Source organism: Pseudoduganella lutea, from assembly GCF_004209755.1.
Taxonomy (GTDB): Bacteria; Pseudomonadota; Gammaproteobacteria; order Burkholderiales; family Burkholderiaceae_D; genus Rugamonas; species Rugamonas lutea.
On sequence record NZ_CP035913.1, the window covers coordinates 3789492 to 3846257 of the forward strand.

The following is a 56766-nucleotide window of genomic DNA, read 5'->3' on the forward strand; positions in this document are numbered from 1 at the left end:
CACTTCCTCGCCGGCGCGTGCCAGGTGCATGTCGCCGGTGCGGATGCAGCGCAACAGGCCATGCCGTTCCGACGCTTCCGGGTCGGCCATCAGCAGCTTGGCGGGCTGGCCGACGATCTCGTCGTGCCGCCAGCCGAAGATGCGCTCGGCCGACGCATTGAAGTCCCGGATGATGCCCTGCTCGTCGATCGTGACGACACCGTCGACGGTCGTCGTCGTCAGCGCATGCATCGACCTTTCGCTCTGCAGCAGGCTGCGGTATATCTCGCGGTAGCGCAGCAGGCCCTGCACGGCCATGACCGCCAGCGTGAACAAGATCGTGATCGCGGAAACGGAGAGCGCCATTTCGTCCGTGTCATCCGGCAAGGCGATGTCGGGCGGCATGCCGACGAAACGCGCCGCCGCCATGCCGGTGTAGTGCATGCCGGTGATCGCGCAGCCCATCACGATGGCGCTGATGCCGAGGCGCTGGCGCCCCGACAAGTGCCGTGCGCGTTCACGCAGGCCGAAGCGCACGCCCAGTGCGACCGTGGACAGCACCACGGCCACCACGATCGACAGTGCGAACATCAGCGGATCGTAACGCAGTTCCAGCGCCGTCTGCATGGCGGCCATGCCGCTGTAGTGCATGGCGCCGATGCCGGCGCCCACCAGCACGCCACCCAGCAGCAACGTGCCACGCGTAAGCCGCTCGCGCCGCGTGATCGACAGCGCCACGGCCGACGCGGCAATGCCCGGCAGCAGCGACAGGGCGGTGAGCACCGGTTCGTATTGTGTGCCGATGCAGACGTCGAACGCCAGCATGCCGATGAAATGCATGGCCCAGATGCCCGCGCCCAGCGCCAGGCTGCCGGACAGCAGTGCGGCCGCGCGCAAGCCACGGGTCTGCGCGGCGCTCTGCTGGCCGGCGATGTACAGGCCCATGCCCGATGCAAAGATCGCAATCAGCGCGGACAGCGCCACCAGCCGGAGGTCATAGATCCCGTATTGCAGCAGCGACGGGTCGTCCGGTGGCGAAAACAGGGTGATCAGTGCAGACAGGTTCATGGCGGCGGGAAAACAAATAGTTGCTTTACGGTAGCACATTTCTCCTTGGAAATTAAGGACTTGCGTGATGGACGTACCTTTTCACCGGGACACAAGCCGGCCTGGCGTTGCGGTCCCGCGACACGCTTGCCTGGCTTTTATCGGTATGGATAACTTATTGTTACCGGTTCGCCAAAAGGCTTGGCAGCCGCCGGTAGTACGGCAGTCTGCCGATTCACCGCGATTGCTTTTCGGGTCAGTGGTCGGCGGCTGGGACCGGGAAGGGCGGCTTGCCCTTATTTCCGGCAAGGATTCCTGGTCGGGACCGCGTTACGTGAAGCGTTGCAATCGATCGAATTGCTGCAGATCGTGGCATGAACCGGGCACCTGGCCGGCGGGTTTTCGAGCCCGGGATCTGGTCAGGCCAATGATCGAAAGGCCGGGTTTTTTGCTTGCTTAACGCCCTGTTAGGTTGTACGATGACATACAACTAAGGCCCCCGGCCTGGTGCTGCTGCTGATCTCGCTGGAGACCGAGAGAGATCAAACGATAACCTATACAAGTGATCCCTATGAAGCTGAACGAGCCCGTAAGCCAGCAAGGCGCTGGCCAGCGCGCCGTAGCACCCGCCGGTAAGTACCGGTGGACCATCTGCGCGCTGCTGTTCTTTGCCACGACCGTCAACTATCTCGACCGCCAGGTGCTGTCCTTGCTGGCGCCGCAGCTCTCGAAGGAATTCAACTGGTCCAACTCGGACTACGCCAACATCACCGCCGCGTTCCAGTTCGTGTATGCGCTGTCGATGGTGTTCGCCGGCCCGATCGTCGACAAGCTCGGCACCAAGAAAGCCTACCTGTGGGCGATTGCCATCTGGTCCGGCGGCGCCATCCTGCATGCCTACTCGGTACCGATGGGCAATGCGGTCGGCAGCGCAATGGGCGCACTGGGTATGGTAGCGGCACCAGCTTCCATCGTCGGTTTCATCATTTCGCGTGCCGTGCTGGCGGTGGGCGAGGCCGGCAACTTCCCGGCCGCGATCAAGGCCACCGCGGAATTCTTCCCGAAGAAGGAGCGCGCCTTTGCCACCGGCATCTTCAACTCCGGTGCCAACGTGGGCGCCATCCTGGCCCCGCTGACCGTGCCGGTCATCGCCATCCACTGGGGCTGGCAGGCCGCGTTCATCGCGATCGGCGCGATCGGTTTCATCTGGATGATCTTCTGGCACCTGATGTTCGACTCGCCGGAGAAGAAACTGTCGGCGGCTGAACTGGCCTATGTGCGCAGCGATTCCGGCACGGGTGCCACCGCGGCGGCGCCCGTGGGCGCCAAGAAGGTGCCATGGACGAAACTGCTGACCTACCGCCAGACGTGGGCCTTTGCCGGCGGCAAATTCCTGACCGATGGCATCTGGTGGTTCTTCCTGTTCTGGCTGCCAAAATACCTGGCATCCGAATACCAGATGGGCCCGGCGGACATCGTGATTCCCCTCGCCGTGCTGTACAGCATGACGATGTTCGGCAGTATCGGCGGCGGCTACTTCCCGGCCTACTTCATGAATCGCGGTTACTCGCCGTATGACGGCCGCATGAAGGCGATGCTGGTGATTGCGCTGTTCCCGCTCGTGGTGCTGGCCGCGCAGCCGCTGGGCTCGATCAGCTTCTGGGTGCCCGTGATCCTGATCGGCATCGGCGCCTCGGCCCACCAGGCATGGTCGGCCAACCTGTTCACCACCGTGTCCGACATGTTCCCGCAGCGCACCGTAGCTTCCGTGGTCGGCATCGGCGGCATGGCCGGCGGCCTGGGCGGCGTGGCCGTGTCGAAGCTGGGCGGCTGGCTGTTCGACTACTACGGTGCGCAGGGCAGCCTGTCCACCGGCTACATGATCATGTTCACGCTGTGCGCCGTGGCTTACCTGCTGGCCTGGTTCCTGATGAAGGCCCTGGTGCCGCACCACAAGGAAATCACGGACCTGTAATATCGGAACATGATTCGCTCATCCATCACAACGGCCGCGCTGGCGCTGGTATTGACCGGCGCCGCGGCCGCCGAGGGCCGCACCGGGACCCACCAGGGTATCCTCGTGCGGCCCTTCGGCGCCCTGGCCTCCGGCCAGGCCATCGAACAGGTCACGCTGACGAACGAGCGCGGCATGACGCTGTCCTACATCGACTATGGGGCGACGATCACCGGCGCCACCGTGGCGGACCGCGCCGGCCGGCGTGCCAACGTGATCCTCGACCAGCCCGACCTGGCCACCTACGAGCGCTCGAAAACCAAGCATGCCGCCGTCATCGGCCGCTATGCCGGCCGTATCGCCAACGCGCGCTACACGCTCGACGGCAAGACGGTCGAACTGATTCCGAACGCACGCGGCATGACCATCCACGGCGGCCCGGACGGCTATGAAAAACGGGTGTGGAAGCGCCGCGATTTCGCCGACCAGGCATCGATCGGTTCCGTCTACACACTGGTCAGTCCGGATGGCGACCAGCGCTTTCCCGGCACGCTGACGATCGACGTCACATACCGGCTGCAGCGGGCGAGCGACGAATTCTTGATCGAGTACGCGGCGCGCACCGACAAGCCCACGGTCCTCAATCTCACCAACCACGGCTACTTCAACCTGGCCGGCGCCGGCAGCGGCGGGCTGCAGACGCACCGGTTCTGCATCGCCGCCGAACGCTACGCGGTCACGGACGACAATCGCCTGCCCACCGGCGAACTGGCACCGGTGGCCGACACGCCGCTGGACCTGCGCCGCCCCACGGATATCACGCCGTTGCTGGCCAAGCCGGCCGGCACGCTGGCACCGCCCCGTGGCTTCGACCACAGCTACGTGTTCGGCCAGCCGGCCGGCCAGATTGCCCGCGTGGCGGTCATCGACGACACGGCCAGCGGCCGGCGCATGGAAGTCTTTACCAGCGAACCGTCGGCGCAGTTCTACACGGGCAATGGCTTCAATGGCACGGAGCGCGGCAGCAGCGGCCGCCCCTACCAGCAGCACGATGGCTTCGCGTTCGAGACGCAGCACCTGCCGGACAGCCCGAACCAGCCGTCGTTCCCGACCACGGCGCTGTATCCGGGCCAGCAATTCAAGGCGGTGACGACGTTCCGTTTCTCTGCGGTGCCACCCGGCGCCGCGCCCGCTACCTGCATGCCAGCCACCAGTCCGTGAAGCAGCGGTGTCTGACATCATTTTCTGGGTGATCTTCCAGAAAATGGTGTCAGATACCGGTTTTCCTCTGCACACTGCCTGCTATGTAAATTCGGTTAAACGTTTTACAAAACCAGCCCCGGCGATTGCCTTCCTGTCGGCGGCCGGGTTAAGATCGCCGGCACCCCTGGCCGATCCGATCATGAAGAAAAACATCCCGACCATCCGCGACGTGGCGGCCGCCGCTGGCGTCTCGACCGCCACCATCTCCAAGTTCATCAATGGCACGCAGCGTTTCTCGCCGGCCGTGGAAGCGCGCATCGCCGAAGTGATCGGCCAGATGGGCTACCGTTCGAACCCCTTGGCGCAATCGATGATCACGGGGAAGACAAAAACCGTCGGGCTGTCCGTGCTGGACGTGACCAATCCCCATTTCACCAGCATCGTCAAGGGCGCGAACCGGGTGGCGCAGGCGCATGGCTACACGGTGCTGCTGGTCGATACGGAAGAAAACCCCGGCCGGGAGCAGGCGCTGCTCGAGGCGCTGTCACGCCGCGTGGATGGCCTGATCATCTTTTCGCGCATGCCGGATTCAGAGCTGGAATGGCTCGCCGGCCTCGACAAGCCGCTCGTGTTCTTCGGCCGCCTGCCGCGCATGACGCTGCCCACGGTGGCCAGCGACGATCACCGCGGCGCCTACATGATGACGCGCCACCTCGTTACGCTGGGCCACAAGCGCTTTGCCTACATGGGGTTTTCCAAGTCGCGGCGCGACGAGGAGCGCATGGGGGGCGTGAAGGAATGCCTGGCCGCGCATGGGCTGGAACTAACGGTGTACGACGCCGCGGCCCCGTCGGCGCAGGAAGGCGAGCGCCTGTGTTCCGAGATGATGCTGGGTGCCGGGCATCCGGATGCGCTGGTGTGCTACAACGACCTGATGGCGCTCGGCTTCATGAAGGCTGCGCAGTCGCTGGGCTTCCGGATTCCTGCCGACATCTCGGTGGCCGGCGTCGACAACATCGTGTACGGCAACTATACTTCGCCGCCGCTGACGACGGTCGACCTGCACAGCGAGCGGATGGGCGTGGCGGCAATGGAGAAGCTGCTCGACACGATTGCCGGCCGGCCCACGGAACCATTCACGCTGATCGAGCCGCAACTGATCCTGCGCGGTTCCACCGCGAATCGCAACTGAGCGCGGCGGCGCCTGCCGCATTGCGCCGTTCGGGTTAAAGTAAGCGTTTTCTACGGTATATCGCCGGGCTGATGTACCCCGGCGGAGAACCGATTACGATGGCATACCTGACCAGAAAACCCGCGACATGCCCCACCTGAGAATTGAATACACCGGCAACCTCGACGGCCACGTCGACATGCAGGCGCTGTGCAACGTGCTATGCCGTACCCTGACGCAGTTCCAGGACGACACGGGCAACTCCGTCTTCCCGCTGACCGGCACGCGCGTGCTGGCCTACCCGGCGCCCTATGCCGCGGTGGCCGACGGCGCCGCGGACCGCGCCTTTGTCTACCTGCTGCTGCGCATTGCCCCCGGCCGGCCGCCAGCATTGCTGGACGCGGTCGGCAAGGCGCTGCTGGCCCAGCTCGACTGCACACTGGCGCCCGTCACCGCACTGCGCTCGATCCGCGCCACCTTGCAGTTCGACGAAGGGCGGCCTGTCTACGAAGGCAAATGGGCGTCGGCCTAGCGCCCGCCTCGCCACTACACTCGAGCCCGTGTCTACCATGGGGTCAACCCCGATTTCGGACACGAACTCGTCCGTAAAAAAGCTGAGCCCGTGTCCACTTTGAGGGTTGACCCCAAGGTGGACACGGGCTCAGCCGTGATTCCGGTATGACGATTTACATCAGAACGCGCACGTAGCGTCCGCCAACCCTTGCACACCCGGGTTCAGCAGGATGACACTGCCGCCCCATTCGGCATCTTCCGGTTTGCCGGAAACGATCGAAGTCACGATCATTGTCCGTAAATCAGCGCCGCCGAACGTGCACATGGACGGTTTCGCGAACGGCACGTCGATGCGGCGGTCCAATTTGCCCGAAGGCGTGAAGCGGAGCAGGGCGCCGGCGTCGTTGGCGCAGATCCAGTAGCAGCCATCGGCATCGACCACGGCGCCATCGGGACGGCCCACGTGGTCGGCAAGGTTCGCGAACACGCGGCGGTTCGACGGCGTGCCCGTTGCGATGTCGTAATCGAAGGCCCAGATCAGGCGGCTCTTCGGGTGCGAATCGGACAGGTACATCGTCTTGCCGTCGGGCGACCACGACAGGCCGTTCTGCGTCAGCAGGCCGGACACCACGGGTTGCGACAGGCCGTTGCCATCGTAGCGGTACAGCTGCCCGATGTCCTTTGCGGCAGCCATGTCCATGAACATGGTGCCGCTCCAGAAGCGGCCCTGGCGGTCGGTGCGGCCATCGTTGAAGCGCATGCCGGCACCGAGGTCGGCGGGCTTGCCCAGCAAGGTGGTGGCCACGGTGCCGTTGTCGAACAGGTCCACGTCGTAAATGCCCGTTTCCATGCCCGCGATCAGGCCGCCACGGGCACGGGGTGCCACGCAGCCGGCCATCTCGGGCAGGTCCCACGAGCGCGCCTTGCCGGCGGCAGCGAGCCGCCAGACGCGCTTCGCGGGAATGTCGACCCAGTACCACGCCCGGGCAGCGGCATCCCACGCCGGGCTTTCGCCCGTCGCGCAATGCACGCCGTCGATACGTTCGATCGACGGGTTCGCCATTACTTCAGCACCAGCTCGCCGTCGACGACGCGCGGGATGCCCAGCGAATTGGCGCTGTCCAGCGCGGCCGGCAGCAGCTCGGCCGGCACGTCCTGGTACGAGACCGGGCGCAGGAAGCGGTCGATCGCCGAAGCGCCCACCGAGGTGGAGCGGCTGTCCGACGTGGACGGGAACGGGCCGCCGTGCACCATGGCGTGCGACACTTCCACGCCGGTGCCAAAGCCGTTGAACAGGATGCGGCCGGCCTTGCGTTCCAGCGTCGGCAGCAGCTTGCGGGCGACAGCGATGTCGTCGCCAGTCGCGTGCACGGCGGCGGTCAGCTGACCTTCGACGTGTTCTGCTACCGCTACCAGTTCAGCTTCGTCCTTGGCGCGGATCAGCAGCGACGTCGGGCCAAAGATCTCGCCTTCCAGTTCCGGCTTGGCCAGGAAATGCTCGCCCGAGGTTTCGTACAGTGCAGCCACTGCGCCGCACGGCACTTCGCTCGTCTTGCCCTGGCCAACCAGGCTCACGCCTTCGATACCGGCCAGTTGCGCCACGCCCTTGTTATAGGCGGAGTGGATGCCCGGGGTCAGCATCGTGGCGGCGCCTTTTGCTGCCAGCGCGACTTTCACGCCTTCCAGGAACTTGTCCAGTGCCGGCGAATCGAGCGCGATCAGCAGGCCCGGGTTCGTGCAGAACTGGCCGGCGCCCAGCGTCAGCGAATCGGCGAATTGCTGCGGCAGCTTTTCGTTGGCAGCCAGTGCGCCCGGCAGGATGAACACCGGGTTGATCGAGCTCATTTCCGCATACACGGGGATCGGCTCTTCACGGGCAGCGGCCGTCTTCATCAGCGACACGCCACCTGCGCGGGAACCGGTGAAGCCCACGGCCTTGATGGCTGGGTGCGCTACCAGATTCTGGCCGATGGTCTGGCCGGAACCGATCAACATCGAGAACACGCCTTCCGGCATGTCGCACTCGATCGCCGCCTGCTGTACAGCCTTGCCGACCAGCTCGGAGGTGCCGAGGTGGGCCGAGTGGGCTTTCACGATGACCGGGCAACCCGCCGCCAGCGCCGAAGCGGTGTCGCCACCGGCCACGGAGAAGGCCAGCGGGAAGTTGCTGGCGCCGAACACGGCAACCGGGCCCAGGCCGATCTTGCGCAGGCGGATGTCCGGGCGCGGTGCCGGTGCACGGTCCGGCAGCGCGGAGTCCAGCGTGGCGGTCAGGTAGCGGCCGTCACGCACGACCTTGGCGAACAGGCGCAGCTGATTGCAGGTGCGGCCACGCTCGCCTTCCAGGCGGGCCTGCGGCAGACCCGTTTCCTGCATCGCACGTTCGACCAGGGTCGAGCCCAGGTCCATGATGCGGTCGGCGATCGTTTCCAGGAACTTGGCACGCTGTTCCGGCGTCGTTTCGCGGTAGCGATCGAACGCCTCGTCCGCCAGCTTGCAGGCCAGGTCCAGCTCGGCCTGGGAAGCCAGGCCGAAAGCCGGTTCGATCTGCTCGTTGCGAGACGGATCGATGGCCTTGACGGAGCCTTCCTTGCCGCTCACGACGGAACGGCCAATGATCATTTCACCTTTAATCTGCTGCATGTGTTCTCCTTTTACTGCGGGCCTTGTGCTCGCATCAGTTTTTCCAGCATCGCGAATTCTTCTTCGTTCAGGTCGGTCAGCGGTGCGCGCACCGGACCAGCGTCGTAGCCTGCAATCTTCGCGCCGGCCTTGACGATCGACACGGCGTAACCGGCCTTGCGGTTGCGGATGGCCAGGTACGGCAGGAAGAATTCGTCGATCAGACGGTTCTGGGTCTCGCGGTCGTCGTTGGCGACAGCGTGATAGAAGTCCATCGCCAGCTTCGGCATGAAGTTGAAGACAGCCGACGAGTATACAGGGACTCCGAGGGCTTTGTACGCGGCGGCATAAATCTCCGCCGTCGGCAGGCCGCCCAGGTAGCTGAAGCGGTCGCCCAGGCGGCGCCAGATCGACATCATCAGTTCGATGTCGCCGATGCCGTCCTTGAAGCCGATCAGGTTGGGGTTGCGGTCGGCCAGCTTTTCCAGCGAGTCGGCCGTCAGGCGGCAGGCGCCACGGTTGTACACGACCACGCCGAAATCGACGGATTTGCAGACTTCTTCCACGTGGCGCACCAGGCCATCCTGGCTCGCTTCGGTCAGGTAGTGCGGCAGCAGCAGGATGCCTTGCGCGCCGATCTTTTCCGCTTCCTGGGCGTAAGCGATGGCTTGACGGGTCGGGCCGCCGGCGCCGGCCAGGATCGGCACCACGCCGCGGCAGGTGTCGACGGCGGTCTTGATCACGTCGCCGTATTCGTTGGGAGTCAGCGAGAAGAACTCACCCGTGCCGCCAGCCGCGAACAGGGCCGAGGCGCCGTACGGCGCCAGCCATTCCAGGCGCTTCGCGTACGTGTCGGCGCGGAAGTTGCCTTCCTGGTCGAAGTCGGTTACCGGGAACGACAGCAGGCCATGGTTCAGGATTTTTTGGAGTTCTAACGGTTGCATGTGTGTCTCGCTTCTCAAGAAATGAACAACGGATAAAGGGTTGTGATGGCTCGCCATCGTTGTATGACATCGTACAACTATATCGGAAGCAGGGCAAGCGTTTTGGTGCGTCGATTGTTGCTCCAAAAATGGGGGCATAGCCGGGATTTCAAGGAGCATCGCTCCTTGCCGGCGTAGCGATGCTGGCTTGCAAGCCAACATTCCTTCCGTACCCTATTTTCCAAGCAATGTTTCCTGAAAAATGGGGACGTACCCCATTTTCCCGGCAACTTCAGCTGCCAGCGCTTTCTTCCTGCGCCTTGCGCAGCCGTTCGCGGCTGTTGGAGAGGTGGGTGCGCATCGCGGCACGGGCGCCTTCCGGGTCGCGGCGTTCGATGGCGTGGAAGATGTCTTCGTGTTCGCGGTTCACGCGCTGCAGGTAGGCCGATGGTTCGTCATGCGACAGCTGTGCGGAATTGAGGCGCGCGCGCGGGATGATCGTGGTGCCCAGGTGCGTGAGGATATCGACGAAATAGCGGTTGCCGGTGGCTTGCGCGATCAGCATGTGGAACTGCATGTCCGCCTCGATCGAGCCGCCCTGCAGGATGCGCTGCAGCGCTTCGCCCATGTCCTGCACCTGCTGGTCGGTGCGGCGCGCCGCAGCCAGCCATGCGGATTCCGTTTCCAGGCTGATCCGCAATTCGAGGATCGCCAGCACGTCTTCGATCGTGCGGATCGTATCCGGCGAAATCAGCAGCGCCGGCGCCGGCGGTTCCAGCACGAAGGTGCCGATGCCATGCCGCGTTTCCACCAGGCCGGCGGCCTGCAGGTGCGAGATCGCCTCGCGCACCACCGTGCGGCTCACGCCGTGCAGTTCCATGATCACCGATTCGGTCGGCAATTTTTCGCCCGGCTTCAACACGCCTTCCCGGATGCTCGCACCAATGCTTTCCACCACGCCCTGGGCAAGGTTGCGGTGGCGCTTTTTCGGCGCGGCGGGAGTGGTGGTGGTAGCGGTCATGCGCATGGGTATCCTCGAGAAGTGCCGATTATACCAGCACGCCACCCACGCCCATCCGGTTGTATGATGACTTTACAACTTATCGCCAATTGTCGCGAAATTGTCTTTTAGATACGGCAAGCGGGCACATGCGCAAAAAGCGGTGATACGCTGGAATACTCGACTATCCGGAGGATTCCATGAGATATGCCATCTTGTCCGCTGCCGTGCTGTTGACTGCATGTGCCGCTCCCGCTCCCGGCGACCAGGTCAACACGTTCAGCGAAGACGACAGCTACGTGCCCACTGGCAGCAATATTCCGCGCAAGAAGGTGGACAAGGACGGCAAGACCCTCGTCCTGTCGCGCGACGATGCCGGCAAGATGCTCCACGATGCCCAGTCGATGAACAATGCGATGGGCAGTAACCGGTGAAAACCGCCTGCCTTGCGGCTGCTCTCCTGTTGTCCGCTTGCGCCGCGCGCGGGCCGGCCGGCGAGGAGCCCGTGTTCGAGGATGCCTACACGCCGACCGGCAGCCTCATCCCTCGCAAGAACGCCGACCGCGACGGCAAACGCGTGATCCTGTCGAAAGAGAACGCGCAGAAAGCCGTCGAGGAAGTGCAGCGGCTCGGTGGCGGAACGGTGATGCCGCATTAGCCAGCGTTGCCAAAATAACGGCATGCCTTCCCGCTGCTGATATACTGTATAAAAACACAGTATATTTTCTGGTGGGCAAGCATGAGAATCAAAATGGTCAAATTGCGCATGGGGGGCGTCTCGCTCCCCAGCCGCGTGCTGGGCGACCGGGCCGCGCCGCGTTTCGGCGACTTGCGCATCCTCGACACCGACGACCAGGGCCTGCGCCGCCCCGTCAAGCTGGCCCGGTTGATGGAACACGATTCGCAAGTCATCCGCGAGACCCTGATCGATCCCCGCATCCTGTGGTGCGGCGATAACCGTTTCACGCTCACGGGTTTTGAGCGCATCCGCAACCGCCACGGCGAAACGGTCGAATACGCGCAGTCCTGGCTGTGCGAGATCGACACCAGCCCGCCCGATCCCGCCCCCGATACCTTGCGCGCCGCACCTTATAAAGACCGCTGAGACTTCGGCCTGTAGTACTCATGGCTGCACTCATGCCCACGCCATGTCCTGTCTGCTTCACTGACCAGACCGCTTGAAATGCCGGTTCCGCTGATGTCGTTTGCCGTTGAGGCGCACCAGCGGCGATCGCCGAAGCGCCCCCAGCCATGATTGCGGGGTCTACGATGGGGCGTCAACCGCTGAGTGAAAGGCCCATCATGACCCCGGAACAGGCAGCCATCCTCCTCGAACAGCTGGCGCTGGGCACCGACCCGCGCATCGGCGAGCCGCTGCGCGAAGGCGACGCGTGCACGATGCCCGAAGTCATCCGCGCATTGTTCATCGCACGCAATGCCTTGCAGGGCATGCTGGTAGTCGAGCCTGCAAGGCCAAGGCGCCGCGCGCCCGTGGTGCGCAACGGCGTGGTGCTGGCCAATGCGGGCAAGAAGTGGTCCGGCGACGATGCCGATACCTTGCTCCAGCAATTCGAGGCCGGCAGGCCGATCGGCGAAATCGCCGCGCAGCTGGGCCGCACCGATGGCAGTATCGTGTCGCGGCTCGTACAGGCCGGCGTGCTGCCGGACAGGGAGACCGGCTATGCGCTGATCAGGGAGCGCCGCGAACAGGCATGAGCCTGCCGTTACGCGCGGACACGATCAGCCCGAGATCTTGCCCATCGCGAGCGCTGCACTGGCGACGACCCTGTTGCGGCCCGCGCGCTTGGCATCGTAGAGTGCCGCGTCCGCCGCCGTGAGGATCGTTTCGACCGGCGTTCCCGGCTCGTTCCAGTGCGCCACGCCAATGCTGACGGTGGCGTGCAGTTGCGTGCCGTCCGCCAGCCTGGTCGGCTGGGCGGCGAAGGTGTCGCAAACGCGTTGCGCAATGGCGAGGCCATCGTGCAGGCCGCATTCCGGCAACAGCACGGCAAACTCTTCGCCACCAAGCCGGCCCAGCAAATCGCCCTTGCGCAGGCAGCCCTCGACCAGGCGCGCAAAACCGGTCAGCACCTCGTCGCCGGCCGCGTGGCCGTGCGTGTCGTTGACCTTCTTGAAGAAATCGATATCCATCATCAGCACGATCGCCGACGGCGTTTTCAGCCGCGCCGGAACAGCCAGCAAAGCCTGCGCGGCAGCCAGGAAGCCACCCCGGTTGAGCACATGCGTCAGTGGATCGTGCGAAGCCGCATGCTTCAGCCTGGCCAGCAACTCATTGCGTGCCATCATCACGCTGGCGACCGTCAGCGGCGCCAGCGCCGTCAGGATCACGCCGACGCGCAGCGACATGATCGCCTGCGGGCTGTCGACGCTGACGCCGATCACCAGCGCGCCGCTGGAAATGGCCAGCAGGGTCCACACGGAAAAAACAAACGTGATGCCGGCCGTGGCAAACAGGCTGTAGGTCAACGCGCACCACAGCAGCGCCGGAACGGGATAGGGCACCACTCCCGGACCGCCCAGCACGGTTCCCAGCCAAAGGCTGCCGGCGAAGGCGCCGAGCGGGGCCAGTTGCTCGACGCGCCAGCCTGGCCAGTCGCTGCTGCGCATGCGCCAGGAAAACGGGTGCGACAGCCTGGGCATGGTCAGCATCACGGGCAACATGGCAATGTAGTTGACCAGTTCCGTGGTGAACCAGAAGGCAAAGCCGTTCAGTGGCGTGCCGCCGAACAGCACGGGGTGGATGAAGATGCCGCTCACGCCGGCCGCCGCCGCACCGGCCGTGACCACCAGCACGAACACCAGCATCGAGCGCGGATGGCGCAAGCCCAGGTAGTCGGCGCTCATGCGCTTGAACAGCAGATAGCAGACCGAGATGCCGGCGAAATTCGTGGAGACGAGCATGATGGTCTTCGGCCAGCTGTGTGCCATCGTCAGGTCGGCCAGCACATAGCCGGCGACCGCCGCGATCCAGTGCGCCACGCCAGGCGGATGGGCACGCCTGAGCAGCAGGCCGACCAGTACCGCATTGGGTGGCCAGAATGCCGCGAGCACGCCGGGGACCGCGGTATAGATGCCGACGATGGAACAGGCATAGACGATCACACCGACCATGAGGGCATCCTTCAGGTCGAAGTCGGTGCGGGACCGGCCGTTGGCGGCGGACCGGTTAAAGCTCATGCGTTTCCTCCTGTGCTGCCCGGCAAGCGGCCGGTCGCGCCCGCCGGGCGGCAGGCCATCGGGCATTAGTAGCAAGAAGCCGCTGATCGCGGCGCCACGGATGGGTGATGCCACAGCGCGCGGACTTTTCAGCCTGTGCGGCAAGACAGTCCTGCGCCGGAACGGCGGGCTGCGGCAGGCAGCAACACAGGGTCGGGCAGTGGGCTTACCGGCTGGAACGCCGGCGTGAAGCATACGTTCTTAAGCAGGCGACGGCAAGCCGGCATGCCGCGCCGTCATTTCGCCAGCTTCACGAGCGGCTTGTCCTTCTCCACGATATACGTGGCCAGTTCCCTGGATTCGCCGCTGCCCACGTTGTGCGCCGAGTGCACGGCGCCGGCCGGGATGAACAACGTTTGGCCGGCCGTCAGCGTAACGGGGGGCTGGCCATCGATCTGGTACTCCAGCGTGCCTTCCAGCACGAAGGCGACTTCTTCGCCAGGGTGCGAGTGGCGGGGCGCCTTGACACCGGGCGCGAAATCTACCCGCACCTGCACCAGTTCCTTGCCGGGCACGGTGAGGTTTTCCTTCAGCAGGTCGACGCGGCCGAGACCGGCCACCTGGGCATGGGCACTCATGGGCAGCGCCGCCGCCAGGGACAGGGACAGGGCGAGGAGCGTGCTGGCGAAGCGGGAGGCAGGGTTTTTCATGGCGTTTCCTTTCGGTGAGTGGATGTTCACAGTAGGCCACCGCCACGTATATGGGCCATGTCGAGGTGTATCGAAAAAACGGCCGAAATTGTCCAGGCCGCCTGCGGATACTTGCGGATACATTCGAACCGCCGTCCCGGCAATGCCTATCGATCGTGCAACGGCGAGAATCGGGGTCTTGTCGTTATGGCATCATCACGCTGCCATGCCATTCCCGCAGCGATTTCAGGCAGCGTCCGCCTGGTTTTCGGGGCTGGCGGCGATAAACGCCGGCAGCGCTTCGCAGCGCCGGGCAATCGCGGTCAGCGTGGGATAGGGATCCAGGTCGCAGTCGAAGCGGCGCGCGTTGTACAGTTGGGGCACCAGGCAGCAATCGGCCATCGTCGGCGTGTCGCCATGGCAGAACAGGCCGGTATCGCCGGCACCCGCGACCTGGCGCTCCAGCGCTTCCAGCCCCAGCGCCACCCAATGGCGATACCACGCGCTTTTCTGCTCGGGCGTAACGCCCAGCGTGTCACTCAGGTATTTCAGTACGCGCAGGTTGTCGATCGGGTGGATATCGCAAGCGATCGCCTGCGACAGCGCACGCACGCGCGCCCGGCCACGCGCATCGGGCGGCAGCAGTGGCAGCTGCGGATGGGTCTCGTCCAGGTATTCGATGATCGCCAGCGACTGCGGCAGCACCAGGCCATCGTCCTCCAGCAGCGGCACCAGGTGCTGCGGATTGAGCGCGTCATACGCGGTACCGAATTGCTGGCCGCCGTCCTTCAGCAGATGTACGGGCAACAGCTCGGCTTCGATGCCCTTCAGGTTCAGCGCAATGCGCACGCGGTAGGCGGCAGAGCTGCGGAAGTAGGTGTGGAGTTTCATGGCGGTTCCCGGTGTTCGTGGCGATGCCAATGTAAGGCAGCGGCGTGAATTTTGCGACACGGATGCGGAAATGGGCTGTATTTATGCTGTAAATGCGGATGTGAACGCGGGCGAGGCGGATTTTTTTGCGTGCCTTGTCGATTCCATGCACCGCCGTTCGTCGTCAGGAGGGGCGGCCCGTCATCCGCCCCACTTTTTATAAGGGGGCATCATGAACAAGCAAGTCATCTTCAACCTGCCGGTCAGGGACCTGGACAAATCCAGGGCATTCTTTTCCGCACTCGGCTTCAGCTTCAATCCGCAGTATTCCGGTGAAAACGCCGCTTTCATGAACATCGTGGATGGCAGCATCCACGCGATGCTGATGACGGAATCCTTCTTCAAGTCATTGATCGACAAGCCCGTCGTGTCGGCGAGGGAGGCCAACGAGGTCATCATCTGCCTGAGTTGCGAGAGCAGGGAAGAAGTGGACAGCCTGATCGCCAGGGCCGTCGCCGCCGGTGGCCGCACGCCGCATCCGCCCGAGGACCACGGCTTCATGTACGACCAGGGGTTCGAGGATATCGATGGGCATTTGTGGAACCTGGTGTGGACAGCGCCGCAGGAGGATTGATTACCGGATGATTCTTGCGGCCCTCATGCGTGGTCCGCATCCACGAGTCCGCCGAAATCTTCCGAGCGTATATGCTGTTTTCCAACGCAGGCGATGCCAGGCCATCGAAACCGGCCTTTGCATGGAACGAGGTCCGCCTGCGACAAGCACCTATCACATGAAACTCGACACTCAGGTGGCCAGTGAACGCTGTACTTTGCGGATGCGTTCGAACTCCTGCCGAACGATGTCTTCTCCATAGATCGTCTCGAGCCGTAGCACGATGAAATGGCCGCGTGCCACGTCCTGGTAAAAATCCATGAACAGTCCATTGATGGTGGCGCCTGTGACGGCCCCGATCACAGGCGCTGCCTGTAATACAGCCTTCTCGGTGACGACAATGCCATACCGCACAGCAATGGCATGGATCAGCTGGGCGAGCCATTTACCCGCCGAGCTTGCCGATACTCCCTTGGCGATATTGTCGGCAGCGACCTTGCCAAGCGCCTTGGCTGTTTCCGAAATGAGCTCCGCCATTGCAGCTCTGCCGACGTAATAGGCGATCTCGGTATCGTCATCGTCTTCCTGCTGCTTGGAACCATGACTGAACACGCTCAGGCATTCAAGCTGGATCTGCCGGTCGGCGATCCGGTGTCCTTCGCTCCGGGCGATGTCGAGAATCGACCGCATTATGACGGTGGTGGTTACCGGAATTTCTACCAGCAACCCGGTGAAGCCGAAGAATCCACCGATCGCTCCGCTTGCAGCCGCAACCAGCGTATGCGATGCCGTCCAGGCTTCCTGCTTTTCACTGCCCAGTGTCCGCTCCGCCAATGCGATCGATTGCGTCAGGCCTTTCTCGGTAGCTGCCTGAATGCCGTCTTTGACCTTCGCAGGCAGCTTCTTGATCCCTGCTTCGATCGATGAGCCGACCGCATTGGAAAACCGGATAAGCACCGGTGTGGCGCAGAGCAGCTCGACTGCCCGCTCAAGATCCCTTGAATCTGATGCATTGTCACGCAGGTTCATCCTTCGGTCCTTTCTGATGGAAGAGCGGCATCGGATACTGCTGGCAAACAAAAAACCCGCTATGCCTGAGAGGCATGCGGGTCGTTGATCGCTGCTGGACTACGTGATACGTGTTCGTGGTGCCGGGAACCGGAATCGAACCGGTACGCCTTGCGGCGCGGGATTTTGAGTCCCGTGCGTCTACCTATTCCGCCATCCCGGCGACGCGCCGTGCATTATCACTGATTTGCCCAGCAGGAGCAACCCTGCATGCGACCAATAAAGTATTGCCAGTATCGTAATGGATAGCAGGGGCGATCGGCGCCATCGCCTTGCCAGTTCCGACACCAGGCTTCGCTAGCCGGCAGCGCAGATTGCAATGGGCGCAGAAAGTCATCCTGCCAACAAGGTGTGGCGAATTGGCACCGATCCCCGCTTTCCGGGCCACCACGATCTTTCAAATTTCCCCGGAGTGCCGAACGGCGTATCATTTCCAGCGTGGAGTCCGTTGTTTCGGAGGGCCGGAAAATGTCTTGTATATTCTTCGATGCATCTCTTGGCAGGCACTGCAGCAACGTAACGGTGCTGGGCTCGTTTTACTGTGCCAACCATGCCCGCTTGCGGCGGAGCAGCTCCGACTACCGCATGAAGCTGCCGCCAGCGATCCCGGACACTGCGCTGCCAACGTCGCTTGAACGCGCGCCGAACGACAAGGAAAAGCGACGGTTTGCCAAGGCCGCGACCAAGGCTTGCGCCGAGGTCACGTCGCTTGTCACGGCGCTCGGCGAAAGCCGGGGCTCGGACGCACAGGTGAATGCGGAAACGGCCATCCAGAAGGTTTTCGGCGCCACCCACGCCGGCAAGGCGGCCGAGACACTGAAGGACATGGCCTGGATCCTGAAGCGTTGGGCCCAGAAACCGGAGGAGGGCCTGTCCATCAGCGATACCAACGCCTTCCTCGGCTGGGGCGCAGGCACGAGCGTCCACGGCACAGGTTTTTTCCGGAACTGGACTGCCGCACCGATCAAGCTCCCCCGCGTTACCAAGGAGGGTGTCGATAACCTCTCGAGAACCTTGATACACGAGAGTGCGCATGGCGTTTCAAGTGAAATCCAGGACGCTTTTGGCTATCGCAAGATGAACCCCGGCAAGTTCTACCAGTCGACGTGCCAGCAGCGGCTGATCAACGCGGACCATTATGCGCAGTGCGTGGAGATTTTCTGCGGCAGGTTGAGCGGAGCTACCTGGGACAATGAACTGCAGGTCCACGGTGGCGCCAGCGGTGGTAGCGCGGTCGCCTCCAGGCTTGGCGCGGTTTTCGTCGACCTGCGAACGATCTGCATGCATGCCAAGATCGCCGGTGATCGCATGGTCATCGAGCTTACCGGAACCGATGCTGTACCCTTGGGTAGCAACGCGGCACATTACACACGGTTACTGGGTCGAACGTTCAGCCAGGCCACGGTGAGAGGCGTGGTGCGCGCCCGGATAACAGACATGGCGCATCAGATCCGCCGACTGGAAGATGCCCTTGCCGGCGTCGATTTTGGCGACGGCAACGTCATGGACATCGAGGATCTTTTCAAGGAAATGGATATCGCCCAAAAGGGCAGCGCGGCGATCGTGTTTCCCATCAACATATCGAATGTCAAGGTGATGGTGATCGCATCCCGTGGGACGGCGGAGCGGGATCTGCGTGGCCTGTTGCTCAAGGAAATGATCTCGGAGTGCCTGCAGTCGCACAATCCGGGCGACGCCGGCCGCGTCATCACGGCGGACAATCTGCACGCGCTCCACACCCACTATGCCAGGGGAGCAGGCATCCCGCCCATCGACGTCAACCTGTCGCCGGCCATGGCACGGCATGTCAACGACTAGGACCGGTTCTTGAGCGGATGTAGCGTGGAAACGGCATGCGCCAGCTTCGCCTGTCGCTAATGTCGTGCATGTCCGCGCCCTCGGCGCGCACGTGCAGTGTGGCGAAGGCGCGGCCTTCTGGTCCCGCGCGACCGGCAGCCGGCGAGCCAGGCGATCCCACCCATCCATGACTCCCGGCCGTAAGTCGTTCCATGCAGGGCGCCATGCATTCCATCCCCCGTTTTCTGCGCTTCATCGCTTCCCGCTGCCTTCCCGAAGTTGTCTTTGTTACCTTACATACGTCGCCGCACATTACATAAGAGGCGGTGACCACCTGGCAACCACTTCGGAGAATCACATGAACAAATCGATCATCGGCGCAGCAGCAGTCATCCTGGCCATCCTGTCGCCATTCGCAGCAGCACAGGCACCAGCATCGCAGGCACAGGACCAGGCGAGCGTGTCCGTTACCGCACCGCGCCAGTCCTACACGCTGGGCGTCAACGAATTCTCGGAATTCGCCAACTCCTATTCGCTGAGCAACGGCCAGGTCGCCCGGTTCGTCCAGCGCGGCAATCACTACTATGTCCAGCTGAAAGACACGCTGCGCGAGATGCAGCGTGCCGACAGCAGCGTCCGGACAATCGTCTCCACCCGGCTGCGCCCGATTGGCCCCGGCACTTTCGTGACCGACAGCGGTGCCGAGCTCACATTCCGCGACCATGGCGACGAAGTGCGGATCAGCGGGTTCGAGCGGCTGCCGCAATCGCGCGTGGCAGCCAACGACGTGAACGTGCAGATGATCGCGCGCCGCTGATGTAAAGCGATGCGCACCAACGGCAAAAGGCCCGCATCAGCGGGCCTTGTCGTATCTGGAGCGGGGCGCCTTATGCTGCCAGGCGCAGCGGTGCCGGGTCGAGGCGTTCGTGCAGCAGCTTGAACACGTCGTCCTTCGTCAGCACATACTGTTCCATCAGCACGTCCTTCAGCGATTCCATCACGTCGCGATAGTCGCCGATCGACTTCAGCGTCTCGCTGTACAGTTCGTCCGCCTTGGCTTCCACTTGCACCAGCGTGTGCTCGCCGCTCATCTCGTTCTTGAACTGGCTGTAGTCCAGCTTGGAACGGGAATACATCGACAGGCTGTTGACCATCGTGTGCAGCATCGAGGTCGCTTTCTGGATGTCGTTCTGGCTGCCCACCGAGATGCCACGGGCACCGTAGAACAGTTCTTCCGCCGCCACGCCACCGTACAGCTGCATCACGTCGCGTTCCAGTTCTTCCAGCGTGCGCAGCGACATGTCGTCACCGGCGGAGAGCACGTAGCCCAGCGCGTTCAGCTTCGAGACCGATTCCGTGCTGATCTTCAGCAGGTGCGACTTTTCCTTCACTTCGTCCAGCGTCATGCCGGCACGCAGGAACGGGTCGATCTGCATGAAGAAGTGGCCCAGTTCGTGCAGGGCGATGCGCTCGCGCTGGCGGGTCTTCTCGGCCGTGGTGGCGCGGTCGGTCAGGCCGATCGTGGCGCGCTCGAAGGCACGGAACATCAGGCTGGTGTTGATCACCGTCTTGTCCTGGATCGACAGCAGCGAAGCGCGGTCGACCACGGTTTCCAGCAGGGCCGGCGACAGGTTCTGGGTGATCTCGGCAATCTGGTCCAGGTTCATGTCGCTCCAGTCCACCAGGCCGTCTTCCTTGCGCTTCAGGAACGAGCTCAGCAGTTCTTTGCGTTCCTGCTTGTTCGGCAGGCGGAAGTTGATCTTCACCGAGAAGCGGCGCAGCATCGCTTCATCCATCTGCGAATTGTTGTCGTCGAAGTTCGACGCCACGACCCAGATCACGCCCTTGCCTTCGTCGCTCTTCACGCCGTCCAGCAGGCCGAGCAGGGTGTTCGCGGTGTCGTCTTCCCATTTCTTCTCGCCGCGGCCGCGGGGCATGAACAGCGCCTGGGCTTCGTCGAGGAAGATGATGCAGTTGCCGCGTGCGGCTGCCTTGCGGTACAGCGCGTTCAGCGATTTCGAACCGCCGCCGATGTAGCCCGATTCCAGCGCCGAACCGGAGGCCGAGATCAGCGGGTAGCCCAGGCGCTTGGCCAGGTAGCCGGCCAGCTTCGTTTTACCCGTGCCGGCAGGGCCCGTCAGCATCACGTTGAACGGCTTGTCGATATTGTGCTGCTTGTAGACTTCGCGGTTGCGGATCATGTCTTCCAGGTGCAGCACTTCCTGCTTGATGTCTTCCATGCCGATCAGGTCGTCCATCGAACCCTTCAGCTTGTCCGGCGAGATCACGGATGCGGAAGCGCCGCCCATGCCGGGAATGCCGAACTTGAGCACGAACAGCAGCAGCACGACGAGGAAGATGTCGAATGCGTGGCGTTGCAGGAAGGCGGTCACGCTGGCCATCTGGCCGCCGTCGTCCAGCAGCACGGCCTTGTGCTGGGCCAGATAGTCCTCTTTCGCGATCGCGTACGGCAGGCCGTTGCGCAGCAGGACTTCACGCTCCAGGCTCAGGTGCGAGGTGCTCGGCACCTTCACCACGTGCAGCTGGGCCGAATCCTTGAACTTGTAGATATAGCGGGGCGAATCCGACAGCGGGCGGGCGATCAGCAGGTAATCGAGCCGGGCGCGCTGGCCAACGAGTGCCGTGATTTCCGAGATGTTTTGCGAGCGGACGACCGGGCTGGTGTCCTGCGTCACTTCGGTGCGGATGACAGCGAAAACCACGGCCGCGACCGCCAACACGATGAGGGCAAGGCGCACCCAGGTGTTCTTGAGCGCAAGCTGAAGTTTATAGAAATTGAACATGTGGCAGACTCAACAAGACAAGTATTGTCGTTAGCAAGACACTGAAGCGCGGTTGCGGGGCGCTTCAGCACCAACTGGTTAATCCGGCACGCGGGGTGGGGCACTGCCGGAGTGTCGTTGGCGAGGCACGGGCGCTGCCTGGGCGGCAGCTTATATCTGTTGACCTGTAAGCGGTCTTTAATGCCGGGCGGCAACGTAGCGTATATGTGGACTATACCGGGCCACACAAGCTTTGTCTTTAGTTTCCTGAAGAAAAAATCTTGATGCACAACAGGTTTTGCAACTGTTAATTACGGTCTGTCTAGCCAGATTTACAAGGTGGCTTTGCGTGTTTTAACGCCCCATCGGCGGCGGCCGTTGGAGCCCGGCAAACCATTGCGCCGCGTCACATGGAACAGCATATATATATCCGGTACACCGGCCACCCGGTGCCCGTCGCCTGGTGCGCTCATGCACGCGCTGCTGCGCAACGAAGTCAAGGCACTGTCCGGCGGAACAGCCGGAAGCGTTCGCTGCGGTCGCTGACGCGGCGGCCTTCCCACAGCAGCGTCCAGTCGCCGGGCGGATCACGTCGCACACCGCGCGAATAGTCTTGCCACAGCAGCAGGCGGCACTGCGGCTGGTCCACGCTGTTGAAGGGCAGCTTGCCGAAGTAGGCAAACGACGCGCGCTGGGCAGGCCCGGCATTGCTGGTCACACAATCGGTATCGGCCGGCAGCACGGCCGCGGCCTGTCGCGCTACCGTGGCGTAGCTCTTGTTGTAGTTGGTGAGCGGCAGGAACAGTGTCATCCACAGGATCCAGATCAGGATCACCCCGCCCGAGGACAGCACCACGGCGCGCCACAGCACCGATGGCCGGCGCGAGACGCGCCAGTGCACGAGCAGGAACCAGCCCAGCGTGGCGGCACCGGCCACGACGAGCGCCAGCCAGTTCACTTCCGGCACGTAGCCGGGCACCAGCCGCAGCACGTTATGGGCCGGCTTCGGCGGCCAGCCCGTCAGCTGGGCATACCAGAATAGCCACAGCAAGGCCGCACCCAGGGTCAGCACCATGACCGAGAACCAGTCGATCGCATTGATGGCGCCACGCTGCACCGTCAGCAGGCCGAACGCGGCCATGATTGCCAGCGGCGGCACCAGCATCAGCAGCTGGGCATGCTCCGGCGCCGGGTGCATCAGCAGCATGATGGTGGCGATCAGCACGAACGTGGTCGGCACCACGATGTGCAGCAGGTTGTTTTGCCGGCGCCATGCGTAGCCCGCCCACAGCGCGAACGGCCAGGCGGGCCAGAAGAACCACACGCCGTCGCGCAGGAGGATCTGCAGCGGGCGCAGGCTCGGCAACGCCAGCTGGGCCATGTTCCACGTATTCCACGATGCCTGCGGCGACTGGCCATACGGCTGCGCGATCGTTGCCGCCACCAGCCAGGGCAGCGTGACGGCAACCGCCACGCCGAGCGAGGCCAGCAGGTGGGGCAGCGCCTTGCCGGCCGGGATCGCCAGGAAGCGCGTGCAGATGAACAGTGCGACCAGCAAGAAGGCGGGTGGCACCCAGCCGCGCGCCAGCGTCATCAGGCCCAGCGCCATGCCGATCAGCGCGGCATTGCGCCAGCAGGGCTTTTCCATATAGCGCACCGAGCGGTACAAGGTCAGGGCCAGCAGCGCCGTCAGCAGCGGTTCGGACGTGGTTTCATGGCTGTGCTGCAGGAAGCCCAGGCAGCCCAGGTAGATCAGCAGTGCCGCATCGGCCAGCGTGCGGCCGAAATCATCCGGCTCGGGCTGGCCGCCGAACGCCAGCCGCAATGGCTGCGCTTCGGGTCGCCGGCCCAGGTTGAACGTGGTGTACCACAGGGACAGCACGCCCAGCAGGAATACGCCGATGGTGGCGATGCGCGCCGCCAGCACGTCGCCAAAGAGGCCACCGAACAGCTTGATGCACAGCGCGCCCAGCCAGAACATCAGCGGGCCTTCTTCCGGCATCGACATGCCGGCGATGTTCGGCCACAGCCAGTCCTGCCAGGCGCCATGCGCCATCGTCCACATGATGCCGAAGCTGGCGGCATCGTCGTTCTTCCACGGATCGCGGCCGATCACGCCCGGCAGGATATACAGCATGGCCAGGGCAAACAGGCCCCAGCGGGGCAGGGCAAGCACGGCGGAGGCGGGAAGGCGGACTGGCTTCATCAATCAATGCGGTCGGAACTCGGAAACAGGAGTATCGGTGATAACAATAAAAAAAGGCAGCCGCAGCTGCCTTTTTTCATGCCCGGGGGGATTAGCCCTGCGAGACAGCGGTCTTGGAACCGACCTTGCCGAACTTCTGGCGGAACTTTTCCACGCGACCGGCGGTGTCGACGATCTTGTGCTGGCCCGTGAAGAACGGGTGCGATTCCGACGAGACTTCGATCTTGACCAGCGGGTATTCTTTACCGTCGAGGGTGATCTTGTCGCGGGTGTTGATCGTGGAACGGGTCACGAACTTGAAGTCGCAGGACAGGTCGTGGAAGACAACTTCGCGGTAATCCGGATGAATTTCGTTTTTCATGGTGCTTTACTCTCAAAAGTTGGTAGCCAAACAGCACTTCGTCGGTCGAACAGCTTCTTGACCCGATTGCCGCCCACTTGCCGGGGTTAAAAACAGCCGGGGATTATACCGGAAAACGGGGCGGCGCAAAGAAAAACCGGTGTCTGACACCATTTATCCCTGAGGATAAATGGTGTCAGACACCGGTTGCTCGGCGGCTGCTGGTTGAGTCTGGCCGCCGTTGCGGAGCCTGATAAGGAGGCTTAGCCGCCGCGGCGGTGAAGCAGGGGTTTCGTATGGCACTGCCATGCGCCTGCGAAACGGATTGGCCCTGCAAGGCCAATCTCCTTGCGCCTCACTTCTCGCGGCTTCAGCCGCCGCGGCGCATCATGTCGAAGAACTCGGTGTTCGTCTTCGTGGCGCGCATCTTGTCGAGGATGAACTCCATCGCTTCGATCTCGTCCATCGAGTACAGCAGCTTGCGCAGGATCCAGATCTTTTGCAGCTCGTTCGGCTTGATCAGCAGTTCCTCACGGCGCGTGCCGGACTTGTTCAGGTTGATCGCCGGGTAGACGCGCTTCTCGGCCAGGCGGCGCTCCAGGTGCACTTCCATGTTGCCGGTGCCCTTGAATTCCTCGTAGATCACGTCATCCATGCGCGAGCCGGTTTCGATCAGGGCGGTGGCGATGATCGTCAGCGAGCCGCCTTCCTCGATGTTGCGGGCGGCGCCGAAGAAGCGCTTCGGGCGCTGCAGCGCGTTGGCGTCCACACCGCCGGTCAGCACCTTGCCCGATGCCGGGATCACGGTGTTGTAGGCGCGGGCCAGGCGGGTGATCGAGTCCAGCAGGATGACCACGTCCTTCTTCATCTCGACGAGGCGCTTGGCTTTCTCCATGACCATCTCGGCAACCTGCACGTGGCGGGTGGCCGGTTCGTCGAACGTGGAGGCGACGACTTCGCCGCGCACCGAGCGCTGCATTTCCGTCACTTCTTCCGGGCGTTCGTCGATCAGCAGCACGATCAGCGTCACGTCCGGGTGGTTCGCCGTGATGGCGTGCGCGATGTGCTGCAGCATCACGGACTTGCCGGATTTCGGCGACGCCACCAGCAGGCCGCGCTGGCCCTTGCCGATTGGCGCGATCAGGTCGACGATACGGCCGGTGATGTTCTCGGCGCCGTTCATCTCGCGCTCGAGGCGCAGCGGCTCGTTCGGGTGCAGCGGCGTCAGGTTCTCAAACAGGATGCGGTGCTTCGAGGCTTCCGGCGATTCGCCGTTGACCTTGTCCACCTTGACCAGCGCGAAGTAGCGTTCGCCATCCTTCGGCGTGCGCACTTCACCTTCGATCGAGTCACCGGTATGCAGGTTGAAGCGCCGGATCTGCGACGGGGAGATATAGATGTCGTCGGTCGACGCCATGTAGCTGGCGTCCGGCGAGCGCAGGAAGCCGAAGCCGTCCGGCAGCACTTCCAGGGCGCCATCGCCGAAGATCTGCTCGCCAGACTTGGCGCGCTTCTTCAGGATCGCGAACATGAGCTCCTGCTTGCGCAGGCGGGCCGCATTGTCGATATCCAGACTGATGGCCATTTCCAGCAACGCCGAAACGTGCAAGGCCTTTAATTCAGATAGATGCATAGATGTTTGAGTGTCCCGTGACGGGAAAGTAGGGTAGGGGAGGGAACTGCGTGGACTAATAAATTCGGGGGGCTGATGCCGCGATCCCGGCCATGCAGGTGGTGCTGCGGGCGCAGCACCACCTATATTACTCAAATATTGCTGTCGATGAAAGAGGTCAGTTGGCCTTTTGCCATGGCGCCTACTTTCTGGGCAGCCGGCACGCCGTTCTTGAACAGGATCAGCGTGGGGATGCCGCGGATGCCGAACTTGCCCGGCACGGTCTGGTTCGCATCGACGTCCAGCTTGGCGATCGTCAGCTTGCCGTCATATTCCTTGGCGACTTCTTCCAGGATCGGGGCGATGCTCTTGCACGGGCCGCACCACTCGGCCCAGAAGTCCACCAGCACGGGGCGGTCGGATTTCAGCACATCGGCTTCGAACGACGCGTCGGTAATGTGTTTGATATTTTCGCTCATGTTGTTTTCCCCTTTCGGGATCAGATTAAGTTCGCCTGGCGCCCGGTGCCGTTGCCTCGGGACCACCAGCCCGTTGCAGGGCAAATGGAGCCGTCGCACAGCAATTCAATGTCTGTCCATCGATGACAGCTCGCGATGGAAAGCCTCAATGTAAAGCCCCGATGGAAAGCCCAATGACCGATCACGATTGAAGACAGATCGATCAAGAGCCGGATAACGAGGCTTGCAATAGGGAATCAGGCGGGGATGGACCAAATAATAACCTATTTTTTGTCACCGTGTAGCTGCGCGGGCCTGCTCCTGGCCACCTCGAGAAGGTCGCCCAGCGCGGTGCTCGACAGCGGCTTGCTGCAGGCACCCAGGATCGTCAATCCCTGCGCCATCGCCAGCGTTTCGGCTGCGCGCAGGATGCCGCTGTCCATGCCCGACAGCAGGATCACGCTGCCATCGAAACCGCCATCGGCCACGGTGCGCAGGAACTCGATGCCATCCATTTCAGGCAATGACAGGTCGCACACCAGCACGTCGGGCCGGAACGCCGGCAGCGCCTTGAGCGCGCGGCGGGCATCGGTTTCGGCATGCACGTTGGAATAACCCAGGCCGCCCAACATGTCCTTCAGCATCTCCAGCATGAAGGCATCGTCGTCCAGCAGCAGGATGCGCAGGGCGTGGTTCATGTCACTTGTCACCAATGGTTGTGTGGTTAATGATGTGCTCCCTGATCTGGCCCAGCAGCGGGCGGAATTGCCCGACCAGCGCCCAGGCGCCCCGTTCGGCCGCGGGGCCGGCCTGCGGCAGCGCTTCCATGCGTTCGCACAGCTCGCCCATGCCGATCGCGCCCACGGTGCGGGCCGCCGCCTTCAGGCGATGGCCCAGTTCGCGGATGCGCGTCACGTCGCCATCGGCCAGGGCTTCGTCCAGTTCCGCCATCCCGGCCTCGGCCGATTGCAGGAACTTCAGCGCGAAATTGCGGATCTTGTCCGGCTGGTAGCCCAGCACCTGGGCCAGCACGGAAAGGTCGATGACTGCCGGGTCGCCCGCCAGCGCCACAGGCGGGCGGCGCAAGGCGGCACCGCCGGCGCCGTTGTCACCACCATTGTCACCGCCATTATCACCGCCCTCGCCGCCATTGTTCGCGCGGCGCGCCGGCAACCATGCCGCGACCGTGCGCACCAGCAGCGCGGGCTGGATCGGCTTGGCGATGAAGTCGTCCATGCCGGCCGCCAGGCAGCGCTCGCGCTCATCGCTGGTGGCGGTGGCCGTCATCGCCAGCACGCGCAGGCCGGCCAGGCGCGCATCGGCGCGGATCCGGCGCGTTGCCTCCAGCCCGTCCATCACCGGCATCTGCACATCCATCAGCACGCAGTCGAAGCGGGCGTCCGCCAGCTGCTCCAGCGCTTCCGCGCCATTGCCGGCCAGCCGCACCACGGCGCCGGCTTCTTCCAGCATTTCCAGGCCGATCTGCTGGTTGAAGGCATTGTCTTCCACCAGCAGGATATGGGCACCGTTCAACGAAGCCGGTTCGGCCGCGGATGCCGGCGGCGGCGCGGCGGCAGGGGCGGCGGTGCCGCCGATGCCGAGACGGGCCGTGAACCAGAACGTGCTGCCGTCGCCCGGCACGCTCGACACGCCCACTTCGCCGCCCATCAGCTGCGCCAGCTCCTTGCAGATGGCCAGGCCAAGGCCGGTGCCGCCATAGGCCCGGGTGGTCGACGTGTCGGCCTGCTCGAACGACTGGAACAGCTTGCCCATCTGCTGTTGCGTCATGCCGATGCCTTCGTCGCTGACCTCGAAGCGCAGCACGCAGCCGGTATCGTCGCCCGCCACGCGCCGCACGCGCAGGCCGATCGTACCCTGCTCGCTGAACTTGATCGCGTTGTTGGCGTAGTTGATCAGCACCTGGCCCAGCCGCAGCGGGTCGCCGCGCAGCGTTCGGGGCACATCGGGATCGATGGCGATGTCGAGGTGCAGCTCCTTGCCGGCCGCCTTCGGCGCCACCACCGTCGTCAGCGTTTCGATCACCTGGTCGAGCGGGAACTCCACCTGCTCGATATCGAGCTTGCCGGCTTCGATCTTCGAGATGTCCAGGATGTCGTCGATGATGCCCAGCAGATGCTCGCCGGCGAAGCGGATCTTTTCCAGGTAGTCGCGCTGCCGCGGATCGAGCTCGGTCTTCAGCGCCAGGTGCGCCATGCCGATCACGCCATTCATCGGCGTACGGATCTCATGGCTCATATTGGCCAGGAACTGGCCCTTGGCCTGGCTGGCTTCCTCGGCGATCTTCTTGGCCTGGTCGAGCTGCTCGGTGCGTTGCGCCACGCGTTCCTCGAGGTGCTCGTTCAGCTCGCGCAGCGCCTGTTCCTGCCGCTTGGCCTCGGTGACGTCGATCGACATGCAGATCAGGTATGCCGGTTCGCCATGCTCGTTGAACACGGGTTTCTTGAACGTGCGCAGCGTCAGCTGCTGGCGCAGCGCGGGATTGAACAGCGTTTCCTCGTAGTCGATCTGCTCGCCGCGCGCGAATGTCTCGCGGTCGCGCCGGGCAAACTCGGCCAGCTCTTTCGGCGAGTGCAAATGCGCGTAGCTGCCGTTGTGCAGGTCGGCCATCGTGTAGCCGAACTGGTGTTCGCAGGCGGGATTCATCAACAGCAGCCGCAGGTCCGGGCCCTTCAGGAACAGGCCGATCGGCATCATGCTGATGATTTCCTGCAGCCGCTGCTCGCCCTGCCGTAGCGCGTCGACACTGTTCTTGCGCTCGGTGATGTCGGTCAGGCTGGCCACGGCCATCGTGGCGGCGCCCAGCTCGTCGCGCATCGGTTCGGCGTTGACGGACAGCCAGCAGATGGCGCCATTGTCCCCCGTCACGCCCATCACCACGTCGCGCACCGAGCGGCCGCTGGCCAGTGCCCGCTGCACCGGGTGTTCGGCGGAGGCGAACGGGCGGCCATCCTCGTGCATGCCCGGCCACAGCCGTGCACCGCTGGCGGCGGCGGGGCCGAGCATGCGGGCCGTGGCCGCATTGCATTCGAGGATTACGCCCTCGCTGTTCAGCACGATCAATCCATTGGTGACGGCATTGAACACGGAAGCCATGCGCTGGCTCGAATTGCGCAACGCCACCTCGGCCAGGCGCCGGTCCGTGATGTCGCTGATCATCGCCAGCGTGCCCGTGTACGCGCCGTCGTCGGCGTGGATCTGCGTCGTCGACACCAGCCCCACATCGATGAGCCATCCTTGCGGTAGAAGCGCGCATCGCCCTGTTCCGCCTCGCCGGGGCGGCGGCGCTGGTTCTGCCGCGTCAGCTGTGCCACGCTGTCCTCGTCCAGGAAGTCGCTCATGGGGCGGCCCAGCATCTCGTCCGGTTCGTAGCCCAGCATGCGCGCCATCGTCGGGTTGACGAACGACGTGCGGTCGCCCGCCTCGAGCATCCAGATGCCTTCGGTCGCGGTCTGCACGATCAGCCGGTAGCGTTCCGAGCTGACGTGCAGCGCCTGTTCGGTGCGCTGGCGCTGGGTCATGTCGCGCACCGACACCACCGACAGGCCCTGGCCCGCCATCTCGATCGGTGCCAGGTGCACCATCGCAGGGAAGTGGGCACCGTCGGCACGCCGCGCCGTCAGCACGCGGCCCGGCAGGTTCGGGCGCGAGAACAGTTCGCGCGGCAGGCCCGGGGCGCTGCGCATCACTTCCGGCACCAGCAATTCCATCGACAAGCCGGCCATGTCGCCGGGCTGGTAACCGAAGCAGGCGGCGGCGGCCCGGTTCACCTGCTTCACGCGGCCGGCGCGGTCGGCGATCAGGATGCCGCCGGGCATCGCTTCGAGCACGCCGGACAGCCGTTCCCGCTCGGCCACCGCGCGGTCGCTCACCGGCCCGATCGTGCCGCTCGCCAGCAGGGGAAGCGCGCCGCTGCGTTCCGTCACGCGTCCGCGCAGCACGGTCCAGCGGAAACCGCCGTCGCGGCAGCGCATCCGGCATTCGTGCACCAGCAGTGTGTCGTCGACGGGATCGGAGCCGATGCGCGACATCTCGTGCACGAGGTGCATCCGGTCGTCCGGGTGCACGTGCTGCAGCCAGGCGTCGCGATCCGCCGGCGCGAACCCGCCCGCGCCATAGCCGAGCAATTCGCCGACGCGCGGCGACAGGCGTACCTCGTCGCTTTGCGGATGCCATTCCCACACGCCCTCGCAGGCCGCATCGAGGGCGCGTTCGGCCACCGGTGCCGCTGGCGCCGGCGGTGCCACAGCCGCCGGCAGCGGCCCTGGCCGCGCGCTGCGCACCCGCCAGATGGCGGCGGCCCCCAGCAATGCCGCGAGCATGCCCGCCGCGACCAGTGGCCAGCGCGAGTCCGGCACCTGCTCGCGGTACAGGAATTGCTCCAGTGGCACGCTGCGCGGCAGCATGCCCAGCGTGATGTAGGTATTGGCGATCGCCTGCCAGCGCGCCGGGTTGCTGTAGCCGGGTTCGACCAGTGGCTGCTCCATCAGCTTCGCGGTCTGGCGCGCTTCGTACATCAGGTGCTCGCGCGAGGCGCCCTGTGGGTAGCGGGCGCGGATCAGGTCCACGATTTCCTCGGGGTGTTCCATCGCGTAGCGCCAGCCGCGCAGCGTGGCCGCCCGCATCGCACGCGCGCGCTCGGGATGTTCGCGCAGTTCGTATTCGGTGGTGAACAGGTTGTCGCCGTAGAAATCGATGCCGGCCGCGCGCGGCGACAGCACGTCGTAGCGCGCACCCGCGCGCTCCAGCAGGTAAGGCACTTCCGTGATGTAGCCCGACATCGCATCGACCTTGCCTTCGACCAGGTCATCGACCCGCCGGCTATGCGGCAGCAATTTCAGGTCGGCCGGCTTCACGCCCTGGCGCAAAAGGTAGGCTTGCAGTTCGTCGTCGCCGGACGCGAGCATCATGCGCGCATTGCGTAACGGTAGCGCCTTGCCATCCGGCGTGCGGCGAACGAACAGCGCCGCCGCCGAATGCTGGAAGATCGTCGCCAGCACCACGACCGGTTCACCCCTGGCGCGGTACACCAGCAGGCTGCTGTTGCCCGTGCCGTACTGGGCCCGGCCGGACAGCACGCTGCGCACGGGATCGCCGTCCGGCAGCGCGTCGAGCAGCGTCACTTCCAGCCCCTCGTCGCGGTAATAGCCCTTGTCCTGGGCAGCGTAATAGCCGGCGAACTGGAACTGGTGGCGCCACTTCAGCTGCACGGCCACCTTTTCCAGCCCGAATGCCGGTGCACAGGCGCACATCAGCAAGGCCACCTGCAGCAGGCGGCGGCGACGTGCGGAGCGGGCGGGAGTAAACGGCAACAGCAACGGCTTCCTTTCTACAAGCTGGCTCAGGCGGCAGGAGCGGTGTACGTGGTGAAGACAGGCGAAGACCAGACTATACAACGGCCAGCGTGCTCAGGCGTGCGCGCCGGTCGTCACGCTGCCCGCGAACTGGTAGCGGTGGCCGGGGTGCCACATCGTCACGAGCGATGCCACCTTGCCCGCCGAGCGCGTGCGCCGCCGCAGCACGAGGCAGGGCTGGCGCGCATCCATGGCCAGCATGTCGGCAATGTCGCGCGGCGCGGCCAGCGCTTCCAGGCTGTACGTCGCGGCCTGCAGGGGCGCCGTCGCCAGCAGGTATTCGCTGGGCGTGACGCGGGTGAAATCCTGCGCCAGGTAATCGGGCACCACCTGCGGGTTGACCCAGCGGTCCTCGACCTGGATCGGCACGCCGTTCTCGTAATGGACGATGATCGAATGGAACAGGATATGCCCGGCAGTCACTTCGAACCCCTTGGCCAGCAGTTCGTGGGCGGGCATCTGGTCGAGCCGCTGCAAGGTGCTGCGGTGCGTGTGGCCGCGCGCACGGATCTCGTCGGCGATGCTGCGGATTTCCAGCAGCGTGGCCTGTACCTTCTGCGGCGCCACGAAGGTGCCCGAGCCCTGGCGGCGCGTCAGCACGGCTTCGGCCGTCAGCTCGCGTACGGCGCGGTTGACGGTCATGCGCGACACGCCGAACTGTTTCACCAGTGCCTGTTCGGAAGGAATCACGTCGCCTTCCTTCCAGTGCCCGGCGGCGATCTGCGCCACCAGGAAATCCTTGATGCGCTGGAAAATGGGCGTGCCTGCTGCATCGTGCGGTGCTTCCAAATTTCCTGCTCCTCTGCTGCGCCATGGGTCGCGGCATTCTAGGCCCTGAATGAAGCCCAAGGCAAGGAATTCGAAAGCAAGCGCCGGGGTGCCGGCGGAACGGGCAGTGCCTACCATGACGGCATACAATGCACACTGGAGCAGGCCATGGACACCACTTTCGACCCCACCTTCAAGAATGGCGGCCAGCGCGCCGAGGAAACGGCGTACGGCAGCGACGATGCGCGCTGGGCCGCCGTGCAGCGGCGCGACCCGACCGCCGACGGCCGGTTCTTCTATTCGGTGCGCACCACCGGCGTCTATTGCCGGCCGTCGTGCGGCGCCCGGCCGGCGCTGCGGGCCAATGTCGCCTTCCATACCAGCACCCTCGAAGCCGAGCGCGCCGGCTTCCGGCCTTGCCTTCGTTGCAAGCCCGACGGGCCGCCGCTGGCCGAACGCCACGCCGCGCTCGTGGCCGAAGTGTGCCGGCAGATCGATGCGGCGGAGGAGGAGCCCGACCTGGCCACGCTGGCCGCGGCGAGCGGCATCAGCCGCTTCCACCTGCATCGTATCTTCAAGGCACAGACGGGGATCACGCCGAAGGCCTATGCGGCGGCGCGGCGCAAGCAGCGCGTGCACGACAACCTGGCCGGCCTCGCGCAGCAGCCGTCGGTCACGGAAGCGGTCTACGCCGCCGGCTACAACTCGAGCGGCCGCTTCTATGCCACGTCGCGCGCATCGCTGGGCATGACGCCGACCGCGTTTCGCCGCGGCGGCAGCGGCGCCACGATCCGCTTTGCCATCGCCCAGTGCTCGCTGGGTGCGATCCTCGTGGCCAGCACCGATGTGGGCATTTGCGCGATCCTGATGGGCGACGATCCCGGCGCGCTGGCGCGCGACCTGCAGGACCGCTTTCCGAATGCGGAACTGGTGGGCGCCGAGCCCGACTACGAAGCCGTGGTGGCGCAGGTGATCGGCCTGGTCGAGGCGCCGGAAACGGGGCTCGACCTGCCGCTGGACGTGCGCGGCACGGCATTCCAGCAGCGCGTGTGGCAGGCCCTGCGCACGATTCCCGCCGGGCGCAAGGTGAGCTACACGGAACTGGCGGCGATGGTCGGGGCACCGAAAAGTGTCCGCGCCGTGGCCGGCGCCTGTGCCGCCAATGCGATCGCCGTGGCGATTCCCTGCCACCGCGTGGTACGCAACGATGGCACGATTTCCGGCTACCGCTGGGGCGTCGAGCGCAAGGAAGCGCTGCTGCAAAGGGAGACCGCGCGCGAGGGGGGCAAGTGAACGTCGACTGGCAGCGCGTCGAGGAAGAGCTGAATGCCTTCGGCTGCGCCCGCGTACCCGGCCTGCTGGCACCCGCGCAGTGCGCGCAACTGGCGAACGCCTACGATGACGCCGGCCTGTTCCGCAGCCGCATCGTGATGGCGCGCCACGGCTTCGGCCGCGGCGAGTACCAGTATTTCCGCTACCCGCTGCCGGACCTCGTGCACCAGGTGCGGGAATCGCTGTACGGCCCGCTGGCCGCGATCGCGGACCGCTGGCATGCGGCGCTCGGCATCGACGAGCGCTATCCGCCGCGGCATGCCGACTATCTGGCGCGCTGCCATGCGGCCGGCCAGGAACGGCCCACGCCGCTGCTGCTGCGCTACGGCGAGGGCGACTACAACTGCCTGCACCAGGACCTGTATGGCGCGCACGTGTTCCCGCTGCAGGCCGCGGTGCTGCTGTCGCGGCCCGGCGCCGATTTCACGGGCGGCGAGTTCGTGCTGACGGAACAGCGGCCGCGCATTCAGTCGCGCGCCGAGGTCGTGCCCCTGGCGCAGGGCGACGGCGTGATCTTTCCCGTACATCACCGGCCCGTGAACGGCACGCGCGGCATCTATCGCGTCAACATGCGGCACGGGGTATCGCGGCTGCGCAGCGGGCAGCGGCACACGCTCGGCATCATTTTCCACGACGCAGCGTAGCCGTTTCGCTACACTCGATGCCTTTCGTACCCGAAAGGATCTCCATGCGCCTGCTCCCCCTTTCCGCACTTGTCTCGACTGCGCTTGTCTCCACCTCTCTTGTCCTGGCTGCCCAGGCCCACGCCGCCCCCGGCACCGTGATCGACAACGCCAACGGCTACACGCTGGTGGCCGGCGACCGGCTGGTGCGCTTCGCGTCGCTCGCCTTCGATGCAAACGGCCGCATTGTCGCCGTCGGCACGGCGCGCGAGGTGGCGGCGAAGGCACCCGGCTTCACCCACGTCGACGTCGGGGGCAAGACGGTGCTGCCCGGCCTGGTCGATGCCCATGGCCACGTGTTCGGCCTGGGCGAGATCGCCACGGGCGTGGAGCTGTACAGCGCCACCAGCCTCGATGGCGCCGTGAAGGCGGTTGCCGGATTCGCGGGCGCCAATCCGCAGCGCGGCTGGGTGGTCGGCAACGGCTGGAACCAGGAGACATGGAAACTGGGCCGCTTTCCCACTGCGAAAGAACTCGATGCGGCTGTGGCGGACCGCCCCGCGCTGATGCGCCGCGTCGACGGCCATGCCGCGTGGGTCAACAGCCGTGCGCTGGCGCTGGCCGGTATCACGAAGGAAACACGAGATCCGGCAGGCGGCAAGATCGAGCGCGATGCGCAGGGCAATGCGACCGGCATCCTCGTCGACGCGGCGATGGATCTCGTGAACCGGGTGCTGCCGCGGCCGACCGAGGCCGAATCGCGCGCCGCCCTCGATGGCGCACTGGCGATGCTCAAGGGCATGGGGCTGACGAGCGTGCACGATGCCGGTATCGGGGTCGGCGCGGACAGGCTGTATCGCGCCTATGCGGACGCGGGCAAGCTGACCACCCGCGTCTACGCGATGATCGGCGATACCGCGGCAGATTTCGACCAGCTGGCAGTGAAAGGCCCGCTCAAAAGCTATGCGAACGACCTGTACGCGCTGTCGTCCGTGAAGCTGTTCGCCGACGGCGCGCTGGGCAGCCGGGGCGCGGCCCTGATCCAGCCCTACAGCGACGCGCCGCACACGCATGGCCTGCTGTTCTATGACGACGCGGCGATGCGCGCCAGGATGGCAAAGGCGATGAAGGCCGGCTACCAGGTCAACGTGCATGCGATCGGCGACGCCGGCAACCGCCAAATCCTCGACGGCTACGCGGCGCTGCTGAAGCAGTATCCCGCTGCGGGGCTGCGCCACCGCATCGAGCACGCGCAGGTGGTGGCGCCGGCCGACATCCCGCGCTTCGCGCAACTGGACATCATTCCGTCGATGCAGCCCACGCACGCCACGTCCGACCACAACATGGCCGAGCAGCGCGTGGGCAAGGCGCGCATCGCCGGTGCCTATGCGTGGCGCACGTTCCTGAAGCAGGGGTCGCGCATCGCCTGCGGTTCCGATTTCCCGATCGAGTCGCCGAACCCGTTCCAGGGCATGCATGCCGCCGTCACGCGGCAGGACATGCAGGGCCGGCCCGCGCAAGGCTGGTACCGGGAACAGGCCATGACGGTGAAGGAGGCGCTGCGCTGCTTCACGCTGGACGCGGCCTACGCGGCACGGCAGGAAGACGTGCTCGGCTCGCTGGAGCCGGGCAAGTGGGCCGATTTCATCGTCACGGACCGCGACCTGTTCGCGGTGCCGCCGGCGGAGATCGGCCGGATCGGCGTGCTGGAAACGTGGGTGGGCGGCAGGCAGGTGTTCAAGCGATAGCGGCGATGCCGTCCAGTTCCGCCACCGCGTCCGCCGGGAGCACCAGCGATGCGGCGGCGAGGTTCTGTCGCAGGTGGGCCACGGACGACGTGCCGGGAATCACGAGGATGTTCGGCGACCGTTGCAGCAGCCACGCGATCGCCACCGCCATCGGGGTCGACTCGAGGCGCGCCGCTACCTGCGACAGCGTGTCTGATTGCAGTGGCGAGAAACCGCCGAGCGGGAAGAAGGGCACGTAGGCGATGCCGTCGGCCGCCAGCGTGTCGATCAGCGCATCGTCGCCACGGTGCACGAGGTTGTAGTGGTTCTGCACACAGGCGATCGGCACCATGCGGCGCGCCTCGCGCACCTGGGCAGCCGTCACGTTGCTCAGGCCGATATGGCGCACCAGGCCCTGCTCGCGCAGGCCGGCCAGCACGGCCAGCGGTTCTTCCAGCGACCCTTCGGCCGGGCCGTGCACGCTGAACATGGCCCGCAGGTTCACCACGTCCAGCGATGCCAGGCCCAGGTTGCGCAGGTTGTCGTGCACGGCCGCCGTCAGCTCTTCCCGCGACAATGCCGGCAGCCAGTTGCCCTGGCCGTCGCGGCGCGCGCCGATCTTCGTCACGATGGTGAGGTTGTCCTGATAGGGGTGCAAGGCCTCGCGAATCAGCTGGTTGGTGACGTGCGGCCCATAGAAATCCGACGTGTCGATGTGGTCGACACCGCCCGCCACCGCGGCGCGCAGCACGGCGCGGGCCGCCTCGGGGTCCTTTGGCGGGCCGAACACGCCCGGCCCGGCCAGTTGCATGGCGCCGTAGCCGAGCCGCCTGACCGTGCGGTCGCCGAGTTGCCAGGTGGTGTGCGTGTTGTTCGTGGTTGTCGACATCTTGCTCTCCTTGTTTGGTGATGCAGCAAGGATAGGAGCGCTTCGACCGCGCGACAATCCGGTAAAGTGTGCATGGGTTGTACGAAAAAACGAACAATGAGGCGATGATGAAGGTGGATCTCGGTGATTTGAATGCCTTTGTCACGGTGGCGCGGGTCGGTGGGTTCCGCGACGCCGCGCGAGTGGCGGGCCTCAGTGCATCCGGCTTGAGCGAGGCGGTGCGGCGCCTGGAAGCGCGGCTCGGGGTACGCCTGCTGAACCGTACCACGCGCAGCGTGGTACCCACGGAAGCGGGCCGCAGCCTGCTCGACCGGCTGGCCCCTGCGCTGAACGAAGTGCAGTCCGCGCTCGACGTGGTCAACGCCTTCCGCGACCGGCCCACGGGCACGCTGCGCCTGAACGTGCCGCAGGCCGCGGCGCGGCTGGTGCTGCCGGCCATCGTGCCGCGCTTCCTGGCCGCTTATCCGGACATCGTGGTCGATGTCGCCGTCGAGGACAGCTTCGTCGACATGCTGGCCGCCGGCTTCGACGCCGGTATCCGCTACGAGGAGCGGCTCGAGCAGGACATGATCGCGGTGCCCATCGGCCCGCGCCTGCAGCGCTTCGCCGCCGCCGCGTCGCCGGCCTATCTGGAGCGCCATGGCCAGCCCGGCCACCCCGGCGAACTGCTGCGGCACGCATGCCTGGCCGGGTATTTCGCTGCCGGCGCCAGCGTGCAGTGGGAATTCGCCCGCGACGGCGAAACGGTGCGCGTCGACCCGCAAGGGCCACTGCGCGTGCGACTGGGGGCGGGGGCGGACCTCGCCGTCGCATCGGCCGTGGCCGGCGCCGGCATCGTCTACCTGTTCGAGGACTGGCTGGCACCGTACTTTGCGCGTGGCGAACTGGTGCCCGTGCTGGAGCCGTGGTGGCCCGGGTTTTCCGGGCCGTTCCTGTATTACCCCGGCCGGCGCCTCGTGCCCGCGCCGCTGCAGGCATTCATCGATTTCATCCGCGCCACGCCGGAATAGCGATAAAAACAATTTGACCAGGTTGTATAGACAACCTATGCTGTGAGGATCAGCCATCCTCACAGGAGACGCCATGAGCGACCCGCGCTTCGATCCCACCCGCGACATCCGCGCCCCGCGCGGCCCGGACAAGACCTGCAAGACCTGGGGCGCCGAGGCGGCGTACCGGATGATCCAGAATAACCTCGACAAGGAAGTGGCCGAGAATCCGCAGGCGCTGGTCGTCTACGGCGGCATCGGCCGCGCCGCGCGCAACTGGGAATGCTTCGATGCGATCCTGGCAGCGCTGAGGAACCTGGGCGAGGAAGAAACGCTGCTGGTCCAGTCCGGCAAGCCCGTCGGCGTGTTCCGCACCCATGCCGATGCGCCGCGCGTGCTGATCGCCAATTCGAACCTCGTGCCGAAATGGGCCAACTGGGAGCACTTCAACGAACTCGATCGCCAGGGCCTGTTCATGTATGGCCAGATGACGGCCGGCAGCTGGATCTATATCGGCACGCAGGGCATCGTGCAGGGCACCTATGAAACGTTCGCCGAAGCGGGCCGCCAGCATTTCGGCGGCACCATGGCCGGCCGGTGGATCCTGACCGCCGGCCTCGGCGGCATGGGCGGCGCGCAGCCGCTGGCCGCCACGATGGCCGGTGCCGTGTCGCTCACCGTCGAGTGCCAGCAGGCCAGCATCGATTTCCGCCTGCGCACCCGCTACCTGGACAAGCAGGCCGCCTCCATCGACGAAGCGCTGGCGATGGTGCGCCAGCACAAGGAAAAGGGCGAGGCGATCTCGATCGGCCTGCTCGGCAATGCCGCCGACGTGCTGCCCGAACTGGTGCGGCGCGCCCGCGACGGCGGCATGGTGCCCGACCTCGTCACCGACCAGACGTCCGCGCATGACCTGATCAACGGCTACCTGCCGCAGGGCTGGAGCGTGGCCGACTGGCAGGCGGCGCGCGCCGAACCGGCGCGCCAAGGCGAACTGAAAGCCGCCGCCGCCGCGTCATGCGCCGTGCACGTGGCGGCGATGCTGGACTTCCAGGCGCTGGGCGCCCAGGTGGTCGACTACGGCAACAACATCCGCCAGGTGGCGCTCGACGAGGGGATAAAAAACGCGTTCGACTTCCCCGGCTTCGTGCCGGCCTATATCCGGCCGCAGTTCTGCGAGGGCCGCGGGCCGTTCCGGTGGGTGGCCCTGTCCGGCGACCCGGAAGACATTTATAAAACCGATGCCAAGATCAAGGAACTGTTCCCGCACCACGCCAACGTGCACCGCTGGCTCGACATGGCGCGCGAACGCATCGCCTTCCAGGGCCTGCCCGCGCGGATCTGCTGGCTGGGCCTGGGCGAGCGCCACATCGCCGGCCTGGCCTTCAACGATATGGTGAAGAACGGCGAACTGAAGGCGCCCATCGTCATCGGCCGCGACCACCTCGACACGGGCTCCGTCGCCAGCCCGAATCGCGAAACGGAAAGCATGAAGGATGGCAGCGATGCCGTGTCCGACTGGCCGTTGCTGAACGCGTTGCTGAACACGGCCGGCGGCGCCACGTGGGTATCGCTGCACCATGGCGGCGGCGTGGGCATGGGATACTCGCAGCATGCCGGCGTCGTCATCGTGGCCGATGGCACCGAGGCGGCGGCACAGCGGCTCGCACGGGTGCTCGTCAACGACAGCGGCTCGGGCGTGATGCGCCATGCCGATGCCGGGTATGAAACCGCGATTGCCTGCGCGCAGCGCAACGGCCTGAACCTGCCGATGGTGAAGTAAAGGAAATGCAGATGACCCTGACCCTCCATCCCGGAAAATTGTCCTTGTCCGACCTGCGTGCCGCCTGGGCGGCGCACGGCCCCATCGCCCTGGCGCCCGAAGCGTATGCGGACATCGATGCGTCCGCCCGCGCCGTGCAGGCGATCGTGCAAAAAGGCGAAGCGGCCTATGGCATCAATACCGGCTTCGGCCTGCTGGCAAAGACCCGCATTCCGGACGGCCAGCTCGAGCAGCTCCAGCGCAACCTGATCCTGTCGCACTCCGTCGGTACCGGCGAGCTGATGGCGGACCATGTGGTGCGCCTGCTGATGCTGACGAAAATCGGCAGCCTGGCGCGCGGCTTTTCCGGTATCCGCGCCGTCGTCATCGATACGCTGATCGCCCTGTACAACGCCGGCATCGTGCCGGCCATCCCGGTCAAGGGCTCGGTGGGCGCCTCGGGCGACCTGGCACCGCTGGCGCACATGACGCTGGCGCTGCTGGGCGTGGGCCAGGTGCGCGTGAAGGGCGAGCTGATGGAAGCGCTCGACGCGCTGGCCGCGGCCGGTATCGCGCCCGTGGTGCTGGCGCCGAAGGAAGGACTGGCGCTGATCAACGGCACCCAGGCCTCCACGGCGCTGGCGCTGCACGGCCTGTTCATGGCCGAGCGGCTGCTGGAGGCGGGCATGGTCACCGGATCGCTGTCGCTGGACGCCGCCAAGGGCAGCGACGCGCCGTTCGACGCCCGCGTGCACGAAGTGCGCGGCCAGCCGGGCCAGATCGCCGCCGCGGCCATCTACCGGCAGCTGGTGACGGGCAGCGCGATCCGCGCCTCGCACCTGCTGGGCGACGAACGCGTGCAGGACCCTTACTGCCTGCGCTGCCAGCCGCAGGTGATGGGCGCCTGCATGGACCTGATCGCGAACGCCACCCGCACGCTGCTGATCGAGGCGAACGCCGTCACCGACAACCCGCTGCTGTTCAGGGAGGGAGACGACGTGACCATCGTTTCGGGCGGTAATTTCCATGCCGAGCCGGTAGCCTTCGCGGCCGACACGCTGGCGCTGGCCATCGCGGAAATCGGCAGCATCGCCGAACGCCGCATCGCGCTGCTGATCGACGCGACCCTGTCCGGCCTGCCGCCGTTCCTGGTGCGCGAACCGGGCGTCAATTCCGGCTTCATGATCGCGCACGTGACGGCGGCGGCGCTGGCTTCCGAAAACAAGTCGCTGGCGCATCCGGCCAGCGTGGACAGCCTGCCCACGTCCGCCAACCAGGAAGACCATGTGAGCATGGCCACCTTCGCGGCGCGCCGGCTCGACGAGATGGCGCACAATACCGCGGCGATCGTCGGCATCGAGCTGCTCGCGGCGGCGCAGGGCATCGACTTCCACCGGCCCCTGAAGACGTCGCCGCACCTGGAGCACGTGCACGCGCAGTTGCGCCGGCGCGTGCCGTTCTTCGATGCCGACCGTTACTTCGCGCCCGATATCGAGGCGGCCAAGCGGATGGTGCTGGACGGCGACCTGTCCGCCGACTGCCGCCAGCTGTTCAAGCCGCTGCACCCCTGAGGAGGCCAGATGGACTTTGCTTTTGAAGCCGGCACGCTCCCGCTGCTGATCTCGATGCCACACGCGGGCACCGGCATTCCGGCCGATATCGCCGCCACGATGACACCGGCGGCGCTGCGCAAGGCCGACACGGACTGGCACCTGCGCGAGCTGTACGGCTTCGCCCGCGAACTGGGCGCCTCCACCCTGGCGGCGCACTGGTCGCGCTACGTGATCGACCTGAACCGCCCGGCGGACAACGCCAACCTGTATCCCGGGCAGGACACCACCGGCCTGTGCCCGCTCGACACCTTTGCCCGCGAACCGCTGTACCAGCCGGGGCGCGCACCGGATGAAGGGGAAGTGCGGCGCCGCCTGGCGCTGTACTGGCAGCCGTACCATGACCAGTTGCGCGCCGAACTGGACCGGCTGTTGCACGTGCACGGCAGGGTCGTGCTGTGGGAAGCGCATTCGATCGCATCGGTCGTGCTGCGCTTTTTCGAAGGCAAGCTGCCGGACCTGAATTTCGGCAGCGCCGATGGCGCCAGCTGCGATCCGGCGCTCACGGAGCGCGTCACCGGCATCGCGCAGGAGGACGGCCATTACACGATCGCCATCAACGGCCGCTTCAAGGGCGGCCACATCACGCGCACGTACGGCCGGCCGGACGCGGGCGTGCACGCCTTGCAGCTGGAAATGTGCCAGAGCACCTATATGAATGAAAGCGCGGATGACCCGGCGCCGTTCGGCTATCGCCCGGACCTGGCGGGGCAGGTGCAGCCGCTGCTGCGGCGCATGCTGGCCGCGGCGGCCGGCTGGGCAGGTAAGGGGGGCACGGCGTGAATGCCCTGTTCGCACGCCACGCGCTGTTGCCGGAAGGGTGGCGGCGCGACGTGCTATTGGAATGGGGCGCCGATGGCCGCCTCACGGCCGTGACGCCGGATGCCGCCGGGCCGCCTGGTGTCGAGGAGGCGGCGTACGTCCTGCCCGGCATGGTCAACCTGCATTCGCACAGTTTCCAGCGGGCGCTGTCCGGCCTGACGGAAATCGCCGGCGCGGTGGGCGGCAGCCCCGACAGTTTCTGGACGTGGCGCGACCTGATGTACCGCTTCGCCCTCGGCATCACGCCGGAACAGATGGAAGCCATCGCCGCGCAGCTGTTCGCCGAGTGCCTGCGGCATGGCTACACGTCGGTCTGCGAATTCCATTATGTGCACCGGGCGCCCGATGGCGCGTGGTATCCGGACGTGGCCGAGACCGCCCGCCGCGTGATCGCCGGCGCGCGTTACGCGGGCATCGGCATCACGATGCTGCCGGTGCTCTACAGTTTCGCCGGCTTCGGGGAGGCGCCGCTGCGCGACGAGCAGCGGCGTTTCCGCACGGGGCCGGCCGATGTGCTGGCGATCGTCGATGCGCTGGAACCGTTGCGCGGCACGATGGTCGAAGTGGGGATGGCACCCCATTCGCTGCGGGCGGCGTCTGTAGCGCAGATCCGTGAAGTACTGGGCGCATTGCCACGGGGGCGGCCCGTGCACCTCCATATAGCCGAGCAGGAGGCCGAAGTGCGGCAATGCATCGATCAAAACGGGCGCCGCCCCGTGCAGTTCCTGTACGATAATCTGCCGGTCGATGAGCAGTGGTGCCTCGTTCACGCCACGCATGTGGACGATAGCGAAGTGGGCGCCATTGCCACCAGTGGCGCCGTTGCCGGGCTGTGCCCCACCACGGAAGCGAACCTGGGTGACGGGCTGTTCCCGCTGGCCTCGTTCCTGGCGCGGGGCGGCCGGTTCGGCATCGGCAGCGACAGCCACGTGTCCACCAGCCCGGTGGAAGAACTGCGCTGGCTCGAATATGGCCAGCGGCTGGCGGGACAGCGGCGCAACGTCGCCGTGACAACGGATGAGCGCCGCGTTGGCGACCATCTATGGCGCGCCGCCCTGGCAGGGGGCGCGCAGGCGGCGGGAAGGCAGGTCGGCGCGCTGGCGCCGGCCCATGCGGCCGACCTGCTGGTACTGGACGAGGCGCACCCGAACGTGTCCGCGCCGCCCGAGCTGCTGAACGGCTTCATCTTCAGCGGCAACGACAACCTGGTGAAGGATGTGCTGGCCGGCGGGCAGTGGGTCGTCCGCGGCCGGGAGCACGTGGCGCAGGCGGCAATCGCCGCGCGCTTCAAGGAAACGTTGGCCAACCTGCGCGAGCTGCCATCATGACGACACTGATACAGTATGCAAGCCTGCATCCGACCCCCTGGAAGAACGGCGGCGGGTGCACGACCGAAATCCTCGCATCGCCACCGGGCGCCACGCTGGATGACTTCGACTTCCGCATCAGCCTGGCGACGATCGCGCAGAGCGGCCCGTTCTCGGTTTTTCCCGGCGTCGATCGCACGCTGTCGCTGGTCGATGGCGGCAACGTGGTGCTGGACGTGGGCAACGAGCGCAAGGTGGCGCTGTCCGACCGCGAACCGGTGGTGGCTTTCCCCGGAGAAGTGCCGGTGTCCGCCACCGTGGATGGCAACCCCACCGTCGATTTCAATGTGATGACCCGAAGGGGCCGCTGCTCGCACCAGGTGGAGCGCCGCGTGTTCCGCGACTACGCGGAGCTGGAGCGGCGCAGCGCATTGACAGTGCTGTTCTTCGCCGAGGGCGACACGCTGACCGTGCACAGCGAGCGCGAACGCATGTCGATGGTGCGCTACGATGCGGTCGTGCTCGACCGCGAACAGAACTGGGTGCTGGAAGCGCCGCAGGCCACGGTCTACATCGTTGATATCATTCCGGAAGACGAGGACGACGAGGAATGAGCGATCGATGAGTGGATGGGACCTGCTGATCAAGAACGTCCACCTGGCCACGCTGGCCGGTGGTGAAGGATATGCGAATGACTATGGCGCCGTTCACGACGGCGCGATCGCCGTCCGCGATGGCCGCATCGCCTGGCTTGGACCGGAAACCGAAGCGGCGGCGCATGGCAGCGCCGCCGAGGAGCGCGATGGCCATGGTTGCTGGCTCACGCCGGGCCTGGTCGACTGCCACACGCACATCGTCCATGCCGGCAACCGCAGCGATGAATTCGAAGTGCGCCTGAACGGCGCCACCTACGAGGAGATCGCCCGCGCGGGCGGCGGCATCATGTCCACCGTGCGCGCCACCCGCGCCGCCAGCGAGGATGAACTGCTGGCGCAAAGCCTGCCGCGCATCCGCAGCCTGCTCGCCGAGGGCGTGACGACGCTGGAAATCAAGTCCGGCTATGGCCTCGACCTGGCAACCGAAGCGAAGATGCTGCGCGTGGCGCGGCGCGTTGCCGGTGTGCTGCCGGTGCGCGTTGCCACCACGTTCCTGGGCGCGCATGCGTTGCCGCCGGACCATGCGGGGCGTGCCGACGCTTATATCGATGCCGTGTGCGCGATGATTCCCGAACTGGCCGGCGCAGGGCTTGTCGATGCGGTGGACGCGTTCTGCGAGCGCATCGGCTTCACGGCGGCGCAGACGGAGCGCGTGTTCGAAGCATCCCGCCGTGCCGGCCTGCCTGTCAAACTGCATGCCGAACAATTGTCGGACCAGGGCGGCGCCGCGCTGGTGGCGCGCTTCGGCGGCTTGTCCGCCGACCACCTGGAGCACCTGACCGATGCCGGCATCGCCGCGATGGCGGCCAGCGGCACCGTTGCCGTGCTGCTGCCGGGTGCTTATTACTTCCTGCGCGATACCACGCCACCGCCGGTGGCCGCGCTGCGCGCCGCCGGCGTGCCGATGGCGGTCGCCACCGACTGCAATCCCGGCACGTCACCGATGACGTCGCTGCTGCTGGCGCTGAACATGGCTTGCACGTTGTGGCGGCTCACGCCGCGCGAGGCGCTGCTGGGCGCCACCGCCTGCGCCGCCCGCGCGCTGGGGCTGCATGGCGAGGTCGGCACACTCGAAGTGGGCAAACGCGCCGACTTCGCGCTGTGGCGCATCGCCCGGCCGGCGGACCTGTGCTATGCGATCGGCTTCAATCCCTGCGCGGCGGTCGTCAATAATGGGGTGTGGCGCGTGCCGCAGATAGACGGGTGAGGGCGCGGGTGAGGGCGGCGTTCCTTGCCGCGCTGGCAGCCGCGCTGCTGGTGTGCTCTTCGTTCGCCCGTGCAGACGACGGCACGCTGCGCATCGGCTCGAAGCGCTTTACGGAATCCTACATCCTGGCCGAAGTGGTGGCGCAGACCGCCGCGCCGCACGTCAAGGTCGAACACCGGCAGGGGCTCGGCAACACGGCCATCGTGCTGGCGGCGCTCAAGAATGGCAGCATCGACCTGTATCCGGAATATGTCGGCACGATCGACCAGGAGATCCTGAAACATGCGCAGCCATCGAGCCTGGAACAGATACGTGGCGAACTGGCGAAGATGGGGTTCGGCATCGCCGTGCCGCTGGGCTTCAACAATACCTATGCGCTGGCCGTGCGCGGCGATGCGGGCCTTGGCACGGTGTCCGAACTGGCGCGCCATCCCGAATTGCGTTTCGGGCTGTCGCACGAATTCATCGGCCGCACGGATGGCTGGCCCGGCCTGGCAGGCCGCTATGGCCTGCCGCAGCAGCCGCGCGGCCTCGACCACGGCATCGCCTACGAGGCCTTGGCGGCGCGGCAGGTCGACGTCATCGACATTTACTCGACCGACGCCAAGATCGCCCGCTACGGCCTGACCGTGCTGCGCGACGACCGCGCCTACTTCCCCCGTTATGACGCGGTGCTGCTGTACCGCCTCGATACCGCGGCACGCTTTCCGCAGGCATGGCGGGCCATCGGGGGACTGGAAGGCAAGATCAGCGAGCGCGACATGATCGGCATGAACGCCGCCGCCGAACTCGAAGGGCAGTCGTTTGCGGACGTGGCACGGCGCTGGCTGGCGCGGCAGGGCGGCAACGCGGCGCAGCCGGCCGCCACCCCGCGCTCCCTGGCAGGCGTGCTGTTCGGCCCCGATCTCGCCCGGCTCACGGGGCAGCACGTGATGCTCGTGGCGCTGTCCGTGCTGCTGGCGTGCATCGCCGGCGTGCCCCTCGGCGTGCTGGCCGCGCTGCGCCCGCGGCTGCGGCAACCGGTGCTGGCGCTGACGGGCGTGCTGCAGACGGTGCCGTCGCTGGCCCTGCTGGCGATGCTGATCCCGCTGCTGGGCACGATCGGCATCGTGCCGGCACTCGTGGCGCTGTTCGTCTATGCGCTGCTGCCCATCGTGCGCAACACGTGCACCGGCATCCTCGGCATCGCCCCCGGCCTGCGGCAGGCCGCGCTCGCCCTGGGACTCACGCCGCGCCAGCGCCTGTGGCACGTCGACCTGCCGCTGGCGTTGCGGGTGATCCTGGCAGGGGTGAAAACGGCGGCCGTGATGAGCGTGGGCACCGCCACCATCGCGGCCTTCATCGGCGCCGGCGGCTATGGCGAGCGGATCACCACCGGGCTGGCGCTGAACGACAACACGATGCTGCTGGCCGGCGCCTTGCCCGCCGCGGCGCTGGCGCTGCTGACGCAGGGCTTGTTCGAATTGCTCGAGCGTCGCCTGGTCGTTGCGCGAAAGAAGTAAGTGTTCTGCTACGGGGCGTAAGCATTTGTAAAAGCCCGGGCCGCGGCCGGGAGCGCGGGACTATATTGAACCCGTTGATTCATCTCCCCTCCCGACTGACAACTGGGTTCCTGCCACGCCGCCAAGTGCCGCGTGGCGTTTTTTTTGCTCAGCGCTTACCGATTCAAGGCCAGCGCCGTGAGCGCGTCGCCCGTAACGCGGCAGATGCGCCAGTCGGGCAGCACGTCGGCACCCATCTTTTCATAGAACGCGATGGCGTTGGCATTCCAGTCCAGCACCGACCATTCGAAGCGCCCGCACTGGCGCTCGACGGCCAGCGCGGCCAGTGCCGACAGCATGCGCTTGCCATGGCCCTGGCCACGGCAGCTCTGTTTCACGTACAGGTCTTCCAGGTAGAGGCCCTTGCGGCCGAGGAAGGTGGAGAAATTGTGGAAGAACAGCGCGAACGTCACTACTTCGCTCCCTTCCTCACCCTTGCCTTCTTCGCCCACGATCGCCTCGCATGGCGGCCGGGCGCCGAACAGCGCATCGTGCAGCATCGCCTCGTCGGCAATGACCATGTGTTCCAGTTTTTCAAAGACGGCCAGTTCGCGGATCATCGCGAGAATCGGGGCCACGTCGTCGGGGCCGGCAGGGCGGATGTGCAGTGCGGTCATGAGGCTTTCTTCAGCAGGATGGGTTCGGGCTCCATGATAGCGGGAGCCGAAGCCGGAGCCAAAGCGCGCGCGGGGCCTTTCAGCGCCCATGCCACGCTGGCCAGGCACACCAGCATGCCCAGGCATTCGACGACGCCGGGGCGGAAATCTTCAAGGCGGATCGACAGCAGCACCGAGATCACGGGCGTGACGACACCGATGTAGACGGCTTTCCCCGAGCCGAGCCGGTGGATCAGCGTGAAGTAGCAGGCAAACGCGATCACGGAACCGAACAGCGACAGGTACAGCAAGCCGCCCCAGTAGCGTGCGGACGATGGCAGCACGAACGGCTGGCCGTTTGCCACCGCCCAGCCGGCCACCAGCAGCGTGCCCCACAGCATGCCCCAGGCCATCGTCAGCAGCACGTTGCTGTCGTGTTCGCGCACCTTCACCACCAGCACGTTGCCGATGGAGCTGGCGATCGTGGCCACCAGGGCCAGGATCAGTCCCAGCAGGAAGTGGCCATTGCCGCCCCCGACGATCTCGCGCATGGCACCGCCGATCGATTGCCAGAACAACAGGATCACGCCCAGCACGGAAACGGTGCCCGCCGCCCATGTCCGCGATGACAGCGGCGTGCCGAGGATCATGCGGTTCAGGATCGGATTCCAGAACACCATCAGCGCGAACAGCACGGCCACCAGCGCCGAGACGAGGTATTGCTCGGACGTGTAAGTGCAGATGTAGCTGAGGCCGAATGTGGCGCAGCCTTGCACGATGGTCCAGCGTTGTGCGCGCCAGGACAGGCGCAGGCTGTCGCCGCGCAGTTTGCACCAGGCGAACAGCACGGCCGACGCCAGCGCGAAACGGTAGACCACCGAGACAGCCGGCGGCACGTCGCCCAGCTGCAGGGTAATGGCCCAGAACGTGGAACCCCAGATCAGGCAGGCGATGATGAACAGGATGGGAGAAGGCATCCCGGCAGTATAGGGCGTTTGATTGTCCTTGCCCTAGAGCAATTTCAAGTGTTGGCTGTTGCTGTGACACCCGCGCCACTTGAGTCGACGCAAGCGGGATGCAGACGGCAACCAAGCTGCAAGAATCGCAATTACGATGGCAGATCTCACCACGCCGGGAAACGCCATCATGAACTGGATATTGCCTTTGAAAGTCCTCGCGCTGCTGTGTTATATCGCCCTGCTGACGGGCTTCCTGATCGCCTGTGGCGACAGTGCGCTGAAGCACGTGGCTATCCTGCGGCTGGCATCGCCATTGTAATGATCGCCGCTGCCATCACTAAGTGATGCCGAACCGCCGGGACACGAAGCCCGGCACGCAAAGTCGCCCCACCAGCAGAAAACCAGGCCGTCGAATAACGCTTCATGCGTTCCTCTTGTCGAGCGCATTTGGCAGGCGGCGTTACAATCCGGCGCATGGCTTCCCCACCTCTCCTGACCGGCCTGGCGCCGGTGATCGATCCGCAGGTCCGCATCCTGATCCTCGGCAGCTTCCCCGGCGCCGTGTCGCTGGCCCAGCAGCAGTATTACGCCCATCCGCGCAACCAGTTCTGGCGGCTGGTCGGCGCGCTCGTGGGCGAGGACCTGTACTCGCTGCCCTATGCGGAGCGCTTGCCCCGGCTGCTGGCGCACCGGATCGGCCTGTGGGACGTCCTCGGTGCCTGCGAGCGGGAAGGGAGCCTGGATTCGGCGATCCGCAAGCCCGCCGCCAACGATTTCGAGCGGCTGCACCAGCTGTGCCCAGCGCTGGAAACGGTGGGGTTCAATGGGCAGGCCTCCGGCAAGTTCGCGCCGCAGTTCGCCGCGCGCGGCTACCGCACCGTCGTGCTGCCGTCGAGCTCGCCGGCACACATGGCGATGACGTTCGAGCAGAAGCTGGACGTGTGGCGCCAGCTACTGGCTGGACCGTAAGTCATCGAGGACCGTCATGGCCACGCGTTCCGCTTCGGCCTCCGCGGCTTGCTGGTCCATCAAGGCAAGGTCCGCCGAAACGCGCCGCTTCTTGTAGACGGGGGTCATGTGCATCGGGTTGGCGGAGGGCACGGCGATCGCCACATAGGCGCCCCATTGCTTGGTACCCGCCAGCGCCTTGCCGGAAAATGTGACCTCGTAACCATCGATGACCTTGATCGGCACGGTATTCTCCGGGTGAAGGGAATCGGTGTCATGCAGGGCAGGACTCAGGCACTGGACACGTGCACAGACATTGTCCTTCAAACAATCGATCGGTGCCGCACGGCCGCCAGCCGGTCTGGCAGCGTTTAGCCTTGTCTGCCAGCCGGCGTGCCATTACGAATGCGGTGCCGGAGCACTCGTCGCGTCTCGGCGGCGAGGCGGAAAAGCAACACTCCAAGCCCGCAGCAAATTTCTTCGCATAATTTTGTGCGCCGCACCAAAAGACTTATGCTATACTTTGTTTGTCGGTGAGTTTATTCGAACCGGCCGAAGCAGGCGACGCGAACAGGCAAGTGTAAAGCTGTGACGCGACGGGCCAAAAAAGCCGCCTGCAGGTTGTCGTTCCACACTTTGTCGGATTACACGCCGGCCGCACCGTGCAGATAGCGCGGGCGCCCCGGAGTTTCGCACCACGCAGATAGCATGGGCTGAAGCAGCGATGGAAGCATTGGTAGCACATTGAAACGAAGCCCGCAGCAAGCGGGCTTTTTTTTCTTCGAGATGCCCTCATCTAGGTAACCTGCGCTTCCACAGGCGCCTTCATCCATCGCTCGTTGATCGTCGAGCCGACCGCAGTACCCGTCCGCGCCTTTGCGGACACCAATCGAAAGGGAATATGGCTAAAGAAGAACTGATCGAAATGAATGGTCTCGTCACGGAAATCCTGCCGGAAATGCGCTTCCGCGTCGATCTCGATAACGGTCACAAGTTGATCGCTTATACCTCCGGCAAAATGAAGAAAAACCATATCCGCATCATCGCAGGTGACCGCGTGACGCTGGAAATGTCGCCTTATGACCTGAACAAAGGTCGCATCACGTTCCGTCATATTGAAAAGCGTGGCCCAGCGCCAACGCACCACGCACGTCGCCGCTGATCGCTTCACGGCGCGCTTACGGCGCGGATGCTCAGGTATGTAACCTGAGCGCAGTAACCAGCTCTATCTTGTTCGTCACCTGCAGGCCCGCGTAAGCGGACTTCAGGTACGTACGCACCGTCGCCGGCGACAATCCCAGCGCGCGTGCCACTTCCTTATAAGACAGGCCTTGTGCAAACAGCAGTGCGGCACTCAGTTCGCGCGGCGTCAGCCCCGGCCCGCAAAGCATCCTGATGGCGACCAGATCGCCTGCCGGTCCGACCGATAACCTCGCACCGGCAAAACGAATACAGCGCGGCGCGCCATCCAGCGCCGCCATCAACTCGGGCGGCAGCATCGTGCCGCACCACGCCCCGCAATGCCGGCGCAGCAGGTCGGCAATCTGCCGCCCCACGTGGCACAGGCGGCCGCTCCCATCGCTCAGCGCCAGGGTATCCAGCGGCCCCGCCACGCGCAGGTCCGCCAGCCGGTATTGCCACGATTGCACGAGGTGCCGGGTGAACTCGGCGAACAATGCGCCTTCCATGTCGGCAAAGCCATCGTGCGGATCGCGGCGGTACAGCGCAATGAAGAACTGCACGCCACTGCCGGGCAAGTCCACCGTGATCGCCATGATCGCCTGCAGGCCGTGGCGGTCGATGAAGTCCGCAATCGGGCCTGGTGGCCCGCGGTAGCCGCCGCTGGCGCGGAATACCGTGCCGGGCTGCGCCATGGAGCCCTGTGCGAACGTATCGGATGCGGCAATCACGTCGTTCCACTCGCTGGCAAACGAGTCGGCCAGGCCGATACTGCCGTGCACGACGTTGCGCGGCGGATCGTTCGTCACTTCGCCCCACCAGCCGGCATCGAACGGCACCAGCCGGCGCCACGCCAGCAAGGCGTCGCGCGCCAGCACGTCTTCCCGGGCGTGCCGTGCCAGCATGTGCAGTTCCAGCAGGCAGCCGCTGAATGACGCATGCAGCGCCAGCGGCAGGCTGCCGCCGGCATGCAGGCCGGTTGTCCATCCCTGTTCCATAGGTTCCCGCTTTCTGGCGCTTCCCTCCGCATCTGCGGAGGTTACGGCATGCATGGCACGCCGTAAGATGGATGAATATCAGACTGCCTGATATTCAACGATACCACATACCAACTACAGGAGACTGGAATGACCATTACGATCGCCATCACCGGCGCGATGCGGGGAAGCGTGCGCCTGCTGCTGTCCCTGGCGCTGACAGCCGGCGCGGCCAGCGCGGCAGGCGCAGCAGGCCCCACCGCGCGCCTGCCGGCCATAGCCGGCACGGATTTCTGGAACGTCTACGGGGCACCGCCGGCGGGCGCGCAGGCCGGCGACATCCTCCATGCGCAGAAGCGCACGGATGCGCCACGAGGGGCGACGGGCTGGAATGTCGTCTACGTTTCCGAAATCGCACCTGGGCGGCAGGCATATGTGTCCGGCGAAATCTACCTGCCGGCCGGCGGCGGCGGTGCCGGAGTTGGTGCAGCGAAGCGCGACATCGTGCTGTGGAACCACGAAACGGCCGGGCTGGCGGATGCCTGCGCGCCGTCGCGCCGCAGCACGAAGGAGGGGGGCCACGAGCGCGTGCCGGCACTGGCCGCACTGCTGGCGCGCGGCTACGTGGTCGTGGCAAGCGACTATCCCGGCCTGGGCCTGCCCGGCCCGGCGTTCTACATGGCGGGTCAGCCCAATGCGCGGGCATCGCTCGACATGCTGCGCGTGGCCCGCAACTTCCCCGGTGCGCAGGCGTCGAACCGCTACGTGATGTATGGCTGGTCGCAGGGCGGCCAGACCACGATGTGGGCGGAAAGCATCGCCGGCGCCTATGCGCCCGGATTCACCGGCCTCGGCGCCGCGCTGGTCGCCCCGGCGGTGCGCATCCGCGACCTGACGCTGAACTCCATGACGTCGGCTGAGAATGCCGGCTACGTGATTTCCACGCTGCCCGGTATCCAGGCGGCGTTTCCGGACCTGCAGTACCGCGATTTCCTTACCCCGGAAGCGATGGAGCAATTGCCGGTTCTGGCCAATGGCTGCTTCGACGTGTGGGGCGCGGCTGCCGGCGTGCAGGATGCCTACCAGCCCGATGCGCTGGTGCCGGGCTCGCCATGGTGGGATGCGATGACCGCCGTGGACGACTTCCGCCCACAGGGCACGATGCCGTTCGCCATTTTCCAGGGCTCGGCCGACACCACCACGCCACCCGGCCTCACGCTGCGCGAACGCACCGCGCTGTGCAGCGCCGGCAATGCGGTCGACTACCACGCGTTCGAAGGGCTGGACCACTCGGCCGTGGTACCCGAGGCGGCGTCGCGGCTGCCGGACTGGTTCGCCGACCGCTTTGCCGGCAAGCCGGCACCCAACGGCTGCGCGGCACCCTAGGCTCCGCTATCATCGCGGGCATTGTCTTTTGATTGCCGCCGATGCCCGCTCGAAACGCCCACGAACGCACCAGCCGTTTCCTGTCCCTGATCCTGCGCCACGCCCCCGATAAAATCGGCCTGGCGCTGGACCCTAACGGCTGGGCCGATGTGGCCGACCTGCTGGACAAGGCAACGCGCCACGGCACGCCGCTCACCCTCGACACGCTGCGCGACGTCGTTGCCGGCAACGACAAGCAACGCTTTGCCTTCAGCGAGGACGGCACGCGGATTCGGGCAAGCCAGGGGCATTCGCTGAAATCCGTCGACCTGGCGCTGGCGCCGGCGGTGCCGCCGCCTGTGCTGTATCACGGCACGGCCAGCCGCTTCATCACGTCGATCCGCCAGTCGGGCCTGCGGCCGGGATCGCGGCAGCACGTGCACCTGTCCACGGACCGGGACACGGCGCTCAAGGTGGGGTCGCGCTACGGCGTGCCGGTCGTGCTGGAAATCCGCGCCACGGAACTGCATGGCCAGGGCCAGCTATTCCACCAGGCCGACAATGGCGTGTGGCTGACGGCGGCGGTACCGGTGCGGTTTATCGATTTTCCGGCGAAGTAAGCCTACGCCGCGGTTGGCGCCTCTTCCGGCAGCGGCTGCAGCGGTGGTGTGAGCATGAACTGGGTGCTGAGGAACTGCGCGATCTTTTGCTGCGTGGCCGGCAGGTAGGGGATGTTCATGTGGTCCGAGTCGGGGATCGTCTCGTCCATGTGCACGCGCAACAGTTTGGCCACCAGCACGTCGGTATGCATGTGCGGCACCACGTCGTCGCTGGCCGCGCGCAGCACGTAGGTGGGGGCGGACAGCAGCGAGGCATACTTGATCGACTCGAAACGGTGCCGCAGCAGGTAGCTGACGGGCACGCCGCGGAAGCGCCGCTGTGCCAGCGCGAGGATCGAATCGTAGGGCGTGATCAGCACCACCGAGTGCGCCGGCCGTTCCTTCGCCACCTGCACGGCCACGCCGGAGCCGAGGCTGCGGCCGACGACGGCCACGCGCCCCTTGTCCACGTTGCGGCGGCTGCACAGCCAGTCGAACAGCATGCAGCCATCCTCGACCATGTGTTCTTCGCCGGGTTCGCCGCGCGAATCGCCATAGCCCCGGTAATTCATCACCAGCACGGTCATGCCGGGGAACAGGTTGCCCGCATCGCGCGCCACCCACGACACTTCTTCGGAGCGGCCGCCGAAGTACACCACGGCCGGATGGGGACCGGGCGTATGCGGCGTCATCAGCCAGCCCGCCAGGCGGGTCCCGTCGTGCGCGCGCAGCACCACGGCGCGCGTGCGGTGCGCGCTGCTGCGCGGGCTTTGCACTTCGCGCACGAGCGTGGGATTGAACAGCAGCTTGCGCTGGCCGGCCGCGATCGCGGAGACCATGCCGGCCCACAGGAAACCGACCACACCCACGGCGGCGGCGACTTTTCTCGATGTACTCATGAGTCCAGTCTACCGCCAAACGCGACCGCACGTCGCGCACGCTGTTGCGATATCTTATGAAGTGTTGCCTGGCATCGTCAGAAAATCAGTGTCGCGGCGTTGGCGCCGCATGGGCGCGCAGGCGAGCCAGCTTGGCTGAATACAGCTCATGATCGGCACGCGTGGTGCTTGCGGCCATCGCCTTTTCAATGTGCCGGTTGGCGGCCCGGTGATCGCCCAGTTGCCGCAGTGCCGCCGCCAGCCAGGCATGGAATTCATGGTAGTCCGGATCGCGCTGCAACTCGCGCTCGAACAGGATGCGGGCGCGCTGCCAGTCGCCCATGGCCATCGCCGTGCGGCCCAGGTTGAAGTAATAGAACGGTGCGACCGCCTGCAGGCGCGCCAGCTTTTCGCGCAGCACGCCGGCTTCCGCCTTGCGGCCTTCCGCATCGAGCAATTGCGCCAGGTTGTTCAGCACCATCGTGCTCTTCGGCTCGCGGTCCAGCGCCCAGCGCAGCGTGCGCTCGGCCATCGCCGCATCGCCGTGCCGGCGGTAGACGATGGCGAGCGTGTTGTAGGCATACAGCAGCGATGGATCGGCGCTCACCGCCTGGCGTGCCCACCAGTAAGCTTCGTCGAAGCGGTCGCGCGCCAGCGCCTCGGCGGCGCGGTTGTTCATGAACATCGCCACCACGGTGTGGCGGCCGATCGTATTGCCATCCATCGACCGGCCAGCGGGTGGCGGCTGGAAGTCGACCACCATATACGTGGCGCTGTCGTAGGACGACACGCTTTCGCGCAGGGCGCGGCCCAGTTTCAGGTTCACGTGGCCACTGTTGAAATACAGGTCGCCGCTGCGGCTCCACGCATCGTCGACGGGCATGTCCTGGAACACGACGGGAATGTTCAGCTCGTTGGCCAGCGCCGCCGTCATGATGACGAGCGACAGGCAATTGCCCTGGCGCGCCTCGAAAGCCTGGGCCGCCGTGCGCGTCAGCGCGGAATCGTATTCGAGCTGCAGGCCGTCGCGCTGGTACAGCGCCTCGAACAGCGCGCGGCGGATTTCGCGGCCGCGGCGGTGCCGCTGCACTTCGGTGACATAGGCTTTCATCGCCGGCGTGAGCCCGAAGATTTCCGCTTCGGTCATCGTGGCGGTGGAGGGGCCAAACAGGTGGTCGGCGAACAGGTCACTGGGCGGCGCCTCGGGGGCGGGCGCCGTTGCACAGCCCGACAGGAAAATCGACAGCAGCAGGGCCACCGCCAGCAGAGCCGCCCGGAACCGGGCAGCGGATTGATCAGTGGACAAGCCAGCGGGCGGGAAGGCCTGCACACAACGGTGCAGGCCAGCGTGCAGGCCAGGTTGCAGATGCAGGCGCGGAAAAGTGAGCATGGCGGCCCTCCGATCAGGCCAGTATCCTCCCCGCCGTTTCGCTTGTCAAAGCCCGTTCAGCGGGACGGCAGCACGAGCAGTTCCAGGCCCGATGGCGTTGCCGGCGCGTGGTAGACACGCTGTGTCGCCTTCCTGAAATCCTCCGGTTTTGCCTTGGCAATATCGGTGAACGTCTGCGGATTCAGGTCGATCAGCGGGAACCAGGAACTTTGCACCTGCACCATGATGCGGTGGCCGCGGCGGAACGTGTGATGCACGTCGCCCAGGTGAAAATTCACCGCTTCGATCTTGCCCGGCACGAAGGCTTCGGCCCGTTCGAAGCTGTTGCGGAACTTGCCGCGCAGCGGATTGCCGCGCACCAGCTGCTGGTAGCCCGCCATCGTCAGTTTCGGCGCGGGCACGTCCTTGCCGCGCTGGCGCTGTGGGTCGCCCTCCGGGAATTCATTCGGATACACGTCGATCAGCTTGACCACCCAGTCCGCATCCGTGCCGCTGGTGGAAACAAACAGCTTCGGCGTGACCGGGCCGGCAATCGTGACATCCTGCTCCAGCGGTGCGGTCTGGTACACGAGCACGTCCGGCCGGGTGGCGGCGAAGCGCTGGTCGGACACCATGTATTCCTTCGGCACGCCCGTGGCCGGGTAGCCGACGAACGGCACCGGTTTCTTCGGATCGCTCACGTACTCGTCGTAGCCGCTGTCGCGGTCGGCCTCGGTGGCCGGCTTCTGCCAGCCCAGGCCGCCGTTCGCGCCGAAGTACAGGGTGCGCGGCTTGGCGCCCTGCGGTGGCCAGGCGGTGTACTGGCGCCACACGTTCGTGCCCGTTTCGAATGCCGTCACCTCGGCGATCGGCCTGGCCGGCTTGACGCCCTTCAGGTGCTGCTCGAAGAACGGGAACTGGATCTGCTGGCGGAAATAATCGCTCGTGCTGGCATCGAACTGCACGCGGCCCAGGCTCTTGCCATCGCCGCCGGCCCAGCCGCCATGCACCCACGGGCCCACCACGAGGCCATTGAAGGTGTTGGGGTTGTACTTCCTGATCGCATGGTAGGTGGTGAACGGGCCCTGCAGGTCTTCCGCGTCATACCAGCCGCCCACCGTCAGCACGGCGGCCTTCACGTTCTTCAGGTGCGGCGCGATGTTGCGGCTCTTCCAGAAGTCGTCGTAGCTCGTGTGCTCGATCATCGGCATGAACAGCGTGCGCTGCTTGTCCGACAGGCTCGAGGCGATGTTCTCCAGCGTGAGC

General features: G+C 65.5%; 54 protein-coding genes and 1 tRNA gene (2 of these 55 running past the window's edge). 28 read left to right on the forward strand and 27 right to left on the reverse strand.

Annotated elements, in window-relative coordinates; genetic code table 11:
* Positions 1–1047, reverse strand: the 5' end (the start) of a protein-coding gene (locus EWM63_RS16070) for an MHYT domain-containing protein (RefSeq protein ID WP_130187441.1). Its footprint begins 2331 nt before the window's first position; 1047 of the gene's 3378 nt are visible here — the first part of the coding sequence; the start codon lies at positions 1045–1047; its stop codon lies beyond the left edge, outside the window.
* Between the two features lie 550 nt (positions 1048–1597).
* On the opposite strand from EWM63_RS16070, the gene EWM63_RS16075 reads away from it, so the two are divergent.
* From EWM63_RS16075 to EWM63_RS16090, 4 genes are all read left to right on the forward strand, one after another.
* Positions 1598–3001 carry an MFS transporter gene (locus EWM63_RS16075; RefSeq protein ID WP_130187442.1) on the forward strand — a complete coding sequence of 468 codons (1404 nt, stop codon included), beginning with the start codon at positions 1598–1600 and terminating at the stop codon, positions 2999–3001.
* A gap of 9 nt (positions 3002–3010) precedes the next feature.
* Entirely contained in the window at positions 3011–4201 is a 1191-nt protein-coding gene (locus EWM63_RS16080) for an aldose epimerase family protein (protein WP_130187443.1), read from the forward strand.
* Positions 4202–4382: 181 nt separating this feature from the next.
* A complete protein-coding gene (locus tag EWM63_RS16085; RefSeq protein ID WP_130187444.1) occupies positions 4383–5375 on the forward strand; it encodes a LacI family DNA-binding transcriptional regulator in 993 nt (330 codons plus the stop codon).
* A gap of 127 nt (positions 5376–5502) precedes the next feature.
* Positions 5503–5886, forward strand: a complete 384-nt coding sequence (locus EWM63_RS16090; protein WP_130187445.1) for a 5-carboxymethyl-2-hydroxymuconate isomerase — start codon at positions 5503–5505, stop codon at positions 5884–5886.
* A 159-nt stretch (positions 5887–6045) separates the two neighbouring features.
* Here EWM63_RS16090 and EWM63_RS16095 read toward each other — a convergent pair whose 3' ends face one another.
* The 4 genes from EWM63_RS16095 to EWM63_RS16110 all read right to left on the reverse strand — a co-directional run bounded on the left by EWM63_RS16095 (position 6046) and on the right by EWM63_RS16110 (position 10433).
* Positions 6046–6930 carry an SMP-30/gluconolactonase/LRE family protein gene (locus EWM63_RS16095; protein WP_207221101.1) on the reverse strand — a complete coding sequence of 295 codons (885 nt, stop codon included), beginning with the start codon at positions 6928–6930 and terminating at the stop codon, positions 6046–6048.
* Positions 6930–8510, reverse strand: coding sequence for an aldehyde dehydrogenase (NADP(+)) (locus EWM63_RS16100; protein WP_229487306.1), 1581 nt, complete (start codon positions 8508–8510; stop codon positions 6930–6932). The genes EWM63_RS16095 and EWM63_RS16100 overlap by 1 nt, the downstream gene beginning before the upstream one ends.
* Positions 8511–8521: 11 nt before the next feature.
* Positions 8522–9433, reverse strand: coding sequence for a 5-dehydro-4-deoxyglucarate dehydratase (kdgD, locus tag EWM63_RS16105; RefSeq protein ID WP_130187446.1), 912 nt, complete (start codon positions 9431–9433; stop codon positions 8522–8524).
* A 271-nt stretch (positions 9434–9704) separates the two neighbouring features.
* On the reverse strand, positions 9705–10433 hold the full coding sequence (locus EWM63_RS16110; protein WP_130187447.1) for a FadR/GntR family transcriptional regulator: 729 nt from the start codon (positions 10431–10433) through the stop codon (positions 9705–9707).
* 179 nt (positions 10434–10612) lie between these two features.
* Between EWM63_RS16110 and EWM63_RS16115 the strand changes: the two genes are divergently transcribed.
* The 4 genes from EWM63_RS16115 to EWM63_RS16130 all read left to right on the forward strand — a co-directional run bounded on the left by EWM63_RS16115 (position 10613) and on the right by EWM63_RS16130 (position 12128).
* The gene (locus EWM63_RS16115; protein ID WP_130187448.1) at positions 10613–10846 is read left to right on the forward strand and encodes a hypothetical protein; all 234 of its coding nucleotides are present in this window, start codon (positions 10613–10615) and stop codon (positions 10844–10846) included.
* Entirely contained in the window at positions 10843–11070 is a 228-nt protein-coding gene (locus EWM63_RS16120; RefSeq protein ID WP_130187449.1) for a hypothetical protein, read from the forward strand. Before EWM63_RS16115 ends, EWM63_RS16120 begins: the two co-directional genes overlap by 4 nt.
* Positions 11071–11163: 93 nt before the next feature.
* Positions 11164–11517 carry a hypothetical protein gene (locus tag EWM63_RS16125; RefSeq protein ID WP_130187450.1) on the forward strand — a complete coding sequence of 118 codons (354 nt, stop codon included), beginning with the start codon at positions 11164–11166 and terminating at the stop codon, positions 11515–11517.
* 197 nt (positions 11518–11714) lie between these two features.
* Entirely contained in the window at positions 11715–12128 is a 414-nt protein-coding gene (locus EWM63_RS16130; protein ID WP_130187451.1) for a hypothetical protein, read from the forward strand.
* 24 nt (positions 12129–12152) lie between these two features.
* Here the strand turns inward: EWM63_RS16130 and EWM63_RS16135 are convergent, their stop codons facing one another.
* The 3 genes from EWM63_RS16135 to maiA all read right to left on the reverse strand — a co-directional run bounded on the left by EWM63_RS16135 (position 12153) and on the right by maiA (position 15169).
* On the reverse strand, positions 12153–13610 hold the full coding sequence (locus EWM63_RS16135; RefSeq protein ID WP_165390841.1) for a GGDEF domain-containing protein: 1458 nt from the start codon (positions 13608–13610) through the stop codon (positions 12153–12155).
* 275 nt (positions 13611–13885) lie between these two features.
* Positions 13886–14299: a cupin domain-containing protein gene (locus tag EWM63_RS16140; RefSeq protein WP_130187453.1), complete on the reverse strand. Its 414-nt coding sequence runs from the start codon at positions 14297–14299 to the stop codon at positions 13886–13888.
* A 225-nt stretch (positions 14300–14524) separates the two neighbouring features.
* On the reverse strand, positions 14525–15169 hold the full coding sequence (gene maiA / locus EWM63_RS16145) for a maleylacetoacetate isomerase (RefSeq protein WP_130187454.1): 645 nt from the start codon (positions 15167–15169) through the stop codon (positions 14525–14527).
* Between maiA and EWM63_RS16150 the strand changes: the two genes are divergently transcribed.
* The gene (locus tag EWM63_RS16150; protein ID WP_130187455.1) at positions 15168–15371 is read left to right on the forward strand and encodes a hypothetical protein; all 204 of its coding nucleotides are present in this window, start codon (positions 15168–15170) and stop codon (positions 15369–15371) included. The two genes, maiA and EWM63_RS16150, sit on opposite strands and share 2 nt — an antisense overlap.
* Before the next feature lie 9 nt (positions 15372–15380).
* The gene (locus tag EWM63_RS16155) at positions 15381–15782 is read left to right on the forward strand and encodes a VOC family protein (RefSeq protein ID WP_130187456.1); all 402 of its coding nucleotides are present in this window, start codon (positions 15381–15383) and stop codon (positions 15780–15782) included.
* A 171-nt stretch (positions 15783–15953) separates the two neighbouring features.
* On the opposite strand, the gene EWM63_RS16160 is transcribed toward EWM63_RS16155, so the two are convergent.
* The gene (locus EWM63_RS16160) at positions 15954–16790 is read right to left on the reverse strand and encodes an EcsC family protein (protein WP_130187457.1); all 837 of its coding nucleotides are present in this window, start codon (positions 16788–16790) and stop codon (positions 15954–15956) included.
* 117 nt (positions 16791–16907) lie between these two features.
* Positions 16908–16992: transfer RNA gene (locus tag EWM63_RS16165), tRNA-Leu, on the reverse strand.
* 422 nt (positions 16993–17414) lie between these two features.
* Here EWM63_RS16165 and EWM63_RS16170 point away from each other — a divergent pair.
* Positions 17415–18647: a hypothetical protein gene (locus tag EWM63_RS16170; RefSeq protein ID WP_130187458.1), complete on the forward strand. Its 1233-nt coding sequence runs from the start codon at positions 17415–17417 to the stop codon at positions 18645–18647.
* 337 nt (positions 18648–18984) lie between these two features.
* Positions 18985–19443 (forward strand): hypothetical protein, encoded by a 459-nt coding sequence (locus EWM63_RS16175; RefSeq protein ID WP_130187459.1) that lies wholly within the window; start codon positions 18985–18987, stop codon positions 19441–19443.
* A gap of 70 nt (positions 19444–19513) precedes the next feature.
* Here EWM63_RS16175 and EWM63_RS16180 read toward each other — a convergent pair whose 3' ends face one another.
* The 9 genes from EWM63_RS16180 to hutC form a co-directional block, all read right to left on the reverse strand.
* Positions 19514–21430 (reverse strand): AAA family ATPase, encoded by a 1917-nt coding sequence (locus EWM63_RS16180; RefSeq protein WP_130187460.1) that lies wholly within the window; start codon positions 21428–21430, stop codon positions 19514–19516.
* Between the two features lie 475 nt (positions 21431–21905).
* On the reverse strand, positions 21906–23615 hold the full coding sequence (locus EWM63_RS16185; protein ID WP_130187461.1) for an ArnT family glycosyltransferase: 1710 nt from the start codon (positions 23613–23615) through the stop codon (positions 21906–21908).
* Positions 23616–23706: 91 nt separating this feature from the next.
* A complete protein-coding gene (locus EWM63_RS16190) occupies positions 23707–23976 on the reverse strand; it encodes a type B 50S ribosomal protein L31 (RefSeq protein ID WP_130187462.1) in 270 nt (89 codons plus the stop codon).
* Positions 23977–24325: 349 nt separating this feature from the next.
* The gene (rho, locus tag EWM63_RS16195) at positions 24326–25588 is read right to left on the reverse strand and encodes a transcription termination factor Rho (protein WP_130187463.1); all 1263 of its coding nucleotides are present in this window, start codon (positions 25586–25588) and stop codon (positions 24326–24328) included.
* Between the two features lie 131 nt (positions 25589–25719).
* Complete coding sequence (trxA, locus tag EWM63_RS16200) at positions 25720–26046, reverse strand: thioredoxin TrxA (RefSeq protein WP_107140476.1); 327 nt, start codon at positions 26044–26046, stop codon at positions 25720–25722.
* Positions 26047–26309: 263 nt separating this feature from the next.
* Positions 26310–26723 (reverse strand): response regulator, encoded by a 414-nt coding sequence (locus EWM63_RS16205; protein WP_229487308.1) that lies wholly within the window; start codon positions 26721–26723, stop codon positions 26310–26312.
* Between the two features lies 1 nt (position 26724).
* The gene (locus EWM63_RS16210) at positions 26725–29256 is read right to left on the reverse strand and encodes a PAS domain-containing hybrid sensor histidine kinase/response regulator (RefSeq protein ID WP_229487310.1); all 2532 of its coding nucleotides are present in this window, start codon (positions 29254–29256) and stop codon (positions 26725–26727) included.
* Complete coding sequence (locus EWM63_RS16215) at positions 29199–31361, reverse strand: ABC transporter substrate-binding protein (protein ID WP_130187464.1); 2163 nt, start codon at positions 31359–31361, stop codon at positions 29199–29201. The genes EWM63_RS16210 and EWM63_RS16215 overlap by 58 nt, the downstream gene beginning before the upstream one ends.
* Before the next feature lie 90 nt (positions 31362–31451).
* Positions 31452–32186 carry a histidine utilization transcriptional repressor HutC gene (gene hutC / locus EWM63_RS16220; RefSeq protein ID WP_229487312.1) on the reverse strand — a complete coding sequence of 245 codons (735 nt, stop codon included), beginning with the start codon at positions 32184–32186 and terminating at the stop codon, positions 31452–31454.
* Between the two features lie 147 nt (positions 32187–32333).
* Between hutC and ada the strand changes: the two genes are divergently transcribed.
* The 3 genes from ada to EWM63_RS16235 are packed head-to-tail and all read left to right on the forward strand — an operon-like array spanning position 32334 to position 35868.
* Positions 32334–33458, forward strand: coding sequence for a bifunctional DNA-binding transcriptional regulator/O6-methylguanine-DNA methyltransferase Ada (ada, locus tag EWM63_RS16225; RefSeq protein ID WP_130187466.1), 1125 nt, complete (start codon positions 32334–32336; stop codon positions 33456–33458).
* On the forward strand, positions 33455–34141 hold the full coding sequence (locus tag EWM63_RS16230) for a 2OG-Fe(II) oxygenase (RefSeq protein ID WP_165390842.1): 687 nt from the start codon (positions 33455–33457) through the stop codon (positions 34139–34141). The genes ada and EWM63_RS16230 overlap by 4 nt, the downstream gene beginning before the upstream one ends.
* 44 nt (positions 34142–34185) lie before the next feature.
* Positions 34186–35868, forward strand: coding sequence for an amidohydrolase (locus tag EWM63_RS16235; RefSeq protein ID WP_130187467.1), 1683 nt, complete (start codon positions 34186–34188; stop codon positions 35866–35868).
* Here EWM63_RS16235 and EWM63_RS16240 read toward each other — a convergent pair.
* The gene (locus EWM63_RS16240) at positions 35858–36736 is read right to left on the reverse strand and encodes an aldo/keto reductase family oxidoreductase (RefSeq protein ID WP_130187468.1); all 879 of its coding nucleotides are present in this window, start codon (positions 36734–36736) and stop codon (positions 35858–35860) included. The genes EWM63_RS16235 and EWM63_RS16240 overlap by 11 nt on opposite strands.
* A 107-nt stretch (positions 36737–36843) precedes the next feature.
* Here EWM63_RS16240 and EWM63_RS16245 point away from each other — a divergent pair, with 107 nt between their 5' ends.
* The 8 genes from EWM63_RS16245 (at position 36844) to EWM63_RS16280 (ending at position 46591) form a co-directional block, all read left to right on the forward strand.
* Positions 36844–37746, forward strand: a complete 903-nt coding sequence (locus EWM63_RS16245; RefSeq protein ID WP_130190414.1) for a LysR family transcriptional regulator — start codon at positions 36844–36846, stop codon at positions 37744–37746.
* A gap of 73 nt (positions 37747–37819) precedes the next feature.
* Positions 37820–39508 (forward strand): urocanate hydratase, encoded by a 1689-nt coding sequence (gene hutU, locus EWM63_RS16250; RefSeq protein ID WP_130187469.1) that lies wholly within the window; start codon positions 37820–37822, stop codon positions 39506–39508.
* 5 nt (positions 39509–39513) lie between these two features.
* A complete protein-coding gene (hutH, locus tag EWM63_RS16255; protein ID WP_130187470.1) occupies positions 39514–41058 on the forward strand; it encodes a histidine ammonia-lyase in 1545 nt (514 codons plus the stop codon).
* Between the two features lie 9 nt (positions 41059–41067).
* Entirely contained in the window at positions 41068–41880 is an 813-nt protein-coding gene (gene hutG / locus EWM63_RS16260) for an N-formylglutamate deformylase (RefSeq protein WP_130187471.1), read from the forward strand.
* A complete protein-coding gene (locus tag EWM63_RS16265) occupies positions 41877–43247 on the forward strand; it encodes a formimidoylglutamate deiminase (RefSeq protein ID WP_130187472.1) in 1371 nt (456 codons plus the stop codon). The genes hutG and EWM63_RS16265 overlap by 4 nt, the downstream gene beginning before the upstream one ends.
* Positions 43244–43840, forward strand: a complete 597-nt coding sequence (locus tag EWM63_RS16270) for a HutD/Ves family protein (protein ID WP_130187473.1) — start codon at positions 43244–43246, stop codon at positions 43838–43840. The genes EWM63_RS16265 and EWM63_RS16270 overlap by 4 nt, the downstream gene beginning before the upstream one ends.
* Positions 43841–43847: 7 nt before the next feature.
* Positions 43848–45089, forward strand: a complete 1242-nt coding sequence (gene hutI, locus EWM63_RS16275) for an imidazolonepropionase (protein ID WP_130187474.1) — start codon at positions 43848–43850, stop codon at positions 45087–45089.
* A gap of 8 nt (positions 45090–45097) precedes the next feature.
* Entirely contained in the window at positions 45098–46591 is a 1494-nt protein-coding gene (locus EWM63_RS16280) for an ABC transporter permease/substrate-binding protein (protein ID WP_207221102.1), read from the forward strand.
* Between the two features lie 155 nt (positions 46592–46746).
* Here EWM63_RS16280 and EWM63_RS16285 read toward each other — a convergent pair whose 3' ends face one another.
* Positions 46747–47247, reverse strand: a complete 501-nt coding sequence (locus EWM63_RS16285; RefSeq protein ID WP_130187475.1) for a GNAT family N-acetyltransferase — start codon at positions 47245–47247, stop codon at positions 46747–46749.
* Positions 47244–48203, reverse strand: coding sequence for a DMT family transporter (locus EWM63_RS16290; protein ID WP_130187476.1), 960 nt, complete (start codon positions 48201–48203; stop codon positions 47244–47246). Before EWM63_RS16290 ends, EWM63_RS16285 begins: the two co-directional genes overlap by 4 nt.
* 136 nt (positions 48204–48339) lie before the next feature.
* Here EWM63_RS16290 and EWM63_RS31825 point away from each other — a divergent pair, with 136 nt between their 5' ends.
* Positions 48340–48504, forward strand: a complete 165-nt coding sequence (locus EWM63_RS31825) for a hypothetical protein (protein ID WP_165390843.1) — start codon at positions 48340–48342, stop codon at positions 48502–48504.
* Between the two features lie 155 nt (positions 48505–48659).
* Positions 48660–49154: a DNA-deoxyinosine glycosylase gene (locus EWM63_RS16295; protein ID WP_130187477.1), complete on the forward strand. Its 495-nt coding sequence runs from the start codon at positions 48660–48662 to the stop codon at positions 49152–49154.
* On the opposite strand, the gene EWM63_RS16300 is transcribed toward EWM63_RS16295, so the two are convergent.
* Positions 49137–49379 carry a hypothetical protein gene (locus tag EWM63_RS16300; protein ID WP_130187478.1) on the reverse strand — a complete coding sequence of 81 codons (243 nt, stop codon included), beginning with the start codon at positions 49377–49379 and terminating at the stop codon, positions 49137–49139. The genes EWM63_RS16295 and EWM63_RS16300 overlap by 18 nt on opposite strands.
* Positions 49380–50034: 655 nt before the next feature.
* Between EWM63_RS16300 and infA the strand changes: the two genes are divergently transcribed.
* Positions 50035–50295, forward strand: coding sequence for a translation initiation factor IF-1 (infA, locus tag EWM63_RS16305; RefSeq protein WP_130187479.1), 261 nt, complete (start codon positions 50035–50037; stop codon positions 50293–50295).
* A 31-nt stretch (positions 50296–50326) separates the two neighbouring features.
* On the opposite strand, the gene EWM63_RS16310 is transcribed toward infA, so the two are convergent.
* A complete protein-coding gene (locus EWM63_RS16310) occupies positions 50327–51310 on the reverse strand; it encodes a helix-turn-helix transcriptional regulator (protein WP_130187480.1) in 984 nt (327 codons plus the stop codon).
* A 129-nt stretch (positions 51311–51439) separates the two neighbouring features.
* On the opposite strand from EWM63_RS16310, the gene EWM63_RS16315 reads away from it, so the two are divergent.
* Together EWM63_RS16315 and EWM63_RS16320 are read left to right on the forward strand one after the other, a co-directional pair.
* Entirely contained in the window at positions 51440–52675 is a 1236-nt protein-coding gene (locus tag EWM63_RS16315) for a lipase family protein (RefSeq protein WP_130187481.1), read from the forward strand.
* A gap of 41 nt (positions 52676–52716) precedes the next feature.
* Positions 52717–53274 (forward strand): RNA 2'-phosphotransferase, encoded by a 558-nt coding sequence (locus EWM63_RS16320; protein WP_130187482.1) that lies wholly within the window; start codon positions 52717–52719, stop codon positions 53272–53274.
* A gap of 2 nt (positions 53275–53276) precedes the next feature.
* Here EWM63_RS16320 and EWM63_RS16325 read toward each other — a convergent pair whose 3' ends face one another.
* The 3 genes from EWM63_RS16325 to EWM63_RS16335 form a co-directional block, all read right to left on the reverse strand.
* Positions 53277–54152, reverse strand: coding sequence for an alpha/beta hydrolase (locus EWM63_RS16325; protein ID WP_130187483.1), 876 nt, complete (start codon positions 54150–54152; stop codon positions 53277–53279).
* 85 nt (positions 54153–54237) lie between these two features.
* Positions 54238–55521, reverse strand: a complete 1284-nt coding sequence (locus tag EWM63_RS16330) for a tetratricopeptide repeat protein (RefSeq protein ID WP_229487315.1) — start codon at positions 55519–55521, stop codon at positions 54238–54240.
* A gap of 56 nt (positions 55522–55577) precedes the next feature.
* On the reverse strand, positions 55578–56766 hold the 3' portion of the coding sequence (locus EWM63_RS16335; protein ID WP_130187484.1) for a CocE/NonD family hydrolase. The gene runs 791 nt beyond the window's last position; the window shows 1189 of its 1980 coding nt (coding positions 792–1980); its start codon lies beyond the right edge, outside the window; the stop codon is at positions 55578–55580.

Coding starts and splice junctions, on each gene's coding strand:
- EWM63_RS16075 (WP_130187442.1), top strand. CDS start 1,598: ATGAAGCTGAACGAGCCCGTAAGCCAGCAAGGCGCTGGCCAGCGCGCC.
- EWM63_RS16080 (WP_130187443.1), top strand. CDS start 3,011: ATGATTCGCTCATCCATCACAACGGCCGCGCTGGCGCTGGTATTGACC.
- EWM63_RS16085 (WP_130187444.1), top strand. CDS start 4,383: ATGAAGAAAAACATCCCGACCATCCGCGACGTGGCGGCCGCCGCTGGC.
- EWM63_RS16090 (WP_130187445.1), top strand. CDS start 5,503: ATGCCCCACCTGAGAATTGAATACACCGGCAACCTCGACGGCCACGTC.
- EWM63_RS16095 (WP_207221101.1), bottom strand. CDS start 6,930: ATGGCGAACCCGTCGATCGAACGTATCGACGGCGTGCATTGCGCGACG.
- EWM63_RS16100 (WP_229487306.1), bottom strand. CDS start 8,510: ATGCAGCAGATTAAAGGTGAAATGATCATTGGCCGTTCCGTCGTGAGC.
- kdgD (WP_130187446.1), bottom strand. CDS start 9,433: ATGCAACCGTTAGAACTCCAAAAAATCCTGAACCATGGCCTGCTGTCG.
- EWM63_RS16110 (WP_130187447.1), bottom strand. CDS start 10,433: ATGACCGCTACCACCACCACTCCCGCCGCGCCGAAAAAGCGCCACCGC.
- EWM63_RS16115 (WP_130187448.1), top strand. CDS start 10,613: ATGAGATATGCCATCTTGTCCGCTGCCGTGCTGTTGACTGCATGTGCC.
- EWM63_RS16125 (WP_130187450.1), top strand. CDS start 11,164: ATGGTCAAATTGCGCATGGGGGGCGTCTCGCTCCCCAGCCGCGTGCTG.
- EWM63_RS16130 (WP_130187451.1), top strand. CDS start 11,715: ATGACCCCGGAACAGGCAGCCATCCTCCTCGAACAGCTGGCGCTGGGC.
- EWM63_RS16135 (WP_165390841.1), bottom strand. CDS start 13,610: ATGAGCTTTAACCGGTCCGCCGCCAACGGCCGGTCCCGCACCGACTTC.
- EWM63_RS16140 (WP_130187453.1), bottom strand. CDS start 14,299: ATGAAAAACCCTGCCTCCCGCTTCGCCAGCACGCTCCTCGCCCTGTCC.
- EWM63_RS16150 (WP_130187455.1), top strand. CDS start 15,168: ATGGCGGTTCCCGGTGTTCGTGGCGATGCCAATGTAAGGCAGCGGCGT.
- maiA (WP_130187454.1), bottom strand. CDS start 15,169: ATGAAACTCCACACCTACTTCCGCAGCTCTGCCGCCTACCGCGTGCGC.
- EWM63_RS16155 (WP_130187456.1), top strand. CDS start 15,381: ATGAACAAGCAAGTCATCTTCAACCTGCCGGTCAGGGACCTGGACAAA.
- EWM63_RS16160 (WP_130187457.1), bottom strand. CDS start 16,790: ATGAACCTGCGTGACAATGCATCAGATTCAAGGGATCTTGAGCGGGCA.
- EWM63_RS16170 (WP_130187458.1), top strand. CDS start 17,415: ATGAAGCTGCCGCCAGCGATCCCGGACACTGCGCTGCCAACGTCGCTT.
- EWM63_RS16175 (WP_130187459.1), top strand. CDS start 18,985: ATGAACAAATCGATCATCGGCGCAGCAGCAGTCATCCTGGCCATCCTG.
- EWM63_RS16180 (WP_130187460.1), bottom strand. CDS start 21,430: ATGTTCAATTTCTATAAACTTCAGCTTGCGCTCAAGAACACCTGGGTG.
- EWM63_RS16185 (WP_130187461.1), bottom strand. CDS start 23,615: ATGAAGCCAGTCCGCCTTCCCGCCTCCGCCGTGCTTGCCCTGCCCCGC.
- EWM63_RS16190 (WP_130187462.1), bottom strand. CDS start 23,976: ATGAAAAACGAAATTCATCCGGATTACCGCGAAGTTGTCTTCCACGAC.
- rho (WP_130187463.1), bottom strand. CDS start 25,588: ATGCATCTATCTGAATTAAAGGCCTTGCACGTTTCGGCGTTGCTGGAA.
- trxA (WP_107140476.1), bottom strand. CDS start 26,046: ATGAGCGAAAATATCAAACACATTACCGACGCGTCGTTCGAAGCCGAT.
- EWM63_RS16205 (WP_229487308.1), bottom strand. CDS start 26,723: ATGAACCACGCCCTGCGCATCCTGCTGCTGGACGACGATGCCTTCATG.
- ada (WP_130187466.1), top strand. CDS start 32,334: ATGGACACCACTTTCGACCCCACCTTCAAGAATGGCGGCCAGCGCGCC.
- EWM63_RS16235 (WP_130187467.1), top strand. CDS start 34,186: ATGCGCCTGCTCCCCCTTTCCGCACTTGTCTCGACTGCGCTTGTCTCC.
- EWM63_RS16240 (WP_130187468.1), bottom strand. CDS start 36,736: ATGTCGACAACCACGAACAACACGCACACCACCTGGCAACTCGGCGAC.
- EWM63_RS16245 (WP_130190414.1), top strand. CDS start 36,844: ATGAAGGTGGATCTCGGTGATTTGAATGCCTTTGTCACGGTGGCGCGG.
- hutU (WP_130187469.1), top strand. CDS start 37,820: ATGAGCGACCCGCGCTTCGATCCCACCCGCGACATCCGCGCCCCGCGC.
- hutH (WP_130187470.1), top strand. CDS start 39,514: ATGCAGATGACCCTGACCCTCCATCCCGGAAAATTGTCCTTGTCCGAC.
- hutG (WP_130187471.1), top strand. CDS start 41,068: ATGGACTTTGCTTTTGAAGCCGGCACGCTCCCGCTGCTGATCTCGATG.
- EWM63_RS16270 (WP_130187473.1), top strand. CDS start 43,244: ATGACGACACTGATACAGTATGCAAGCCTGCATCCGACCCCCTGGAAG.
- hutI (WP_130187474.1), top strand. CDS start 43,848: ATGAGTGGATGGGACCTGCTGATCAAGAACGTCCACCTGGCCACGCTG.
- EWM63_RS16285 (WP_130187475.1), bottom strand. CDS start 47,247: ATGACCGCACTGCACATCCGCCCTGCCGGCCCCGACGACGTGGCCCCG.
- EWM63_RS16290 (WP_130187476.1), bottom strand. CDS start 48,203: ATGCCTTCTCCCATCCTGTTCATCATCGCCTGCCTGATCTGGGGTTCC.
- EWM63_RS31825 (WP_165390843.1), top strand. CDS start 48,340: ATGGCAGATCTCACCACGCCGGGAAACGCCATCATGAACTGGATATTG.
- EWM63_RS16295 (WP_130187477.1), top strand. CDS start 48,660: ATGGCTTCCCCACCTCTCCTGACCGGCCTGGCGCCGGTGATCGATCCG.
- infA (WP_130187479.1), top strand. CDS start 50,035: ATGGCTAAAGAAGAACTGATCGAAATGAATGGTCTCGTCACGGAAATC.
- EWM63_RS16310 (WP_130187480.1), bottom strand. CDS start 51,310: ATGGAACAGGGATGGACAACCGGCCTGCATGCCGGCGGCAGCCTGCCG.
- EWM63_RS16315 (WP_130187481.1), top strand. CDS start 51,440: ATGACCATTACGATCGCCATCACCGGCGCGATGCGGGGAAGCGTGCGC.
- EWM63_RS16320 (WP_130187482.1), top strand. CDS start 52,717: ATGCCCGCTCGAAACGCCCACGAACGCACCAGCCGTTTCCTGTCCCTG.
- EWM63_RS16325 (WP_130187483.1), bottom strand. CDS start 54,152: ATGAGTACATCGAGAAAAGTCGCCGCCGCCGTGGGTGTGGTCGGTTTC.
- EWM63_RS16330 (WP_229487315.1), bottom strand. CDS start 55,521: ATGCTCACTTTTCCGCGCCTGCATCTGCAACCTGGCCTGCACGCTGGC.